This window comes from Staphylococcus sp. GDY8P47P, assembly GCF_016892225.1.
Classification (GTDB): domain Bacteria; phylum Bacillota; class Bacilli; order Staphylococcales; family Staphylococcaceae; genus Staphylococcus; species Staphylococcus borealis.
This window is the reverse complement of sequence record NZ_JAFENV010000014.1, coordinates 1-57,671: the sequence shown is the minus strand read 5'-3', so window position 1 is coordinate 57,671 and position 57,671 is coordinate 1. Positions and strand designations below refer to the sequence as shown.

The following is a 57,671-nucleotide window of genomic DNA, read 5'->3' as shown; positions in this document are numbered from 1 at the left end:
GTAGATGAACGATTATGGTTACTAAACCGTGCGGGTAAAATTCCCTTTGTCGTAAGTGGACAAGGACAGGAAGCCACTCAAATAGGAATGGCTTATGCTATGAAAGAAGGAGATATTTCATCTCCATATTATAGAGATTTAGCATTTGTAACTTATATGGGTATTTCTCCTTATGATACAATGCTAGCTTCATTCGGTAAAAAGGATGATATTAATTCTGGTGGCAAGCAGATGCCATCTCACTTCAGTCATCGTGAAAAAGGTATATTATCTCAAAGTTCTCCTGTTGCAACTCAAATACCGCATTCAGTAGGTGCTGCTTTAGCATTGAAAATGGATAAAAAACCTAATATCGCTACAGCCACAGTAGGTGAAGGAAGTTCAAATCAAGGAGATTTTCACGAAGGCTTAAACTTTGCAGGTGTACACAAACTACCATTTGTTTGCGTCATTATTAATAATAAATACGCGATATCAGTTCCAAATTCACTACAATATGCCGCCGAAAAACTTTCTGATAGAGCTTTAGGCTATGGTATCCACGGTGAAACTGTAGATGGTAACGATCCTATTGCTATGTATAAAGCGATGAAAGAAGCTAGAACGCGTGCATTAAATGGTGAAGGTGCTACCTTAATTGAGGCCGTTACAAATCGTATGACACCACATTCATCAGATGATGATGATACATATCGTACTAAAGAAGAACGAGAAGCTTTAAAAACGTATGATTGCAATCTTAAATTTAAAGATTATTTACTCGAACAAGGTATCATCGATCAAGCATGGTTAGATCAGTTAGAGCAAGCACATAAAGAAATTATTACCAAAGCCACAAAAGACGCAGAACAAGCGCCATATCCATCTGTAGATGAAACATATCAATTTGTGTATGATCCAGAAGGAGGTATTGGCAATGAGTAAAATGACGTATATTGAAGCGATACAACAAGCACAAGATTTAGCCATGGAACAAGATAACAATGTATTTATACTTGGTGAAGATGTTGGGAAAAAAGGTGGCGTATTTGGCGCTACACGTGGTTTACAAAAAAAATACGGTGTTGAAAGAGTAATTGATACCCCGTTAGCCGAATCTAATATCGTTGGTACTGCTATTGGCGCTGCAATGATTGGCAAACGACCAATTGCAGAAATTCAATTTGCAGATTTTATCTTACCAGCAGTTAATCAAATTATAAGTGAAGCAGCAAAAATGCGTTATCGTTCAAATAATGACTGGCAATGCCCGATTACAATAAGAGCACCTTTTGGTGGTGGTGTTCATGGTGGTTTATACCATTCTCAAAGTATCGAAAGTATTTTCGCTTCTACACCTGGACTTACAATCGTCATTCCATCATCACCTTATGATGCTAAAGGGTTATTATTATCTTCTATTGAATCTAATGATCCAGTATTATTTTTTGAACATAAAAAGGCCTATCGTTTCTTAAAAGAAGAAGTACCAGAGGAATATTATACTGTTCCTCTTGGAAAAGCTGATGTTAAACGAGAAGGCAACGATATTACAGTATTTACATATGGATTATGTGTAAATTATTGTATGCAAGCTGCTGATATTTTAGCCGCCGATGGTATCAGTGTAGAAATTGTCGATTTAAGAACAGTTTACCCTTTAGATAAAGAGACAATTATTGAACGCGCCAAAATCAATGGCAAGATTTTACTCGTAACTGAAGATAATCTTGAAGGTAGTATCATGTCAGAAGTTTCAGCAATTATTGCTGAAAACTGTTTATTTGAACTTGATGCACCGATTATGAGGTTAGCTGGACCAGATGTACCTTCAATGCCATTTTCTCCGAATTTAGAAAATGAAGTTATGATGAATCCTGATAAAATTTTAGAAAAAATGAGAGAGCTTGCACAATTTTAAGGAGGCAAAATTATGGATGTTAAAATGCCTAAACTAGGCGAAAGTGTTCATGAAGGTACAATCGAGCAATGGCTTATTTCTGTAGGAGACTATGTAGACGAATATGAACCCTTATGTGAAGTCGTTACTGATAAAGTAACCGCAGAGGTACCTTCAACGGTTTCAGGTACTATTACTGAAATCTTAGTTTCTGAAGGGGAAACAGTTCAAATAGATCATGTTATATGTAAAATTGAATCTTCTGAGTCAAATCAATCAACGAACACGCATAATCATAAACAAGGAACAGATGATAATAAGAATGAAACAACTGTAAATACAAATAATACGGATGCCTTAACTGATAAAACGTCAAAATCAGACTCAAGTGTTCCCACTGATCAGAATGTTCGTCAAAATGAACAATCAAGTACAGAATCAGCATCAACACCACTAAATAATGGTCGCTATTCTCCTGTCGTATTTAAAATTGCTTCTGAAAATAATGTTGATTTATCACGTGTACGTGGCACAGGTTTCGAAGGAAGAGTAACTAAAAAAGATATTGAATCTTATGTGGATTCTGAGAATCAAATTTCTAAACTTAATAACAAAACAGAGCCATCTTTTGAAAATCAAGTGGCCAGCACTGATTCAAATCATACGCAATCAGGTCAGTCTATTCCAGTAAAAGGCGTACGAAAAGCAATTGCCCAAAACATGGTAACAAGTGTTACTGAAATTCCACATGGATGGATGATGGTTGAAGTTGATGCAACTAACTTGGTTAAAACGAGAAACCTTCATAAAAACACATTCAAAGAGAATGAAGGATATAATTTAACCTTCTTTGCATTCTTTGTAAAAGCAGTTGCAGAAGCGCTCAAATCAAACCCACTCTTAAATAGTAGTTGGGACGGTGAGGAAATTATCCTTCATAAAGACATTAATATTTCGATTGCAGTTGCAGATGAAGATAAATTATATGTTCCAGTTATCAAACATGCTGATGAGAAATCTATTAAAGGCATTGCTAGAGAAATCAATGAATTAGCACGAAAAGCTAGAAATAAACAATTAACTCAAGAGGACATGTCAGGTGGAACGTTTACGGTTAATAATACTGGTACATTCGGTTCTGTTTCGTCAATGGGTATTATTAATCATCCACAAGCTGCAATATTACAAGTAGAATCAATTGTAAAAAAACCTGTCGTGATTGATGACATGATAGCAATTAGAAGCATGGTTAATTTATGTATTTCGATTGATCACCGTATATTAGATGGTGTCCAAACAGGTCGCTTCATGTCGCAAGTAAAACAACGAATTGAGCAATTTACAGTTGAAAATACAAGTATTTATTAGTATTTAATAAGATGGCATAGCCTTGGACAACCTATTTGAACTCTATCGTTTAAATTAGTAGAATAACATTGAATAAATAAAAGATTGAAAGGTGATTCAAAATGGATTTAAATTTTGATTTATATATGAATGGTGTGGTTGAACAAGCTCGTAACGAAATTGAAAGTGCAGGATACGAGCAATTAACATCAGCAGAAGACGTTGATAAAGTATTACAACAAAATGGTACATCATTAGTAATGGTTAATTCTGTATGTGGGTGTGCAGGTGGAATTGCGCGTCCAGCAGCATCACATGCATTACATTATGATAAGTTACCAGATCGATTAGTTACTGTATTTGCTGGTCAAGATAAAGAAGCTACGCAACAGGCTAGAGATTACTTTGAAGGATATGCACCTTCAAGCCCATCTTTTGCTCTAATTAAAGATGGTAAAATTACCGAAATGATCGAACGTCATCAAATAGAAGGCCATGATGTAATGGATGTTATTAATCAATTACAAAGCCTATTTGATAAGTATTGCGACGAGAGATAAGAGGATTTACCGATGCTAAAGTTAAATCCGTATAAGATTGGATTTAGAACACTTAAAACTGCGGTAGGTATAACGCTAGGTGTCATTTTAGCCAAATGGATAGGACTTGATAATTATGCATCAAGTGCTATCCTCATTGTATTGTGTATCAAACATACAAAAGTTCATTCAGTACAAGCTATCGTATCACGATTTGTATCTTGTATTTTAATTCTACTATTCGGTTCACTTGTATTTAGCCTATTAGGCCAGAGTGCACTTGTTCTAGGATTAATTGTTTTATTATTTATTCCTATAACTGTCATGCTCAAGGTTCAAGAGGGTGTTGTAACGAGTTGCGTTATATTATTACATGTTTTTAATGCAACAACGATTAATTTACATTTAATCATCAACGAACTACTCTTATTAACTATTGGGCTAGGAATTGCATTCATTATGAATTTAATTATGCCGAGTTTAGATAAAACACTCGTTTCTTTCAAGAAAGAAATTGAAAAAGGATTTAAAGACATATTTATGGCATACAGTGAAGCTTGCTCGGATTATAGTAATGATTTGTCATTATCTTTCGAGAAACTTCAATTGGATATTCGTAAAGCGAAATCTATTGCATTTAGAGATGTTAAAAATCATTTTATTCGAAATGAAAACTCTTATTATCACTACTTTGATATGAGACAAGAACAACTTGAATTACTTCGTAGAATTAAACCTTTATTAAATCAAGTTACTGTCGACGATCCTCTATTGGCAGATGTATCACATTTAATGACAGAAATTGGTAATAATGTAAATAGTAACGACTATACTGCACTCCGTATACATTCATTATATGAAATCCGTTTGTCATTAGATGAATTACCACTTCCTAAATCTCATCAATCTTTAAAATCACGTTCAAGTATGATGCAAATATTAAATGAGTTAGAAGAATATCTAAATATTAAATCTCAATTTGGTTCATTAAGACTGCATAATGAATTATAATAAGTTATTGAATAGAAAAGAGGGTAAGACGAGATGTTCGTCTTACCCTCTTTTCTTTAAAGATTAATGCATCAATGGCACTAAACTTGTGAGTAGTAATGCTGCTATAATAGCGACTAACATTACAATAATTATAATTCTTAGTACTTTATTATTCACTATTTGACGCTCCTTATTAAAGTACTTAATAACATGTACTTTACCAAATATATAAATTAACCATAAATGATTTTAATACAAATGGCAATCAATTTATTTTTGATATTGTAGAAAGTTAGTTAAAATAGAAATTAAATAAGAAAGGGGTTTTATCACAATGATAAACAGTCAACGATTACTTGAAACATTTCTAGAATTAGTGAAAATAAATTCTGAAACAGGTCATGAGGAAGTCATCCAACCCATTCTAAAAAAGAAATTTGAAGCATTAGGTTTACATGTTGCTGAAGACAGAGCTTCAGAAAAGTCATGGTTAGGTGCAAATAACCTTATTTGTACATTGCCCGCAACAAGTGATAACCAAGACGTAGCTAAAATTTATTTCACGAGCCATATGGATACCGTAGTGCCAGGTTTAAATATTCAACCTCAAATTAATGATGATGGCTATATATACTCAGATGGAACAACCATCTTAGGTGCGGATGACAAAGCAGGATTAGCAGCAATTATTGAGACAATACAGTATCTTAATGACAATAAAATACCACATGGTCAAATTCAATTCATAATTACTGTTGGTGAAGAGTCAGGTCTTAAAGGTGCAAAAGAATTAGATAAATCACTCATAGACGCTGAATTTGGTTATGCTGTCGATGCTAGTCAACCTGTTGGTACAACAGTCGTAGGTGCACCAACTCAAATGATCATCAATTCGACTATTTTAGGGAAAACTGCTCATGCTAGTACGCCTTCAGAAGGGATTAGTGCAATTAATATTGCCGCAAAAGCAATAAGTCGTATGAAATTAGGTCAAATTGATCAATATACAACTGCAAATATAGGTAAATTTCACGGTGGTTCTGCAACTAATATTGTTGCAGATGAAGTCGTGCTAGAAGCTGAAGCACGTTCTCATAATGATCAAAGTATTGAGCAACAAGTAGCACATATGAAAGAAATATTTGAGTCAACTGCACAAGAATTTGGTGGAGAAGCCAAAGTAATAATTGAGAAAAGCTATCCTGGCTTTAAATTAAATGATGAAGATAAAGTTACGCAATATGCTATAAATAGTGCGAAAAAATTAGGATTAACTGGTGATACTGTTATTGCTGGAGGTGGCTCTGATGGTAGTATTATTAATACATTTGAAATCCCTACAGTCATTTTAGGTGTTGGCTATGAACACATTCACACTACATCAGAACGCATTTCAATTAAGTCTCTCAACGACTTAGCAACACAAATTGTCAAAATTATTGAATTAGTAGCTAAATCGTAATTTAGTTTAGTGAAGTACATTCTAGTTTTATGATACAATACTATTGAAAAATTGAATGAGAGAGGTAAGTAATATGACTCAACAAATAGGTGTAGTAGGTTTAGCTGTAATGGGAAAAAACCTGGCTTGGAATATCGAATCACGTGGGTATAGCGTATCTGTATTCAACCGTTCAAGTGAAAAAACAGATGAGATGGTGAATGAATCTAAAGGTAAACAAATCCACCCAACATATTCTTTGGAAGAATTTGTGAATTCATTAGAAAAACCACGTAAAATTTTATTAATGGTCAAAGCTGGTCCTGCAACAGATGCAACAATTGACAGTTTACTGCCATTATTAGATGATGATGACATTTTAATTGATGGTGGTAACACTAATTATCAAGATACAATCCGTCGAAATAAAGCCTTAGCTGAAAGTGGTATTAACTTTATCGGTATGGGCGTATCTGGTGGTGAAGTAGGTGCCCTTACTGGTCCTTCATTAATGCCAGGCGGTCAAGAAGCAGCTTACAATAAAGTAAGTGATATATTAGATGCCATAGCTGCAAAAGCTAAAGATGGTGCATCATGTGTAGAATATATAGGACCAAATGGTGCAGGCCACTATGTTAAAATGGTTCATAATGGTATTGAATATGCAGATATGCAACTTATCGCAGAAAGTTATGCAATGATGAAAGATTTATTAGGCATGTCACATGAAGACATCTCTAAAACGTTTAAAGAATGGAATGCCGGTGAGTTAGAAAGTTATTTAATTGAAATCACAGGTGATATCTTTACTAAATTAGACGATGACAATGAAGCACTTGTTGAAAAAATCTTAGATACTGCAGGTCAAAAAGGTACAGGTAAATGGACTTCTATCAATGCTTTAGAATTAGGTATTCCTTTAACAATTATTACTGAATCTGTATTTGCGCGATTCATTTCATCAATTAAACAAGAACGTGTAAATGCTTCTAAAGAATTAAATGGCCCTAAAGCAGAATTTACTGGTGATAAAGAAGCATTCTTAGAAAAAATCCGCAAAGCTTTATACATGAGTAAAATTTGTTCATACGCACAAGGATTTGCGCAAATGCGTAAAGCTAGCGAAGAAAATGAATGGAATTTAAAACTGGGCGATTTAGCAATGATATGGCGTGAAGGTTGTATTATTCGTGCTCAATTCTTACAAAAAATTAAAGACGCTTATGATAATAACTCAGAATTACAAAACCTTTTATTAGATCCTTATTTCAAAGGTATTGTCACAGAATATCAAGATGCGTTGAGAGACGTAGTAGCAACAGGTGTGCGTAACGGTGTACCAACACCCGGATTCTCTGCCAGCGTAAACTACTATGATAGTTATCGTTCTGAAGATTTACCAGCAAACTTAATTCAAGCGCAACGTGATTACTTCGGGGCACATACGTATGAACGTAAAGATAAAGAAGGTATCTTCCATACACAATGGGTTGAGGAATAATCACTAATACTTTAGAGAAGCGCCTAAGACTTAAATAATATATTGATGCTATTTTGCAAAATCAAAGTAGCTGACTGTATTAAAAATGAACTTGTAACAAGCTTCTTTCAAACCAACTCGAGGCTCTTGAAAACAGCATTTCATCAAGAAATGCGACAAGCTAAGCAAGCTGGGAGTGAGACAGAAATATATTTTGAAACAATACTATTTCTGTTTCACTCCTCTTTTTTTGCATTTAGTGCAAACGATTGCACAAAATGATTGACTTACAATAATGAATTCTATACGATAAAAATATAGATGAATCTGAAAGCGTTTACTATGAAATCTTAGTGAGGTGATATACGACGGTTACAATTAAAGATGTTGCAAAAGAGGCTAATGTAGCTACATCTACAGTATCAAGAGTCATACAAAACAATCCGAAAATTAGTGATTCGACTACTATTAAAGTCAAAACAGCTATGGCCAAATTAGGTTACATTCCTAATCAAGCGGCGAGAACATTAATAACAAATAAAACATTGACTATTGGATTAATACAAAAAAGTTCTGCACTTGAAATACGTCAAAATCCCTTTAATAGCGATGTTCTCAACGGTATCAATCAGGCATGTAATCGAAGAGGCTATTCAACTAGAATGACTGTATCAGAGAAAAGCGCTGACCTATACGAAGAAGTAAAGACAATGATTCAATCTAAAAGTGTAGATGGCTTTATTCTTTTGTATTCTTTGCAAGATGATCCTGTAGAACGACTACTTCATGAGTTTAATGTGCCTTATCTTATCATTGGGAAATCTTTAAACTATGATCAAGTCATACACATCGATAATGATAATGTCGATGCAGCTTATCAATTAGCAAAGTATTTGTATCAATTAGGTCATCGGTCAATGTTATTTTTACAAGAATCCGGACATTATGCAGTTACAGAAGATCGTACAGAAGGATTTAAACAATACTGTAACGACGTTAACATTCCTATTAACTACGCCGTAATAGCGTCTATCAAAGATTTGCGTGATTGTATAAAACACTATTGTATTGATGTTCGTCATAAGCCTACAGTGATTATAACGTCTGATGCTATGTTAAATATGCAATTATTGAATGTGCTGTATGAATATCAAATCCGCATTCCAGATGATATACAAACTGCTACATTTAATACATCTTTTCTCACTGAAAACGCAACGCCATCACAAACAAGTGTAAATATTAACCCAGATATACTAGGCCTAACAGCAGGTAATACAATCATTGATGTATTAGGGAATAAAGCTATTTCTTTTACTGCAAAAATGATTTCAACTCAAATAGTAGAGAGGGTATCAACTACAAAACGATAAAGGAGCATACTTATGACAAAAAATTGGTGGAAAGAAGCAGTAGCGTATCAAGTTTATCCAAGAAGTTTTAATGATAGTAATAATGATGGTATTGGTGATTTACCAGGTGTAATCGAAAAATTAGACTATCTCAAAGACTTAGGTATAGATGTTATTTGGCTAAGTCCAATGTATAAATCGCCTAACGATGATAATGGTTATGACATCAGTGATTATCAAGATATTATGGATGAATTTGGTACAATGGAAGATTTTGACCGCTTATTAAAAGGGGTACATGATCGTGGTATGAAACTCATATTAGATTTAGTCGTTAACCATACATCTGATGAGCATCCATGGTTTATTGAATCTAAATCTAGTAAAGATAATCCAAAAAGAGACTGGTACATTTGGGCAGACCCTAAAGAGGATGGTTCTGAACCTAATAATTGGGAGAGTATCTTTAATGGGTCAACTTGGCAATTTGATGAGACAACGAACCAATATTACTTCCATTTATTTAGTAAAAAACAACCAGACTTAAATTGGGATAACCCAGATGTACGTGAGGCAGTATTTAACATGATGAACTGGTGGTTTGAAAAAGGTATTGACGGCTTCCGTGTCGATGCTATAACCCATATTAAGAAAACATTTGAAGCTGGCGACTTACCTGTACCAGAAGGAAAGACATATGCTCCAGCCTTTGATGTAGATATGAATCAACCAGGTATTCAGAATTGGTTACAAGAAATGAAAGATGCGTCACTTAGTAAATATGACATTATGACTGTTGGAGAAGCTAATGGTGTTAATCCAGATAATGCAGAAGACTGGGTAGGAGAAGATAAAGGGAAATTCAATATGATTTTCCAATTTGAACATTTAGGCTTGTGGAGTACTGGTGATTCTCAATTTGATGTTAAATCATATAAAACGGTTTTAAATCGTTGGCAAAAGAGACTAGAAGGAATTGGTTGGAATGCACTCTTCATAGAAAACCATGATCAACCTCGACGTGTGTCTACTTGGGGTAACGATAAAGATTACTGGTTTGAATCCGCTACAAGTCATGCAGTTGTCTATTTCTTACAACAAGGTACACCGTTTATCTATCAAGGACAAGAAATCGGTATGACAAATTATCCTTTCGAAAGTATTGAAACATTTAATGATGTTGCTGTTAGAAATGAATATCAAATTGTCAAAGCGCAAGGTGGAGATGTTGATCAATTACTAGATAAATATAGAATGGAAAATCGAGATAACTCACGTACACCTATGCAATGGGATGATAGTCCAAATGGTGGATTCACGGAAGGTGAACCTTGGTTCCCAGTTAACCCGAATTATAAAAAAATCAATGTTGCTCAGCAATTAGAAGATCCGGACTCTGTACTTAACTTCTACAAACAATTAATACAATTAAAAAAATCTCATGATATCTATACGTATGGCCAATTTGATTTGATTGATGCTGATAATGAAAATGTATTTGCATATACAAGACAATTAGATGGCAAAACTGTAGTAGTTGCAGGTAATTTAACTGATAAACAAAGTTCATTAACATTACCTTTTGCTATCGATGATGAAGCAATCAAACTACACAATTACACGAGTCAATTAGACGTAGCAGCACTCAAACCATTTGAAGCATTTGTAGCAGAAATTTAATTTAATAAAGACGAGGCTGTGACATAAATAATATCATAATGCTATTTAGCAAATTCGCAGTAGCTGACTGAACTGAGAAGGCGCTTAAATCAAGCTTTTCTCAGTTCTAGTCATCCTTGCGGGGGTGGGACGACGAATTCAAAAAGAATTCTGTCCCACTCCCGTCTTTTTAATTAGACTATATTTCTCATTATTTAAGAAATGTAAGTAGATAAAAAGTACTCATTAATACTTATCATCGCATGACTTACATGTCATAAGTTTCTTGTTCAATAGGCAACCATAATTGAATTTTAGTGAATGGGCCCTCAAATGAGATATCAAAAGGATAAATCTCTACATATAAGCTATCTCTTTCATATGGTAAAGTGAGTTGTAGACTGGATTCAATATAATACCAAGCTTCATTTACAGCATAATCGATTTCGCCTTGAAGATTAAATTTTGCATAATGTCTACCAGGCAACACTCTACTTTCTAAATGAGAAGGGTATCTATCACTTGGAACACCTATGAATAATTCTAAACCACGATCTAATGGGCAAGTAATTACAAATAACTCATATGGACTTATATTATTATACCTTTTCAAATCTTTAATTTTACCATCAAGAATTAAATCTTCTAAAAAATCGGGAACTTTATAAGGATTAGATAAATCGTTTGCTTCAATATAACGAACATAACCTACTAATGCTATATCTTCTGTAGTATCTAGTCTATATGGATAAGGCGCTCGTTCAGTCGTTGTTAACTTTATATATAAACGTTCTTGTAATTTTAATTCATCTTTTTTGGTAGATGCTTGAATTGGTGAAATGCCATGGAAATCACTAAAGTCATTCGCAAAATCATTAGAACTATTGTAGTTATACTTTTTTGCGACATCTACTAACCTTGAAGAACTTTGAACCATTTCTTTAGCAGCTGCAGTCATTTTTCTAGCATGCGCATAGTGTTCAGGTGATTGTCCAACAATCATTTTAAATGATTGATCAAGATGGTAAGGAGAAAGACCAACGTAATCACTCAAATCTTGCAAACTAAACGGCTCTAACAAACGATCTTCGATAAATACAATTGCCTGTTGTATCTGCTTGATAACGTCCAAAACTCTCACTCCAATAAATATACAATCATTAACTTTTATTTTACCTTATTTTTTGAAAATATACATCTTAACATGTGCTATATAAAAAATTTTTTGAGAAGAATAGAAAAGGGGAGTGGACAGAATTCTAGAAAAATTCATTCATCCACTCCCAACTTGCTTATTAAAGAAATGTCTTTATGCCGTAACTCTCGCGCGCACAGTTGCTGAGAACCAAGTAAAAGCCTAATTTAAGTACATTCTCAACTCTGTGTACTTGCTCAGAAATCTCAAAATATAATCTTTGCTCCAGACGCATAGTCATAGTTATAAATTGATGATTTATTGAATATCATCCCACCAGTGATTACCGTCTCTACTTAACAATAAATCACTTTCTAATGGGCCATTTGTACCAGACGCATAGTTAGGGAAATTAGGTTCATTCATTGTCCATTCATCTTGAATAACATCCACAAATTTCCAAGTTGATTTTAATTCTTCCCAATGTGTAAAGTTTGTTGCATCACCTTTTAAACAGTCAAAAAGTAAATTTTCATAGGCGTCTACTGTGTTCATTTTATCTTGAGCACTCATAGCATAAGATAATTGTACAGGTTCAGTATCAATACCTTGAATATTCTTTTTCGCGTTTAAATGTAAAGATATGCCTTCATTAGGTTGAATATTGATAACTAATAAGTTCGAGTCTAATAATTTATCAGTTTGATAATACAGGTTCATTGGCACTTCTTTAAATTCAACTACAACTTGAATCGATTTCGACTTCATTCGTTTTCCAGTTCTAATATAGAATGGTACGCCTGCCCAACGGAAATTATCAATAGTTAATCGGCCTGAAACAAATGTAGGTGTGTTTGAATCTTCAGCAACACGATCTTCATCTCGATAAGCGATGACTTTTTGACCATCAATAAATCCTTCATCGTATTGACCGCGTACGAAATTTTGTTTTACTTCTTGTGGGTCTAGTTGTCTAAGTGACTTCAATACTTTAACTTTTTCAGCACGAATATCTTCACTGTTCAAACTAATTGGCGCTTCCATCGCAAGAAGTGCAACCATTTGTAACATATGGTTTTGAACCATGTCCTTCAATGCACCACTAGATTCATAATAACCTCCACGATCCTCAACTCCGAGCACCTCTGAAGACGTTACTTGAATATTTGAAATATATTTGTTGTTCCATAACGGTTCAAACATCGCATTTGAAAAACGTAAAACTTCAATGTTTTGCACCATATCTTTACCTAAGTAATGGTCTATTCTATAAATTTCTTCTTCTTTAAATGATCGTCTTAATTGATTATTTAATTGCTCCGCTGATTTCAAATCACTGCCAAATGGTTTTTCTATGACTAATCGTTTAAATCCATTTGTATCAGTTAAACCTGATGATTTTAAGTAATCTGAAATAATACCGAAGAATTGAGGTGCCATTGCTAAGTAAAATAAGCGATTACCTTTTAATTGATATTTTGAATCTAATTCATTAGAGAAGTTCAATAATGAATTGTAGCTTTGTTCATCACTTACGTCATGTTTAAAATAGTATACGTGTTCCATAAACGCATCAATCTGTGATGTATCTTTAACATGCTTTTGAATAGAACTTTTAACTTGTTCACGAAATACTTCATTCGTGTAATCTCTACGTCCAATTCCTATGATAGCGATATGTTCGTCTAAATTATCTTGTTGAAATAAGTGAAATAATGATGGAAATAGCTTTCTATGACTTAAATCTCCGGTTGCACCGAAAATAGTAATTAAACAAGGAATATGTTTAGAATGTTTACTCAAGTTCAAAACCTCAATTCTTTTAATACTATGATTGTATTATTATAAAATATATTTGCACCGCTTCAAACTTATTTGCCTAATTTTATTGTTTCTACAAAGGCACTTGAATTATGGAATGATGCACAATTTAATATCATTATAACTCAAAATGAAACACATGCATTTATTTTATGACTTTTTATAGCAAAATAAATCACATATGATAAAATATAATGAAAGAAAAGGAGGCATATGCATGGAAGTTACATTCTTCGGAACAAGTGCGGGGTTACCTACTAAAGAGAGAAATACGCAAGCAATTGCTTTAAACCTTGAACCTTTTTCGAATAGTATATGGCTATTTGATGTCGGAGAGGGCACACAACATCAAATTTTACATCATTCAATTAAACTTGGAAAAGTTGACCACATTTTTATAACGCATATGCACGGAGATCACATTTTCGGATTACCTGGTTTATTAACGAGTCGTTCTTTTCAAGGTGGGGAAGATAAGCCATTAACAGTTATTGGCCCTAAAGGATTACAACAATATATTGAGACTTCTTTAAGACTATCCGAATCTCATCTAAATTATCCTATCACATATATTGAAATTGATAATCAGTTTACATATCATCATAAAGGCTTTACAGTTAGTGCCAAATTATTAAATCATGGTATTCCTTCTTATGGTTATCGCATTGAATCACCAACAACGCCAGGGACTATTGATGTCGAAGCACTCAAATCAATAGGTTTATATCCTGGGCCTAAGTACCAAGAAGTAAAGGCTTATGATAATTTTGAACATGAAGGCCAAATTTACAATTCTGAAGATTTCAAAGGACCAGCTAAACCTGGACCAATCATCTCTATCTTTGGAGATACGAAACCTTGTCAATCAGAGTTAAGCATTGCAAGAGATTCTGATGTAATGATTCATGAGGCTACTTATATTGAAGGCGAAAAAACATTGGCCAATAACTATCACCATAGTCATATTGAAGATGTATTTTGTTTGATAAAGCAAGCTAACGTTAAGAGAAGTTTAATTACGCATTTGAGTAATCGTTATAATTATGATGAGATAGATACTATTAGACATCAATTAAAAGCTAATGAAAATGTTCCTCACTTTGAATTTGTTAAGGATTTTGATACATTCAAAATTTAAAACAATATATTTTTAAAATACTAGGTGCAATTTTATTTCATATAAAAGACTGGGGCAATGTAACGCCTCAGTCTTTTATATATATATTAATTTAATTATCTTCATTTTTTGATAATTCAACACTACGTTGAACTGCTGCATTTAAACAATCTTTAAATATTGCCTCAATATCATGTTGTGATAGGGCATTTAAACCTGCTTGTGTCGTTCCACCTTTAGAGGTAATATTTTTACGCAATTGTTCCATACTTAAATCTGATCTTTCAATCATTTTACTTGTACCGATAATTAAATTTTTAATTGATTCTTCAACTTGATCCTTTCCAAGCCCTAAATCTGTTCCTGCTTTAACATACTGTTCAAAAACATGATATAAGAAAGCTGGACCGCTTCCTGTAATGGCTGTTACTTGGTGTAAATGGTCTTCGTTTACTTCAATTACCGAACCAAACGCGTTAACTAAATCAATAACTTCTTCCTTTGATTTTGGTCCGAAATTCCCAGAAAAACTAATACCTGTCACTGAATGGCCCACTTGGGCATTCGTATTAGGCATGATTCGAGCGATTGGATTTTCAACGTGTAATTGTTCTTGGATATAGTTAATAGGTAAACCAGCCATGATAGAAATAAAGCGATTGTTTTCATTAATAAACGGTTGAATACGTTGAGCTACTTTTTCGAAATCATAAGGTTTAGATCCTAAAAATACATAATCGGCATCTTGGAGTAACTTTTCATCATCATAACTATATTCAACACCTAATTCTTCAGCGAAATTTTTCAAAGCTTCTTCATTAGATTTATTCGTTAAGTAGATATCATGTGACTTCAATTTTTTAGAATTAATAATTCCTTTGAAAATTGCTTGTGCCATATTACCTGCACCATAAAAAACTAATTTCATTGACAACATCATCCTCACTCTTTAATTTATAAACCCATAGTAACATATAAGGGAGTGGGACAGAATTTTTTACAATTCGTCGTCCCACCCCCACAAGGATGACTAGGACTGAAAAAAGCTTGATTTAAGCGCCTTTTCAGTTCAGTCAGCTACTGCGAATTTCAAAATAGTATCATTGTATCATTTATATCTTCATTTTTTACGCATAAGCTTTAGCTTAGGTGATCCTTAGGGGGATTTTTAAAAAAAGTTAGTGTATGCAATTAGATTTAAACTCAATTACTAGAAGACTTTATACACTAAATAGTTTAAGGTAATATAAAATTATTCAAAGTTAGAGAGGAAATGTCTATGATAGGTAAACACTATGTGGTAACTGGTGGTACAAGTGGCTTAGGTCTCGAAATCACTAAACAACTTATTCAAAAGGGCGCGCATGTTACATTACTTGCTAGAAGCAAACAAAAATATAAACACATTGACTTCTCACCATATGAACATAATGTCCAAATGATTCTGTGTGATATGCAAGACAAACATGCAATTAGCCAATTACCTCAATATATCGATACGCAAATAGATGGCATTATTTATAGTTCTGGTTTAGGGTATTTTAAATCAATCAACCAACACACACCTGATGAAATGACTGAAACGTATGAAGTTAATATTATCGGGTTTAATTTATTATTACATGCTTTAATGAACCAATTGTCTCCACACGCGAGTATTGTTGGAATCTCTAGTCAAGCTGCCTTTGTCACACAAGCTAATGCCGCGCATTACGGTGCGTCTAAAGCGGCTTTGAATGCGGTATTAAATGCACTACGACTGGAACACCCATCTTTTCATGTAATGTCTGTGAATACCGGTCCGATTAGAACAGCATTTCATGAAAAGGCAGACCCAAGTCTCGCTTATGCACACAAGTATGACGCAATGATGTTAGATCCAACTTTATTAGCTAATGATGTTATTAAAGGGATCATTGAACGTAAATGTGAAATCAATCAACCTAAATGGATGCACACCACTTTAAAATTATATCAATTATTCCCTAGGTTGCTTGAATCACTTTTTCCATTTTTATTCAAAAACAAACAATAGATCGGAGTGATTGTATGTTATGTTGTGTAAACCATAACGTTAAACAATGTATTGAGAATATGAATGCATTACCACCACATTCCATTTTTACAATTGCAGATTTAATAGGGGAAAATAATTATGACTTACTAAATGCTGACGAACAATCATTCATAAGTTTCAAATTTCATGAATTAATTTTGAGAGATGAGATCATGAATGTGACGATCAAAGACGAAAATCACAATGGTCATTACACTTACTATAAGCAGTATTAGAGTTAGATTTGAGTTGTAATAAAAAGGCGGGAGTGGGTCAAAATTCTTTTATGAATTCTTAGTCCCATCCCGCACTGTGGTTTAGCAAAACAGTATTTTTACATCATTTATGTCTCAAACGCTTCTGTATTATAACTACATTATTTTAAATGCTGTGTGTATTCTAAGTTTTTCACTCTGTCACGAGCTGCTTTTACTTGATCAAGGCTTACATGTTTATTGTAATTATTAACATTTTCTTCTAATTGTTGTGGTGAGCTAGCGCCAACGATGATTGCACCAAGTGCATCGTGAGATTTTAAATATTCAAAAGATAAAGCACTAAGATTACTTTCTATTTCTTTAACTGAAGCAATCGTTTCGCCTAAATCATGATGTGTATAATCAAATATGCCCTCACTGAATTTATGATCTAGGGCATCAATACTATTAGAAGTTAACAGTCCTTTAAACACAGGGCCACGTGCTAATACTTTAACACCATTGGCATGTATGTCATTCAGTAATTGTTCTGGTCGATTATCAATTAAATTGAATTGAGACATAATTGTCTCGATTTCACTATGTTTTAAATAATAATCGATAACATTAGGACGGATTGAAGAAATACCATAGGCTTTAATAATACCTTCTTGTTTTAACTCATTAAATGCACTGATTGTTTCATCTAATGGATCATCTATCGTTCCACCATGTAATTGATATAAATCGATATGGTCCAATCCTAATCGTTGTAAAGAACCTTTAACACTTTCCTTAATATATTGTTTAGATGGATCCCATGTAGTCCCGCCATCTTCAGTAGGACGATTTCCTACCTTCGTTCCAATTATAATATCATCCCGATTTTGATATTTTTTTAAAGCTTTGCCTACAATTTCTTCATTAATGCCTCGGTCATAAATATCTGCAGTATCAAAATACGTAATACCACTTTCAATTGCTTTTTCAATGATAGGTTCAGCCTTGGCAAAATCTGTGCCTAGACTCATACATCCTAATCCTAATTCTGAAATTTCGATGCCACTCTTTAAAATATTCTTTTGCATGTCCAATCTCCTTTCGATACACTTTAAGTAACGCATTCATCTTACCAATTTATATACTGAATTAAAAGGGACGTGAATTTTTTGGAATTTAATGAGAAAACTTTCGATAGAACTGTTATTTACAATGGTAAAATTATTGATTTAGAAATACATGATGTAGAATTGCCTGATGGGAATACATCTAGAAGAGAATTAGTTTATCATAACGGTGCGGTAGCAGTTTGTGCAATAACGCCAAATGATGAGGTATTACTTGTTAAACAATTTCGTAAACCAGTTGAAAAAGCATTATTAGAAATTCCAGCTGGAAAATTAGAACAAGATGAAATACGTGAAGAAGCTGCTAAACGCGAATTAGAAGAAGAAACAGGTTATGTTGCAAATAACTTAGAATTTGTTACTGACATGTATGGTTGCCCTGGGTTCACCAATGAGAAACTTACGATTTATTTCAGCAGTAACCTAAGTGAAGGTCAACTCAATCTAGATGAAGATGAGTTTGTAGAATTGCATAAAGTGCCTATTTCAGAAATAAAAGCATTACTTGATAATCATGAAATCGAGGATGCTAAAACAATCATTGGGTTGCAGTATATATTATTAAATTATAATCATTCTAATTAAGTGCTGTAAATAGCTTGCATTTAATTGAAAATATTGGTAATTTAGTAATTGAAATATTTTCAATTTAAAATGATTATAATTATTAATAGAGGAGTGTCGCTCCCATGGAAGAACGATTAAATCGCGTAAAACAACAATTACAACAATCTTCATATAAATTAACACCACAAAGAGAAGCTACTGTCCGTGTTCTAATTGAAAATGAAAAAGACCATCTTAGTGCTGAAGATGTATATTTGAAAGTAAAAGACAAAGCACCTGAAATAGGTTTAGCTACTGTCTATAGAACTTTAGAACTTCTAGCCGAAATAAAAGTCGTCGATAAAATTAATTTTGGTGATGGTGTTGCTCGTTTCGATTTAAGAAAAGAGGGCGCTAAACATTTCCATCACCATTTAGTGTGCATGGAATGTGGTAAAGTAGATGAAATCCATGAAGATTTACTACCACAAGTTGAAGAAAGAGTCGAAACAGAATATAACTTCAAAATTTTAGATCACAGATTAACGTTTCACGGTGTTTGTGCTGAATGCCAAGCAAAAGGAAAATAAACAAATAATAGGCTAGGACAATTTCAAATGATTGTCTTAGTCTTTCTTAATATCACATCATAGTTTAATGTGAGTCTATTCAAATAGAGGTGTTGTAATGGAAACAATTATTGAAGAATATTTAAAATTTATACAAATCGAAAAAGGCTTAAGCGAGAATACGATAGGTGCCTATCGCCGAGACTTAAAAAAATATCAAATATATATGCAAGAAAACAAAATTGCGCATATTGATTTTATTGATAGACAAACGATTCAAGAATGTCTAGGTCATTTAATAGATCAGGGGGCTTCTGCTAAATCTATTGCGCGATTTATTTCAACGATTCGCAGTTTCCATCAATTTGCGCTACGTGAGAAATATGCAGCGAAAGATCCTACAGTTCTTATTGAAACGCCTAAGTACGAGAAGAAACTTCCAGATGTGTTAGATGTTGAAGAAGTGATTCAGTTACTTGAAACACCAGATTTAAATAAAAATAATGGATACCGCGACCGTACAATTCTCGAATTATTATATGCGACTGGAATGCGTGTGACTGAATTAATACAAATCGAGATAGACGATGTTAATTTAATTATGGGGTTTGTAAAAGTGTTTGGTAAAGGGAACAAAGAACGTATCATCCCATTAGGCGATACTGTAATCGAATATCTAGACACATATATCAATTCTGTTAGACCTCAATTACTTAAAAAAACAGTCACTAACGTGCTTTTTTTAAATATGCATGGACGACCATTGACACGTCAGGGTATTTGGAAACTAATTAAACAGTATGGTTTAAAGGCAAATATCAATAAAACATTGACACCTCATACGTTAAGACACTCATTTGCAACACACCTATTGGAGAATGGTGCAGATTTACGTGCAGTTCAAGAAATGTTAGGTCATTCTGATATTTCGACTACACAATTATATACACATGTTTCTAAAACTCAGATTAGACAGATGTATAATCAATTCCACCCAAGAGCATAAAAGAAGTAAGTATTTATAGTAATGATTAATTTTAGATAGAGGATTACTTAAAAGGAGATTGGTTTATATTAACGAATGAGGAGAGGGTCGTAGAGACTGACTATTTCTGTATCCCCAGCTTGCTTTGCTTGTAGAATTTCTTTTTGAAATTCTTTTTGCTGGGGCTCTACCTTAAATGACGACTAGAACTAAAAGCAACTTAACTTAAGTGTATTCATCAATCAGTCAACTATTGGGAAAATCCCAAATAGTCTTACTTTATTATTTTTGACTCAGACTTTAATAGAATACGCTTTATTTCTACAGTAAAGCGAGTTATTTAGTGGCAGTTTGAATTTTAACTAATCATCCATCCAACTCCTCATTCTCTTTTTATACATCAATGCTTGTTGTCTGGCATTGATCACATCGCTTCTATCTCTAAGTTTGTGATAATTAACAATATAATTATCTTCAGTAGAAAGAAATGTAAATGAATAATCTGGATACCTATCTATTATTTGTTTTTCAAAGGTTGAATTGATAGGCAAATATGCCGGTTTGAATGGTTTCAAGTCATCTATAGCTTTAATCTCATTCACAATTAATGTTTGAAATGCGTGTTCACTAAGATTTAGCACTGTTTTATCATATGCGTCATTAAAAGTATTTAATGACTTCTCAAAAGTTATCCGCGCACCTTTGATATTTCCTCTTCTATAATGATACATGGCAGTAGAAAATAAAATTAGGCTTACAATGCCATCCTTTTTAGAAAACTGACTATTTGCTTTCCATGCATCCTCTAAAATATCATGACATAAGAAATAATGTTGCTGTTTATGAAAATAATAATAAAAATCGATTAAGGCTTTTTCCAATCCGACTCATCCTTAATTTAATGTTTGTAATATTCATGCTATAATACTTTAGTAAATTATGCACGATTTAGATTCAGTATAAGGACGATTAACATGTATGAAGTAAAATTAGATGCCTTCAATGGCCCCTTAGATTTATTACTACACCTAATTCAAAAATATGAAATTGATATTTATGATATACCTATGAAATCATTAACAGAACAATATATGCAATATGTTCACGCTATGAAACAATTAGAAATCAATATAGCGAGTGAATATTTAGTTATGGCATCTGAGTTATTAATGATAAAAAGCAAATTATTGCTACCGCAACATGATGTTGATGAACATTTAGAGGAAGATCCACGAGAAGATTTAGTAGGTCGACTTATTGAATATCAAAATTATAAAGAATATACAGAATTATTAGCCGAAAAGAAAGAAGAACGCGAGCACTATTTCACTAAGCACCCAACTGATTTATCCCATCTTGAAAAAGACGTCACATGGGATCAAAGTCAAACATTAGATTTAACTGATTTAATTGTTGCTTATCAACGTGTAAAAAATAGACTAGCACTTAATACACCTAAGACTGTTGACATCGTTAAAGAAAGCTTTACGATTCAACAAGCAACTGAAAAAGTAACGACACAATTAAAACATCATACATCGTTTAACTTCTTTAGTTTGTTTACTTTTAGTGAACCATTAGAACAAGTGGTTACTCACTTCTTAGCAATATTAGAAATGTCTAAATCTGGACAAATCAATATTGAACAAGTTAAAAATTTTGATGATATACGTATCGTTAGAGGAGTGAATTTTAATCTTGGATAAACATGGAATCATAGAGGCATTGCTATATACAGCGGGAGATGAAGGGCTTGAAGAAAAGCAAATTTTAGAGATTCTAGATATTAATCAAGCAAAATTAGCTGAATTAGTGTCATCGTATACTTCAAGTGGTTTAATGATTCAAAAATTTGGTTCAACTTATATCTTAACTTCAAAGAAAGAAGCATCACCTTATATTGAACAACTCATTGAACAAAAATCAAATATGAAGTTATCACAGGCAGCAATGGAAACATTATCGATTATTGCATATAATCAACCATTAACGCGGAGTGATATCGAATTAATTAGAGGCATTAATTCCGATGGTGCAGTTAGAACTTTAATTGCACGTGGTTTAATTGAAGCAAAAGATGTTGAAAATTCTCGTAGTCATGCTTTACAAACAACAGATTTATTTTTAAATGTATTCGGAATAGAAAAAATTGAAGATTTACCAACGACTGAAGAAGATGAAGAAGAGATGGAAGATTTCTTTAGTAATTTAGTAAATCAAAAAGGAGATACGAAATGAGCAAAGAATTAGAAAGGCTTCAAAAACGCATTGCTAATAGTGGGTATACATCACGCAGAAAAGCTGAAACTTTAATTTCAGAAGGAAAAGTAAAAGTCAACGGTGAAACTGTGACTGAATTAGGTACTAAAGTTAAAAGTTCTGATACTGTTGAAGTAGAAGGCATTAAAGTAGAACAAGAAGACAAAATGTATATATTATTCTACAAACCAACGCAAGTGATCACAAGTGTGTCTGATGATAGAGGACGTACAGTAGTCACAGACTATTTTAAAGATTTAGAGACTAGAATTTATCCAGTTGGCAGATTGGATTATGATACTTCAGGTCTATTACTACTAACAAATGATGGTGAATTTACGAATTTAATGACACACCCTAGATACCACATTCAGAAAAAGTATGTTGCTAAATTAAAAGGATATCTCATGCGAGAGGAAGTCAAAGCTTTAGAAAAAGGAATCGAACTGGAAGATGGGTTTACGCAACCAGCACAAGTGAAAGTAAAAAAACAAGATAAAGATAAAAACACTACACTTGTAGAAATTACTATAAGTGAAGGTAGAAATCGTCAAGTTCGTCGTATGTTTGAACACTTTGGTCACCAAGTTGATAAATTAACAAGAATTGAGTTCGGTAACTTAAATCTTAAAGGTTTAAATGCAGGTGAAGGTAGAGTCCTAACACCACATGAAGTTAAAGTATTAAGACACATGGCAGAAAATGGAAAATAAATAAATAATATTTTACAATAGTAAGAGAATTTAATTTAACTTAATTTCTCTTGCTATTTTTTTCACAAAGTTAACTTTAAAGTAAAGCTTTCAATCATGCTATATGCTATAATATTGAGTGTATTCAGCATGTGTAGGAGGTATAAACAAAATGACAAACGAAATTTTAATTGTAGACGATGAGGATAGAATTAGAAGATTACTTAAACTCTACCTAGAGAGAGAATCGTTTACGATTCATGAAGCAAGTGATGGTAAAGAAGCCTATGATCTTGCAATGGAGAATGACTATGCGTGCATACTTTTAGACTTGATGCTACCAGAGATGGATGGAATTGAAGTGGCATCTAAATTACGTGAACATAAAGACACACCTATTATTATGCTTACTGCTAAAGGTGAAGAAACAAATAGGGTTGAGGGGTTTGAATCAGGCGCTGATGACTATATCGTTAAACCATTCTCTCCAAGAGAAGTTGTATTAAGAGTTAAAGCATTATTGCGTAGAACGCAATCTTCTAAACCTGAACAAAGTGAACCTCACGCAAGAGATGTTATAGAATTTAATCATTTAATCATTGATAATGATGCGCATCGCGTTTTAGCTGATAATCAACAAGTGAATTTAACGCCTAAAGAATATGAGTTACTTATTTATTTAGCTAAGACACCTAATAAAGTTTTTGATCGTGAACAACTATTAAAAGAAGTATGGCATTATGAGTTTTACGGAGACTTAAGAACGGTAGACACTCATGTAAAACGCCTTCGTGAGAAACTTAATCGTGTATCTGAAGATGCTGCACATATGATTCAAACTGTATGGGGTGTTGGTTACAAATTCGAGGTAAAGTCTAATGACGAGCCGACTAAATAGTGTGGTAATAAAACTGTGGTTAACTATACTTTTCATAGTAACGACAGTTTTAATTTTATTAAGTGCAGCTTTAATTACATTTATACAGTATTATTACACTCAACAAACTGAAAATGCTATAAGGGAAGACGCGTCTAGAATTAGTCACTTAGTTGAACAAGCTGATAATAAGACGTTAGCCATTCAACATAGCCAACAATTAATTGATGGCTCAGGTGGCGTGATTATTATGGCAAATAAACCTTCAAGTCTTAATCATTCTAATAGTGAAACTAAAAATAAAATGCTTGAAGCAATACACAATAATGCCAAATTCCAACAAGTCTTTTCAAAGGGTAAATCTACTACCCAAAATATAACCATTAGTAATAATGGTAACTCGCACTCTTATATTCTATTGGGCTATCCAATGAAAGCACAAGACAATGCAAACTCAAAGTATAGTGCTGTATTTATATATCAAGATTTAAAATCTATTGAAGATACGAATAATGCAATTACAATTATCATACTAATTACTGCGATTATCTTTATTGCTATTTCAACTGTATTTGCTTTCTTTTTATCAAATAGAATTACGAAACCTTTGAGACAACTTAGAACGCAAGCATTAAATATATCTAAGGGGGACTATTCTAAACAGACAAGCGTCTCAACTAAAGATGAAATAGGTGAATTATCACATACTTTCAATCATATGAGTTCTGAAATACAAGAGAATATTGAAGCACTTTCAACTCAAAAAAATATTAGAGATAGTCTAATCAATTCTATGATAGAAGGTGTACTAGGCCTAAATGACAAAAGAGAAGTTATCCTTTCAAATAAAATGGCTGATGATATTACTAAATCACTTAGTGCACCTGTATATAAAGATATTGAAAAGCAAATCGAAAAAACATTTGTTTCAAAGAATACAGAATTCCAAGAATACGAAATTAATAACAAATATTATGTCATTATCATGAGTTATATCGAGCGAATCCAACAAGATGGCCGTAGTGGTCTAGTAGTCATTATTAGAGATATGACCAACGAACATAATCTTGATCAAATGAAAAAAGACTTCATTGCTAACGTTTCACATGAATTAAGAACTCCTATTTCTTTACTACAAGGGTATACAGAGTCCATTGTAGATGGCATTGTAACAGAGCCCGATGAAATTCGAGACTCTTTATCTATCGTGCTTGATGAAACAAAACGTTTAAATCGTCTAGTAAATGAATTATTGAATGTAGCGCGTATGGATGCAGAAGGTTTAACTGTTAATAAAGAGAAACAACCCATTAAACCTTTATTAACTAAAATGCAAATGAAGTATAAACAACAGGCACAAGATTTAGAGTTAGACATGTCACTCGCGCCAGAAATGACTGATGAATTGTGGGATTATGATGCCGATCGTATTGATCAAGTACTTACAAATCTGATTGATAATGCCACACGTTATACTCAACCAGGTGATTCAATTACAATCACTTCATCATCTGATGACACATATCAGACATTGTACATTAGCGATACCGGAAGTGGTATATCTCCGGAACATCTTGAACTTGTTTTTGATAGATTTTATAAAGTCGAAGCATCAAGAACGAGAGGGAAACAAGGTACTGGTTTAGGATTATTTATTTGCAAGATGATTATCGAAGAACATGGTGGTTCTATTCAAGTAGAAAGCGAAGTAAACAAAGGTACAACATTTATCATTAAATTACCTAAACCTAAGTGCTAATATGATTACAATCTTACGCACTTATCTATCAAGCGCTTTAATTTAAGTTACATTAGAAACTCGTACATCACGAGGTTTTACTTAACGTACTAGCTTTTATTCTAAAAATGAAATTGCTAGACCAAGAGTGGGTCAGAATTCATGTTGAATCTGATTTCACTCTTTTTTTCTAATCAGTTTAAGCACCATTATTGCGCAATGTGCTTACTTAATGTAATATAAAAATTAAATTAATATATAGTTATAATTCATCTTCGGGGTAGGGTGTAAGTCCCAACCGGCAGTAATTCAAGCCTGCGACCCGCTTCTTATGAAGTGGCTGATTCAGTGAAAGTCTGAAGCCGACAGTATAGTCTGGATGGGAGAAGATGGAGATTTTTTGTTGTGCAAAATTATCTCCTATTCTAAGTAAGATGAATGGAAGGAGATAATTCAATATGCAACAAAACAAACGTCTTATCACGATAAGTATGTTAAGTGCGATAGCGTTCATTTTAACATTTATCAAATTTCCGCTACCATTTTTACCGCCATACTTAACATTAGACTTTAGTGATGTGCCAACATTATTAGCAACATTCCTTTTGGGTCCAGTTGCTGGTATTATCGTAGCACTCATAAAAAATATACTTAACTTTTTATTTAACATGGGCGATCCAGTGGGCCCAGTTGCTAACTTTTTAGCAGGTGTAAGTTTCTTATTATCCGCTTACTATGTTACAAAACGTCAAAGACAACATGCACATACGCCACGTTCTTTAGTTATAGGACTCGCAATCGGTACTATAGTTATGACGATTGTGTTAAGTGTATTAAACTACTTTGTGTTGCTTCCATTATATGGGATGATTTTTAATTTAGGAGATGTATTTAATAATTTAAAAATTGTCATTTTATCTGGTGTTATACCTTTTAATATTATTAAAGGTGTTGTGATTTCAATTATATTTGTACTATTATACAATCGATTAAAACGCGTTTTATCATAAAAAATCTCCTATTGTTGAATTAAGTACTCAGCAATAGGAGATTTAAAATTTATTTGATTGTGCCATAAACTATTCAAATTTAAGGGCATCACCATCAAATGGTTCTTCTTCAATTTTAATTGAATCAGTTGGACAACCTTCAAGCGCATCTTCCATATCTTCATATAATTCTTCTGGTACTTCTGCAGTACCTTGATTATCATCAAGGATTACGAAAGCAATACCTTCGTCGTCATAATCGTAAATGTCTGGCGCCGCAGCACCACATGCGCCACAAGCAATACATGTATCCATATCAACGATTGTATACTTTGCCAAATTCTTCGCCTCCTTTGATAAAAATGCTACACTAGTATAACAAATGTTAACTAACACTTCGATTAATTTATTTACTATTTTATTAGTTACATAAAGTGAGGAATCATTAATGCATTCAATTATTACCTATGCATCAAATCATTCATTCGAATATAAAACCAATAAAAGTATCTATAATATTTTAATTGGGAAAAAATCACATCAAACTTTTTTTGATGCATGTTCCCAACAACTTTTATCATTATATCACAGTTTACCTAAATTAAAATATCCGTCTTTTGAGCGATTTTTGAATAGTAATGATGACCAAGATATCACCATTACTATTCATCCAAGGTTTACATACGATAGTATCATTCAAACATTTAGTTGTATTCAATTACTTATACAAACGATGACGCATTTCAAAAATAATCATTTAGACTTTATACCCATTACGCAACAAGTCATAGTTCAAAATAAAGTAAAGCAATTATATTCAACTATCATCGAGAGTGACTTAATTGATGATTTAGAAAATGAAATTGAGCAACTTTTTCATATCATTAATGAAACGTGCAATGGCAACTGTTTGATTCATTATTATCTACAAGGATATGAAGAACCAATGTATACGCGTCAACAAGTTTCTCTCATTGAAGACATACCAGTAACCGAGTTATTTGTCCATGAATTGAATAATTTAGTTCAAATGATGTTTGCATTAGAACATAAAGAACAATTTCCAATATTATCTCAAACCATTATTTTACCTACATTACTAAATAAAACTACAATTACATATCATCAATTACTCAAAGGACTTTCAATGAATGAAGCAGCAGTGACTCAAAATGTTAAAATCAATACGATTGAAGACCATGTACTTGAATTATTTATTAAAGGTTATTTTACAGCGTATCAACAATATGTAAGTACGACAGATTATAATTCGTTCATAGAATTTTATCACCAGAATAGAGGACATCGATTAAAAATATATAAAGAGCAATTCAATCAATTGTCTTATTTTCAAATCAAATTATTAATTATTGGAATTGAAAGAGGTGAGTTAAGTGCTTGAAGATAAATTAAAAGAATGGTTCGGTTTCTCCTCATTTAATCCGGGTCAGAAAGAAATTATTGAAAGCGTATTGAGCGATAAAGATACGTTAGGAATTCTTCCAACAGGTAGTGGCAAAAGTTTATGTTATCAAATGCCAACTTATATAAAAGAAAAGCCAACTCTCATCATTTCACCTTTAATCTCTCTTATGGATGACCAAGTCATGCAAATGAAATCTCAAGGAGAGAAATTAGTTGCTTCTATTCACTCTGGTATGGATCAAAATGAAAAAAGGCAAAATATAAATTTACTACAAAAAAGTCGATTTGTGTTTTTAAGTCCAGAATTTATGTTACAATCTCAAAATTTCGAATTAATTAAGAACATAGATTTCGGTTTAATAGTACTCGATGAGGCACATTGTCTATCAGAATGGGGATATGATTTTCGACCACACTATGCAATTATTGGAGAAATTACATCTTATTACAAGAATGCAACCATATTAGCCCTAACGGCGACAGCACCACCTCATCTCGAAAAAGATTTAAACCTTATTTTATCTAAGGAATTAACTGTTATAAAGACTTCTATGAATCGGCAAAATATTGCTTTTTCACATCTCAATTTTGATAATGATGATAGTAAAATCCAGTGGTTATTAAACTTTTTAGAACAATCAGGACCTACAATCATTTATGTTTCATCCAAAAAAGTATGCTTAGAATTAGCGACCATGATCTATCACCATGGCTATTTAACTGGTATTTACCACGGTGATCTATCCTATCAAGAACGCCATACCGTTCAAAATCAATTTATGGAAAACTTTATACCCGTTATTGTGGCCACAAGCGCTTTCGGTATGGGGGTCAATAAAAAAGATATTAGAACAGTGATTCACTTTCATTTATCGACAAGTCCATCAAACTATTTACAAGAAATAGGTAGAGCAGGTAGAGATAATTTACCAAGCCAAGCGATAAGCCTATATCAACCTGATGATAGCTTCATTTTGGAAACATTACTTTTTAGTGATGCGATTACAACAGAAGATATTGACGCTTATGATATTGGCGCATTTCTACCACCACAAAAGGAAGAAATTCTATCCATTTTAAGCCAAAGATATTCATCCAAAGTGCTTAAATCAATTTTCAACAACGCTTTAATACGTAAAAAATTAGGTTATCAAAGGATGATTGGATATACATCTTTAGATCAATGTAGACGCCGCTATTTATTAGAATTTTTTGGCGATACACCACTTCAACCTAAACAATGCTGTGATATTGATTCGGATTTAGAATCCATTCACGTTACAAACCGAAAAAAAGTTAAAAGAAAATTAAATTATAGTGAAAAGTTAAAATATTTATTTAAAGTATAGTTGCTTTTCTTTACTAAAATTATTTTAAGAGGATATAATTAAAATACTTAAAGTTTTTTCAAGAAATATCGTGATACTATACATATTTCACACTTTGTGGGGTATATGGTATGTGATATTAAAATATTTAATTAAGAGAGGATGATGACCGTGTCTAAAAATAATTTTAGAGATGATTTCGAAAAAAATCGTCAGTCTATCAATTCTGATGACCAATTCGAAGAAAACACAAATGAGTTTGATGATAACTCAAATCATTCAGATGAATTTGAGAATCAATCAGATCAACAATTCCCACCTAGAAATGCACAAAGACGTCAAAGAAGACGTAATCAAGCTACAAATAAAAACAGAAAATTCGATAATCAAACTTCTGATTCAAATGCTACTGGTTCACTTGATGATCGACACGATGAAGACTCTTTAAATGAGTTACAACACAACCAAAAAGAGAATCAATTAGATAAAGCATCAATACATAAAGATGGGGAACACTCACCCGATAGAGACTTTAATAATCAATCGTCTCGAGAAAATCATCGTCATGAAGCATCAAGTAGAAAGCATGATAAAGACTATAATAATGAAAGTTTAAATGATGATGATCGTCACCGTCGTGATCACCAAGAGCATATCGATGCAAACAAACATGATAAGTCAAAACATGGTAAAGATGCTGCACTTGCTGGTGGTGCTGGTGTCGCTGGTGCTGCTGGTGCCAAAGCTGCTAAGGATAAACGAAATAAAGACACAAATCATCGTTCAAATCATAATGAACATAAAGATGACGATCATTTAAATCATGATCATAAGCGTGATCGCAATAAAAAACATAACAATGAAAAGCAACTAGATGACAATCAAGAACATCTTTCTAAAGATGAATCAAAAAAAGGTAATAAAGGGAAAAAAGCTGCAGTCGGTGCTGGTGCTGCAGGTGCCGCTGGTGCTGCTGGTGTAGCAGCCGCAAAACATAAAAAAGATAATAAAGACCATCACAATCATAAAGATAATCAAACGAATGAAGAACACAATGATAAAAAACATCAAGAGGATAATGATGGATTCCAAGCTCACAATGGTAAAAAGAAACGTGGTTTAGCAGGTCTTTTACTTCCATTAATTGCGTTATTACTAATTCTAGCAGCACTTGCTATCTTTATTGGTATGTATTTAAACAATGATAAAAAAGATAGCGACCAAGCTGATAATAGCAAAACTGAACAAACTGCAAACAAAGATAATGACAAAGATAGCAAAGACAAAGCTAGCGACGACAGTGACAAGAATAAAGATAATGCCACTAAAGATGATGACTCAAGTGACAAAGCTACAACTGATAATGAATCATCAAGTAATTCAAGCGATGATAATAGTAGTACTTCTGACAACAATGATTCATCAAACGCATCTGACAACAGTTCATCATCAGATAGCGATGCTTATAATTCAAATAGCAACAGTGATAATGCTAATTCACAAGCCACTCAGAACAGTGGTAACCAAAATAATAGTAATAACAATCAATCAAATAATACTAATTCAGGACAACAAACGCATGTCGTATCAGGTAACGAGAACCTATATCGTATCGCGATTCAATACTACGGAGAAGGTACTGTTGAAAATGTTAACAAACTGAAACAAGCGAACGGCTTATCTAGTAATAACATTTCAAATGGCCAAAGATTAGTAATTCCACAATAATTACATTAAAAAAGGCCATAGGATAAAAATTAAAAAATAATGCTACGTTGTTCATTCATCGTAGCTGACTAAAATTGAAAGGGTGCTTATATCAAGCATATCTCTCATTTTAGCTAACCTTGTAGGGGTAGGACAATGGATTCAAATAGAATTCAGTCCTATCCCTGTTTTCTTTATAAAATTTATAATCTCATTAAATTGTAAATAATATAGGTGCGATTCTATTTAGAAATCATGTTACAACTGCTATAATTAATGGGTGATTAAAGGAGGCCAATGACATGCAAAGCATAGAAAGTATTATAATCGGCGGAGGCCCATGCGGTTTAAGTGCTGCTATCGAACAAAAAAGAAAGGGTATTGAAACATTAGTCATCGAAAAAGGGAATGTTGTAGATGCTATATATAAATATCCAACACACCAAACATTCTTCTCATCTAGTGATAAATTGAGTATTGGCGATATACCATTTATCGTTGAAGAAAGTAAACCTCGACGTAATCAAGCGTTAGTTTATTATAGAGAAGTTGTTAAACATCACCAATTAAATGTTCATGCATTTGAAGAAGTGTTAACTGTTAAAAAGATTGATAATAAATTCACTATAACAACTACCAAAGATGTATATGAATGTAAATTCTTAACTGTTGCAACTGGATATTATGGTCAACATAATACATTAGAGGTTAAAGGTGCAGAACTTCCGAAAGTACAACATTACTTCAAAGAAGCACATCCTTATTTCAATTTAAATGTAACTGTAATTGGTGGTAAAAACTCTGCAGTCGACGCAGCATTAGAATTAGAAAAAGCTGGCGCAAATGTAACTGTATTATATAGAGGCGATCGTTATTCATCTGCTATTAAACCATGGATTTTACCTAACTTTGAATCATTAGTTAATCATGAAAAAATCACAATGGAATTTAATGCTAATGTAACTGAAATCACTGAAAATAGTGTGGTTTATAAAAAAGAAGGTAAATTGATTGAAATACCTAATGATCATGTATTCGCGATGATAGGATACCATCCTGATTATGACTTTTTAGAATCAATTGGAATAGAAATCAATACAAATGAATTCGGTACTGCACCCGTTCATAATAAAGAAACGTTTGAGACAAATGTAGAGAATTGTTATATTGCTGGCGTCATTGCTGCTGGTAATGATAATAATGCAATCTTCATTGAAAACGGTAAATATCATGGAGGCATTATTACCCAAAGCATTTTAAGTAAAAAGCAAACACCTCTCGAAAGTTAAGGTGTAATCATAAAATGCTAAACGCAACGAGATAAATATTTCAAAGCTACAATGTACTTTCATAGTAGCTAAATAGAAGAGTCTGGAACAAAAATAATCTAATGAAGCTATTTTGCAAATTCGCAGTAGCTGACTGAACTGAGAAGGCGCTTTAATCAAGCTTTTCTCAGTTTTAGTCATCCTTGCGGGGGTGGGACGACGAATTTAAAAAGAATTCTGTCCCACTCCCTTGTCATCTTATTTTATACTCATCAGATACAATTCAATACGCCTTTTTTCGGCCCTTGCTAATTTTGCTTTTCAAAATAATGCTTCAATTCTGACGTATTAAGATGATTACTTAAACCAATTAATAATTTTAGTCTCGCTTTCGGACCATTTAATCCATTCGAAAATATTAAACCTTTATTTGATAATTGGAATCCACCGCCATCATAGGCATATACAGGGCTTACAATACCGTTAAAGGATCTTGAAACTAACACAATTGGTATATTATTGTCCAAGCATGATTGAACGCCATTTAAGCAACTTGGTGGCAAGTTACCTTGACCCAAAGCTTCAATGACAATACCATCTACATGCTGTTGTGAATAGAAGTTAAATATGTCACTGTCCATCCCCATATACGCTTTAATCAATGGCACGCTTAACTCATGATTGACTGTATCAAAAGACTGTTGTTGATAGGGCTGATTATAAAATTGAACATTATCTTTGGTTAAAATACCTAATGGACCTTGATTAGGACTTTGGAAGGTATTAATGTTAGACGTATGCGTCTTAGTGACATTTCTGGCAGTATGTATTTCATCATTGAATACGACCATTACACCTTTGTCTTGCGCATCACTGGATGAAGCTACACGAATGGCCGAAATAAAATTATATAAACCATCAGAACCAATTTCATTTGAAGATCTCATCGCTCCAGTAATCACAACTGGATATCGAATATCTATTAATAAATCAAGAAGATATGCAGTTTCTTCAAGCGTGTCTGTTCCGTGTGTAATCACATAACCATCGTATTGATTTGTCTTATTTGCATCAATAATGATATTTCTCAATTGTTCAACGTTTTGAATTGTTATGTGTGGAGACGGAATGTTAAATGGATGTATTTCATCTACGTCAGCGTATTGACCAATAATGTCTGTATGTAAAGATATTGGATTTACATCATTTGTTACAACTTGATTGGATTGATTTTGAGACATGCTAATCGTACCACCAGTATGTATAACTAATAATCGCTTCATTGCGTTCCTCCTATTTTTAATTTACATATTTATGATAAAATAATACAAACAAAACAACAAGGAAGGATAAAATAATATGGACTTAATAAATATTGCCTTGGATGGTCCTGCAGCAGCAGGTAAAAGTACAATTGCTCGACAAGTTGCTAGTAAATTATCAATGATATACGTTGATACTGGTGCAATGTATCGCGCAATAACTTATAAATATCTTCAAAATAATAAACCTGAAGATTTTAAAGCACTCGTTGATCAAACTACTTTAGAATTAACTTATGATAAAAGTAAAGGACAACGTATCTTACTAGATGATCAAGACGTTACCGATTTTTTAAGAGAAAATGATGTGACTCAAAATGTATCCTATGTCGCTTCTAAAGCGCCTGTTAGAACATTTGCAGTTCAGAAACAAAAAGACTTAGCAGCCAAAAAAGGGATCGTCATGGATGGACGCGATATTGGCACAGTAGTGCTACCAAATGCAGAATTAAAGGTGTACATGATTGCTTCAGTTGAGGAGAGAGCTGAAAGACGACAAAAAGAAAATGAACAACGTGGTATTCCTTCAACATTATCGCAACTAAAAAAAGAAATCGAAGAAAGAGACCACTATGATATGAATCGTGACATTTCACCTTTAAAAAAAGCAGACGATGCGATTACAGTGGATACAACTGGCAAAACGATTGAAGAAGTAACTGAAGACATAATGACCTTAGTTAACAATTTATAAATGAGCAATAATAGCTATATAGAATAATTTGTACTTAATTTAGAATAAAGTGCGAATTATTTTAAATAGCTATTTTTATTCTATATAATTAAAAGTGGTAATAATTAATCACTGTTTAAATCGTATAACATTTATTAAGGTTCATTAAAATTATAAATCTTTAAAAGTTACAAATCAGTTAAATTTCTATTTAATAATTTTGATAATTGATAATTTTTTTAAGAACTTATGAAACTAAAGGGGAATTTCTTGACAATTCTACTGGTTTATAAGATGTTATATGTATGTAGTGTATAAGGAGGCAAATAAGATGACTGAAGAATTCAATGAATCAATGATTAATGATATTAAAGAAGGTGACAAAGTCACTGGTGAGGTTCAACAAGTTGAAGACAAACAAGTCGTAGTTCATATTAATGGTGGCAAATTCAATGGAATTATTCCAATTAGCCAACTTTCAACGCATCATATTGAAAACCCTAGTGAGGTTGTTAAACAAGGTGATGAAATAGAAGCATATGTTACTAAAATAGAAGTTGATGAAGAAAATGACTCAGGTGCGTATATTCTTTCTAAACGTCAACTTGAAACTGAAAAATCATATGAATATTTACAAGAAAAATTAGATAATGATGAAATAATTGAAGCAAAAGTTACAGAAGTAGTTAAAGGTGGCCTAGTTGTAGATGTAGGTCAACGTGGTTTCGTACCTGCTTCACTCATTTCAACTGATTTCATTGAAGATTTCTCTGTATTTGAAGGACAAACTATTCGTATCAAAGTAGAAGAATTAGATCCTGAAAATAATAGAGTCATTTTAAGCCGTAAAGCAGTAGAGCAAGCTGAAAATGATGTTAAAAAAGCTTCTTTACTAGAATCATTAAATGCAGGCGATGTTATTAAAGGTAAAGTAGCTCGTCTAACTAACTTTGGTGCTTTCGTTGATATCGGTGGCGTAGATGGCTTAGTCCACGTTTCAGAACTTTCACACGAACATGTTGATTCTCCAGAAGATGTTGTTTCTGTAGGACAAGAAGTAGATGTGAAAGTTAAATCTGTAGAGAAAGATGCAGAACGTATCTCACTTTCTATTAAAGACACTTTACCAACACCATTTGAAAGTATTAAAGGACAATTCCACGAAGATGATGTTGTCGAAGGTAAAGTTGTACGTTTAGCTAACTTTGGTGCTTTCGTTGAAATCGCACCAGGTGTACAAGGCTTAGTTCATATTTCAGAAATTGCACATGAACATATCGGTACACCAGGTGAAAAGCTTGAGCCAGGTCAACAAGTTAATGTTAAAATTTTAGGTATTGATGAAGAAAATGAACGTATTTCACTTTCAATCAAAGCTACTTTACCTAAAGAAGATGTCGTTGAAAGCGATGATGCTACAACTCAATCTTATTTAAGTAATGATTCAAACGAAGATAATCCAACACTTGGCGATGTCTTTGGTGATAAATTCAAAAACTTAAAATTCTAATCTAAAGTTAGGATAGTAATACATGAGGCTGGGACAAAATAAAATGTCTCAGTCTATTTTATTGTTCTGGCAGTAACTGACAGATGTGAATCAATTTGATTTAAGCGTGCTATCAACGTGATAGGTTGTATGGATTTTGATGATTAACCTTAACAAAATAGTGATGCCAACCTGATTACCAATCTTAGTATTATCTTTTAAGCAAAACATTTAATGAATCGTTCACTATTTAATTAAGGTGTTATCATTCAAATTTAAATTATCAATTCATTATAATGTAACTTAACTTATATACTTTGTTTGAAATAAATAGGTCATATGATAAAATTATAGAGATTTTAGAAAGAGAGGAAGTTAGCTTATGACGAAACCTATTGTAGCGATTGTAGGAAGACCAAATGTAGGGAAATCTACAATCTTTAATAGAGTAGTAGGTGAACGTGTTTCAATAGTCGAAGACACACCTGGTGTTACTCGTGATAGAATTTATTCATCAGGCGAATGGTTAACACATGAATTTAACATTATTGATACTGGTGGAATTGAAATCGGTGACGCGCCATTCCAAACACAAATTAGAGCACAAGCTGAAATTGCAATAGATGAAGCAGATGTTATTATTTTTATGGTAAATGTGCGTGAAGGTTTAACTCAAAGTGATGAAATGGTTGCACAGATGTTATATAAATCTAAAAAACCCGTTGTGTTAGCCGTTAATAAAGTGGATAATCCTGAAATGCGAAACGACATTTTTGATTTTTACGCATTAGGTTTTGGAGATCCATATCCTATCTCAGGCTCACATGGCTTAGGATTAGGTGATTTGTTAGATGAAGTGGTTAAACATTTTCCAGAGGATTATGAAGACCCTTACGACGAAGACACAATACGATTATCAATCATCGGACGTCCTAATGTTGGAAAATCTAGTTTAGTAAATGCCATTCTTGGCGAGGACCGTGTTATTGTATCGAATGTTGCTGGAACGACTAGGGATGCCATTGATACTGAATATAGTTATGATGGTCAAGATTATGTTTTAATCGACACTGCCGGAATGCGTAAAAAGGGTAAAGTGTATGAGTCTACTGAGAAATATTCCGTATTACGTGCGCTTAAAGCCATCGAACGTTCTAATGTAGTACTAATCGTTATAGATGCAGAGGAAGGTATAATAGAACAAGATAAACGTGTAGCAGGTTATGCTCATGAAGAAGGTAAAGCCGTAGTAATTGTAGTGAATAAGTGGGACACAGTCGATAAAGATAGTAACACAATGAAGAAATTTGCAGATGATGTTAGAAACCAATTTCAATTTTTAGATTATGCTCAAATCGCTTTCGTTTCTGCCAAAGAAGGTACACGCCTACGCACGCTATTCCCTTATATTAATGAAGCAAGCGAAAATCATAAGAAACGTGTTCAAAGTTCTACATTAAATGAAGTAGTGACAGACGCTATATCTATGAATCCTACGCCAACAGATAAGGGTCGTCGTTTAAATGTATTTTATACTACACAAGTAGCTATCGAACCTCCTACGTTTGTTGTATTCGTAAATGATGTCGAATTAATGCACTTTTCTTATAAACGTTACCTTGAGAATCAAATTCGTCATGCATTTGGTTTTGAAGGAACACCCATTCACATCATTCCGAGAAGAAGAAACTAAAAAGGAGATAATACTATGACTAAAATTACTGTTTTTGGTATGGGAAGTTTTGGTACTGCATTAGCCAATGTGTTAGCAGAAAATGGACATACTGTTCTAATGTGGGGTAAAAACGAAGATAGTGTCAAAGAATTAAATGATCACCATCAAAATAACCGTTATTTAAAAGATGTCGTACTCAATAGTAGTATTAAAGCCACTAGCGATATCAATGAGGCTGTGAATTTTACCGATATTTATTTAATGGCTTTACCTACTAAAGCTATGCGTGAAGTAACTAGTCAAATTGATGGTTTGATCAACACAAAGAAAACCTTCATCCATGTAGCTAAAGGTATTGAAAATGATACATTCAAACGTGTTTCAGAAATGATTGAAGATTCTATATCTGAAGAACATAATGGTGGCATAGGTGTATTATCAGGTCCTAGCCATGCTGAGGAAGTAGTAATTAAACAACCAACAACTGTGGCTGCATCATCAAAAGATGAAAAAGTTAGTGAACTCATTCAAGATTTATTTATGAATGATTATTTACGTGTCTATACTAATAACGATTTAGTTGGTGTTGAATTAGGTGGCGCGTTAAAAAATATAATAGCAGTCGCAAGTGGTATTGTTGCAGGTATGGGCTATGGAGATAACGCTAAAGCTGCTTTAATGACACGTGGTTTAGCTGAAATAAGCAGATTAGGTGAAAAATTAGGGGCTGATCCTATGACGTTTTTAGGACTTGGCGGAATTGGTGACTTAATTGTTACGTGTACATCTACACATTCCCGTAACTATACATTGGGATATAAGTTAGGACAGGGCCAAACTATGGATGAAGCATTAAATGAGATGAATATGGTTGTAGAAGGTATTTACACTACTAATTCTGTATATCATTTAGCCAAACAACAAAATGTGGATATGCCTATAACAAATGCACTTTACAAGGTTTTATTCGAAGATAAACCAGTTAAAGATAGTGTTAAAGACTTGATGGGAAGAGATAAAAAATCCGAATAGAGTGTAATATTACTCTATTTCAGAAAATTTTCGCAGATTTGCACTTAAAATACTGATATTTCAGTGTTTTAAGTGCATAAATTATTGCGGTAACATTAATTGTTGTGTTAAAGTCATAGCATAATGATATAAAGATATCATTATCATTCATCTGGAGGTGAACTCGTAATGAATAAAACTGACTTAATTAATGCAGTTGCAGAACAAGCTGATTTAACTAAAAAAGAAGCTGGTTCAGCTGTAGATGCTGTTTTCGAATCAATCCAAAAATCACTTTCTAAAGGTGAAAAAGTACAATTAATTGGTTTCGGAAACTTCGAGGTACGTGAACGTGCTGCACGTAAAGGACGTAACCCTCAAACAGGTAAAGAAATCGAAATTCCTGCAAGTAAAGTTCCAGCATTTAAAGCTGGTAAAGCATTAAAAGATGCTGTTAAATAATTTACTTAAAAGCCCTATAAAGGGCTTTTTTTTATTCATATATCATTTTAATAGACTTAATTTGTCCTATGTAATTTAACTTGACTATTACAAATGTCTCATTAGTGCATATATTCAAATAAGTAAAGTAACATCCACTTAAGTCACTGTATTTTATTTTTATTCATATAATGTTAAGATGTATAGTGATAATAACGTGAGGTGTGAACATGGAAACAACAATAAGCAAATTAAATAGACAAATTAATCAAAAGCTTACAGGAATTCATGATTATGAAACGATTCATATAAATGCTAATTTGAGTACATTACTCGATACTTATGACATTCCTGAAAATGCTAAACTTGCTTGCCTCACTATCGATACTTCAATGAAACATCTTGATGAGATAACACAAAACCAAAAGTCAAAAAAATCTATTTTAATTGGTGATTTACTAAGCGCTCATTTTTATACGCTTTTAGCTGAAATAAATGATCCAACGTTTCAATTAGCAATGAGCAAAGCGATAGTCAAATCGAATGAATTAAAATCATCATTACATCATCAAGTATTAGAGTCTGAAGCTATCTATGATGCAATTATTGAAATTGAAACAATCTTCCCATATATAACTTTGTCTCATTTCAGTAAAGAACAAGTAACGCCTTTAGATTTATATCAACAATTAATCTCCGAGGGTGATGACTATTATCCATCTTACCTTAAGATGTACCAACCATCTGATGTACGTCAGTTTTTACAAAATATCAATCAAAGTTATATAGAGAAAAGTAGAGGTAATATTAATGACTGAAAATAATGCAAAAAAAGAACAAGTTCATACAGTCTTCCAAAATATTTCAAGTAAGTATGATCGCTTAAACAACATTATTAGTTTTGAGCAACACAAAGTGTGGCGAAAACATGTAATGAAAGATATGCACGTTAAAGTTGGTAGTAAAGCACTTGACGTTTGTTGCGGTACTGCTGACTGGACTATTGCACTTAGTAAAGCAGTAGGTGCGCATGGTGAAGTAACTGGTTTAGACTTCAGTGAAAACATGCTAGAAGTGGGTAAAGAGAAAACAAAACATATGGATAATATTCATTTAGTTCATGGAGATGCAATGAATTTACCGTTCGAAGATAATTCATTTGATTATGTCACAATTGGCTTCGGTCTCCGTAATGTACCTGATTATTTAGTTGCATTAAAAGAAATGAATAGAGTCTTAAAACCAGGTGGAATGGTCGTTTGTCTTGAAACAAGTCAACCAACAATGCCGGTATTTAAACAAATTTATAAGTTATACTTTAAATTCATAATGCCAATTTTCGGTAAATTATTCGCTAAATCTAAGGAAGAATATGAGTGGTTACAACAATCTACGTTCGATTTTCCAGATAAAGACAAATTAAAACAATTATTTGAACAAGCTGGCTTCACTAAAATTAAAATCCGTAGCTTTACAGGTGGCGTTGCTGCAATGCATCTAGGCTATAAACAAAAAAGTTAGACAAAATAAAAGGTGATTAACGTGGCAAAGTTAAACATGAATAGCGAAATTAAGAACGTAGAAAAACGCCTTCAAAAAGCTATCGAAAGCAATGATCCAATTTTACATGAAGCATCATCTCATTTGCTTTCTTCAGGAGGCAAAAGAGTTAGACCTGCATTCGTTATCTTGAGTAGTCAGTTCGGACCACAAAAGCAAACTGAAGATACGTATCGTGTTGCAGTTGCCCTTGAATTAATTCATATGGCAACACTAGTACATGATGATGTTATCGATAAAAGCGACAAACGACGTGGACGTTTAACCATAGTTAAAAAGTGGGACGTTACTACCGCAATATTAACTGGAAACTTCTTACTTGCATTGGGTCTTGAACATTTATCTGAAATTCGTGATAACCGAATTCATCATATTATTTCAAATTCGATTGTAAACGTAGGACTTGGTGAATTATTCCAGTTTCAAGATCAATTCAATAGTGAGCAAAGTATTACCAATTATTTGAGACGTATCAATAGAAAGACCGCTTTGTTAATTCAATTAGCAACTGAAGTCGGTGCGATTACTTCTGAGGCTGATGATGAAACTATTCGAAAGCTTAAAATGATAGGCCACTATATTGGCATGAGTTTCCAAATTGTTGATGATATTTTAGACTTCACTAGCACTGAAAAGAAATTGGGCAAACCTGTGGGTAGTGACTTAATGAATGGACATATTACATTACCAGTGCTACTTGAAATGAAAAAAGATATATCATTCAAGCGTCAAATTGCTTCACTCAACCATCAATCTAAATCTCAGGACTTTGAACCTTTGATTGAGCAGATTAGAAACTCTAATAGCATTAAAGAATCTAAAGCAATTAGTGATAAATATTTAGCTAAAGCACTTAAGTTAATTAATGAACTTGATGAACCCAATGCTCAAAGTCTTTTTATTAAATTAATAAAGAAAATGGGATCACGTAACGTTTAAAATGAAAAAATATTGAAAGCGCTTTAACAACCTGTTACTATTGAATAGTAGCAGGTCTTTTGTTACGCCAAAGTACGATACATATTTAAATATTCATCATTTAAGTCTTATGTTTATATCATTGAGACTTCACACACAGGGGGATAATTTACGATGGAAAGAACATTTTTAATGATTAAACCAGATGCAGTTCAACGTAATTTAGTGGGAGAAATTATTTCACGCATTGAGAGAAAAGGTTTAAAACTAGTAGGTGGTAAATTGATGACTGTTCCTCAATCATTAGCTGAAGAACATTATTCTGAACACACAGATAAACCATTCTACGGCAAATTAATTTCATTTATTACTTCTGCACCTGTTTTTGCAATGGTTGTTGAAGGCGAAGATGCCGTTGATGTATCAAGACACATTATAGGTAAAACAAACCCATCTGAAGCAACACCAGGTTCTATTAGAGGCGATCTCGGCTTAACTGTAGGACGAAATGTAATTCATGGTTCAGATTCAGTTGAATCAGCACAACGTGAAATTGCACTATGGTTTAATGAAGACGAATTAAGTAGCTATGCGTCACCTAGAGATGCTTGGTTATACGAATAGAAATTTAATACACATATTGAACTGATAAGGGTAGTCTAGACAATTAGGTTGAGGCTTACCTTTTAGATAAATCACAAAGACTGACAAAATAGTGAAGCCGTTAATAATACGTTGCCCATCACTTGTCATCCTTTAGAGGGCGAACTAGAATGCATTATGAATACTAGTTCGCTCTCTTTCTATTTTTTTAAGATGAAATATCATCATTTCGTTTTTCACTCTTTAATTATTGAAATATTCTAATAAATTCAAATTTACTATTGCACACTAGTTATGTTATACGGTTGAATGTGATATGATAACACATATCACAATTTAACGTAGTAAAGGGAAAGGAGCGTATTCACATGAGATATTTAACGTCAGGAGAATCACATGGTCCTCAATTAACAGTAATTATTGAAGGTGTACCTGCGAATTTAGAAATTAAAGCAGAAGATATTAATACGGAAATGTTTAAGCGTCAAGGTGGCTACGGTAGAGGACGACGTATGCAAATTGAGAAAGATGCTGTAGAAATTGTATCAGGTGTCAGAAATGGCTATACACTTGGCAGTCCAATCACACTTGTTGTCACAAACGATGATTTCACACATTGGAGAAACATTATGGGTGTTGCGCCTATTACAGATGAAGAAAGAGAGAATATGAAACGTACTATTACAAAACCACGTCCGGGACATGCGGATTTAATTGGTGGTATGAAGTACAATCATAGAGATTTAAGAAACGTTTTAGAACGTTCTTCTGCTCGCGAAACAGCAGCGCGTGTTGCAGTTGGGGCAGTATCTAAAATACTGTTAGAACAATTAGATATTCATATGTATAGTCGTGTAGTTGAAATTGGCGGTATTAAAGACGAGGGGTTATATGATACTGAAACTTTCAAACAAAATATAGATAAGAATGATGTACGTGTTATCGATGAATCTATCGCACAGAAAATGAGAGATAAGATAGATGCCGCTAAAAAAGAAGGCGATTCAATTGGTGGCGTTGTTCAGGTAATGGTCGAGAATATGCCTGTGGCTGTTGGTAGTTACGTACAATATGATCGTAAATTAGATGGTCGTATTGCTCAAGGTGTTGTTAGTATTAATGCATTTAAAGGAGTAAGCTTCGGTGAAGGTTTTAAAGCTGCAGAAAAACCAGGAAGCGAAATACAAGATGAAATCTTATATAATAGCGAATCAGGCTTCTACCGTGGTTCTAATCATCTAGGTGGCTTTGAAGGTGGTATGACAAATGGTATGCCAATTATCGTAAATGGCGTTATGAAACCAATCCCAACTTTATACAAACCGCTTAATTCTGTTGATATCAACACTAAAGAGGACTTCAAAGCTACGATTGAACGATCTGATAGTTGTGCTGTACCTGCAGCAAGTGTAGTTTGTGAACATGTTGTTGCTTTTGAAGTAGCCAAAGCGATTACAGAAGAGTTTCAATCCAACCATATTGATCAATTAAAAGCCCAAATTGAGGAACGAAGACGTCTGAACATTGAATTTTAAATCAATGTACGTATAGAAACGAGGTATTTTGAATGCAATTACAAACAACGTATCCAAATAATAATTATCCAATTATCGTCGAACATAATGCCTTTGAAACATTATCTGACTATATACAAGACTATGATAAAGTCTTTCTCATCGTTGATGAATTTGTTGATTTTAATTTTAAACATAAGTTCACTTCACTACTTAACGCATCAAACACTTATAAGATCGTTGTACCTGCCGGTGAGAAAATGAAAACATTTGAGCACTATCAACAAACATTAGAACAATTACTTGAATATAACTTAACGCGCAACACGTGTTTAGTTGCGATTGGTGGCGGTACTACAGGTGATTTTACTGGATTTCTAGCTTCATCTTTATTAAGAGGTGTTGATTTCATACAAGTACCTACGACGATACTTGCGCATGATTCTAGTGTTGGAGGCAAAGTAGGTATTAATTCTATTCATGGAAAGAATTTAATCGGTGCATTTTATCGACCAAAAGCTGTCATATATGATTTGAACTTTTTAAATACTTTACCTTATGAAGAAATTTTAAGTGGCTATGCTGAAGTTTATAAACATGCTTTATTAACAGGACAAGTCGCTACAGATGATATTGAGAAGCACTTTTCTACTAGAGAAAAACTGAATTCTCTAAAAGATATGGATCAGTTTATCTTCAAAGGCATTAAGACGAAATTGAACGTCATCGTTAAAGATGAAAAAGAGCATAATATGCGAAAATATTTGAATTTAGGGCATACGTTCGGCCATGCTGTTGAATATAAGACTAAAATACCACATGGTCACGCCATAATGATTGGTATTATCTATCAATTTATTATCGCCAACAGACTGTTTGAATCACAATTTGATGTTTCACATTATGCTAATTATTTAAAAACATTATGTTATCCAGTTGAATTGGTTCAACAATTAAACTTTAATGATATGTATCAATATATGTTAACGGATAAAAAGAATAATGGTGAAGGTATTCAAATGGTCTTACTAGAAGAGCTTGGTAAACCACGTGTCTGCCACGTTGAAAAAGACATATTAATTCAAGCATTTGAGGATTTACAATTCGTATTGAAGTAGGTGGATGATAGCATGTCAAATGAACAAATGATCGATATTAAGGGACCATTAGTTGGTGAAATTGAAGTGCCTGGAGATAAATCCATGACGCACAGAGCCATCATGTTGGCTTCTTTAGCAACTGGCCAATCAACGATATTTAAACCGTTATTAGGCGAAGATTGTTTACGTACAATCGAAATATTTAAATTATTGGGTGTTGATATACAAATTGCGGATGACAAAATCGTTGTTAATTCACCAGGCTATAATAAATTTAAAACACCACATCAAACTTTATACACAGGTAATTCGGGAACTACGACACGCTTATTAGCAGGTTTGCTAAGTGGTCTCAACCTTAATTGTGTGTTATCTGGTGATGCGTCAATAGGTAAGCGGCCCATGGATAGAGTGATGAAACCACTCAGATTGATGGGTGCTAATATTTCAGGAATAGATGATAACTATACGCCTTTAATTATTGAACCCGCTTCACTAAAAGGTATTACCTATGAAATGGAAGTAGCGAGTGCACAAGTTAAAAGTGCGTTATTGTTTGCTAGTCTATTTTCAAATGAAGTTTCTGAAATTACTGAGTTAGATATAAGTCGAAATCATACTGAAACAATGTTTGAACATTATGGCATTCCAATTAGCATTTCTGGTAAAGTGATTACTACGCAGGCAAACGCTATCCAACATATCAAAGCTACAGACTTTAGTGTTCCGGGAGATATTTCTTCAGCAGCATTCTTTATTGTAGCAGCACTTATTACGCCTGGAAGCGATATAATAATTCATAATGTTGGCATCAATCCAACTCGTTCAGGTATTATAGATATCGTTGAACAAATGGGAGGCCGTATTGAGTGCTTTAATGTCACGCAAACGTCAGAACCAACTGCATCGATTCGTGTAAAATATACACCAAACTTAAAACCAGTCCATATTGAAGGCGATTTAGTACCGAAAGCGATTGACGAATTACCTATCATTGCACTATTGTGTACACAAGCAGCTGGTACAAGTATCATTAAAGATGCAGAAGAATTAAAAGTGAAAGAAACAAATCGAATTGATACAACTGCAGACATGCTTGGGTTATTAGGCTTCGAATTACAACCAACTGAAGATGGGTTAATTATTCATCCTTCAGAATTCAAAAAATCAGCAACCGTAGATAGTTTAACTGACCATAGAATTGGGATGATGTTAGCTATAGCTTCATTATTAAGTGATGAACCGCTTAATATCCGACAATTTGATGCTGTTAATGTATCATTCCCTGGTTTCCTTCCTAAATTAAAGCTTTTAGAAAATGAGGGATAAAATAAAATGGAAGATATCTATAAATTAATAGACGATATCAATCTTCAAAAATTAGATCATTTAGATACACGCGTAAATGATGCATTGAGCTCTAATAATGATGATGCATTATTTATTCTTGGTGAAACCTTATATAATTTTGGATTAACACCTCAAGGACTAGAGGTGTTTAGAACTTTATATCATAAGTATCCAGATGAGAGTGAATTACTAATATACTTTATTGAAGGCTTAATGTCAGAGAACCAAACTGATGAAGCGTTAGAATATTTAAGTCAAGTTGCAATATCAACCGAAAAACTGATGCTAGAAGCTGATTTATATCAACAAATTAATATGACTGAAGTTGCTATTGATAAATTAATAGAAGCAAGAGAATTAGAACCTAACGACCCAATCATCCATTTTGCATTAGCTGAATTGTTGTATTTTGATGGTCAATACTTACGTGCGACTCGTGAATATGAAGTCGTATTAGATACAGGTGAGTACGAAGTAAATGGCATCAATTTGTTTGCTCGAATGGCAGATTGCGCATTACAAAGTGGTAACTATAGTGATGCGATTAATTTATATGATGAAATTAATGAAGATGAAATGACTTCTGAAGATTTCTTCAAAAAAGCCATCGCATATGAAAAAAATGATATCACTCAAGAAGCCATTAAAATCACGAAAAATCTTCTATCTAAAGATCCTGACTTTATACAAGGATACTTCTATTTACAATCACTTTATGAAAATGAAAAAAATTATCCTGATGCAATTGAAACTGGTAAAGAAGGCTTACGCTTAAATCAATTTTATAAAGAATTGATGGTTTCAACAGGAAGTTTAGAAATTGAGCATGGCGATGCTAATGAAGGTGTTGAATTACTCAAACAAGCGCTTGAAGTGGACAACGCTTATCATGAGCCATTATTAATTTTGAGTGATTTATTCCGAAACGAAGAAGACTATGAAGCAATTATTGCATTGTTATCATATGTTGATGAAGATGATTTAGATCCTGTTTTCATGTGGCATTTAGCGCATGCATTTGGTCAAGAAGAACGTGATAAGGAAGCACAACATTTCTTTGAACTTGCTTATCCTACAATGAAAACGCAAAGCGCATTCTTAAGTGACTATTACTATTATTTAATTGAAATCGGTAATAAAGAAAAGGCAATGACACTCTTACAACAATTACTAGAAATGGATCCTAGTAATGAGACTTGGCAAGAAGAAGCCAATCGTCTTGATTATTAATGAAGGTGATTTACTTGAATCAAACCCTTAATCAGATGAAACAAAGTTATATTGAATATGCTTTGTTTCATTATCATTTTAAATCGCGTATTAGTGTATGGATTTTAAACTATATTAAATCTCATTACGATCTACTTGAACACGTTCATTTTGTTAATCAAAAAATATCCAATCATAAAACGCTAGAAATGAGTTTAAGTAATGCAGATGCTCCAGCAATTAAGTTGGTTAATAATCATCACATACTCATAAACACAAATGAGATTTTCAATTATATTATATCTCATCATTGTGAATTTGATATTCTGATTCATTTTTCAGACGAACACGCTACCGATTTTAAATTAAATGACTTGATGATTCATCAATTAATGTATTCAACTCAATATATGGCTTATCTAAATACGATTTACAATTTATCTCTTGATTCGACAAGTGTCTACTCACTCATTGAGCACTTGCGCCATAATATTGATTTAAGCCTTCAATTTAATGATCGAGAACAATTCTATCAATTAACTCAAATTTTAGATGTGCTTGAAAATCGATAAAAGTCATTAAAGGAAATAAAACGTATGCTAACATTTAAACAAATGTGGGAGTTAACATTATATCGTCAATCCTGCTTAATCTTTTTACTTGTTTGTAACTTACTTGGCACATTGTATGGGTTCATTTGGTATGGTGATCAATTAGTTCAAACACCTTGGTATTTCTTACCTTTTATACCTGATAGTCCAATTGCTTCGCTTTTTTTATGTATTGTTATTTTTTGTTTAATTATCAATAAACACATCCCGTTTATTGAAGCCCTTGCTTTCGTTACTTTATTAAAATATGGGCTATGGGCTGTAATAATGAATCTTCTAATGATTCATTTAAATCATAATATAACAATCATGAATATATTTTTAATTTTGAGTCATGGTATTATGGCGATACAAGCAATTTACTTTTATCCTCGCTTAAAGATTAGAATAAGTGGTTTGCTAATTGCGATGGTGTGGGTGTTTCATAATGATTTCATTGATTATGTTTTAAATAAGTATCCGTACTATGACTTTATTGAGCAACATAAAGTTATGGTTGGCTATATCGCGTTTTGGTTAAGTTCATTGGCATTATGCTTATATTATTATTTACAAAAGATAATACCAATTAAATTATTTGATTAAATCAAGGATTCTCAGTAGAATATGGATAAAGGAGAGTGGAATTATTGTCTATAATGTCTTATATAATATATATCGTCATTATTATGCTCATTCCAATGTGGGCACAACACAAAGTAAAATCGAATTATGAAAAATATGCACAAGTGAGATCAACAAGTGGTAAAACTGGCCGTGAGGTAGCTGAAGAAATCCTTCATGCGAATGGCATCTATGATGTTGACGTTGTTAAAGGTGAAGGTTTCCTAACTGACCATTATGATCCTAAAAAGAAAGTTGTTTGTTTATCTCCTGCAAACTTCGATAGACCTTCAGTAGCTGGTACAGCTATTGCTGCACACGAAGTTGGACACGCGATTCAACATCAACAAGGTTATGTATTTTTAAGATTCAGAAGTGCGTTAGTACCATTTGCCAATTTAGGTAGTTCTTTAAGTTACATGATTATCATGTTAGGAATTATCCTTACAGCTATGGGAAGTGCATTTGGATCAACAGCATTATGGATTGGCGCTGGATTAATGTCACTCGCTGTCCTGTTCTCGATTGTAACGTTACCTGTTGAGTTCGACGCAAGTTCAAGAGCAATGAAACAAATAACTGCTTTGAATATTGTCAATGAAAAAGAATATAAACATGCTAAAAAAGTTCTTTCAGCAGCTGCAATGACGTATGTTGCCGCAACTGCAACAGCTGTAGCAGAATTAGTAAGAATTATTCTTATCGCTAAAGCGAGTGATAATTAATTTAGCTTATAAATATTTAGCATTAAACAACATCATTTTTATGCTACTAGCATTAATCGCTCACTAAAGTTGAGTAAGTAATTATAATATGCTTTTCAATCTTAGATAGCGACGTGGGAGTAGGACATTGAATTCGTATAGAATTCTGTTCTACTCCCAATTTTTTATTTTATATTTCTTGAAAATTTAATTAAAATATAATCCGTTCTTTTCATATTCATAAAATGCATGATTGTTTAATATGATATATACTTATTAAGTATCAATAATAAAGGAGAAAGTGAACACAATGAAATCTATGAAAGAGATGCAAAATGAAGTGGATGCATACATTGGACAATTCAAAGCTGGGTATTTTTCTCCACTTGCAAATTTAGCACGTTTGACAGAAGAAGTCGGAGAACTTGCTAGAGAAATCAACCATTATCACGGTGAAAAGAAAAAGAAAGAAACTGAAGATGAAAATACAATTAAAGCCGAATTAGGAGACAATTTATTTGTTTTACTTTGCTTAGCAAACTCACTCGATATCGACATGACTGAAAGCTTTAATGAAGCAATGGAAAAATTCAACACTAGAGATAAAAATCGTTTTGAACGAAAATAATCATTTTTAAAAAGGAGGATAGTGTAACATGAAAATAGGTATTACATGTTATCCATCAATGGGCGGTTCTGGTATCATCGCTACTGAGTTAGGCATTAAAATGGCTGAGAGAGGTCATGAAGTACATTTTATAACGTCGAATATTCCTTTTAGAATCCGCAAACCTTTACCTAATATTACGTTTCATCAAGTTGAAGTAAATCAGTATGCCGTCTTTCAATATCCTCCATATGATATCACTTTGAGTACTAAAATTTCTGAAGTGATAAAAGAATATGATTTAGATGTATTGCACATGCACTATGCCGTGCCTCATGCTGTTTGTGGCATTTTAGCACGTCAAATGTCTGGTAAAGATATTAAAATAATGACGACGTTACACGGCACTGATATTACCGTATTAGGTTACGATCACTCACTTAAAGGTGCTATCAAATTCGGAATTGAGCAAAGTGATATTGTTACAAGCGTGAGTCATTCATTAGCACGTCAAACAAAGTCCATCATTGAAACTGAGAAAGAAATTATCCCTATTTATAATTTTGTTCGTGAAAATGAATTTCCAACACGTCATGATGAAAAACTTAAAGAAGTCTATGGCATCAAACCAAATGAAAAGGTACTGATTCACGTATCTAATTTCAGAAAAGTAAAACGTATTGATACTATTTTAGAAACGTTTGCGAAAGTTCATCATCATATACCAAGTAAACTCATTTTATTAGGTGACGGTCCAGAATTATTAGATATGCGAAAGTTAGCACGTCAGTTAGATATCGAAAATGATGTGTTATTTTTAGGCAAACAAGATCAAGTAAGTGAATTCTATCAAATGTCTGATTTAGTGCTTCTATTAAGTGAAAAAGAGAGCTTTGGATTGACATTACTAGAAGCAATGAAAACAGGTGTTGTGCCTATCGGTTCTAATGCAGGTGGTATAAAAGAGGTTATCAAGCATAATGAGACAGGTTATATCGTAGATATTGGTGATAGTACTAGCGCAAGTGATTATGCCATACAACTTCTTACTAACCCTGATTTATACCAACACATGCAAATTGCTATGTTAAATGACATAGAAAAACGATTTGGTTCAGAATTAATTACAGATCAATACGAACACTACTATAGAAAAATGTTAAATCAAAAAGAGGATTAGTATGGGAACAAAACTATTTACTCAAGCAAAACCTATTTTAGAAAAAATAGAACACCATGGCTTTGAAGCATACTTCGTCGGAGGGTCTGTGCGTGATTATTTAATGGATAGACCCATCCATGATATCGATATTACAACCAGCGCAACACCAGATGAAATAGAATCGATATTTGATAAAACAATCCCAATTGGAAAAGAGCACGGAACGATTAATGTCGTGTACGAAGGAACGAATTACGAAGTGACAACTTTCAGAGCTGAATCAGATTATGTTGATCATCGCAGACCTAATGAAGTGTATTTTGTACGTGATTTAAAAGAAGATTTACAACGTCGTGACTTTACAATTAATGCTATTGCTATGGATAAAGATTTTAAAATTTATGACTATTTTGATGGTCAAACGGCATTACAGCAACAGATTATAACTACTGTTGGTATACCACACGAGCGTTTCGATGAAGATGCTTTACGCATTTTGAGAGGCGTACGCTTTCAATCGCAATTAAATTTCACGATCTCACATCATACGTTTGAGGCAATGCAACATCATATTGCAGATATCGAATTTTTATCTATAGAACGTATCGTTGTAGAACTTAAAAAATTAATACAAGGTCAAAATGTTAGTGAAAGCTACACAACTTTATTGACATTGAACTTCTTTAATTATGTTCCATTTTTTAAAGATCTGGATATGAAAGCAACAAGGATTAATGCACCGATAAGCTTTGAATTATGGCTAGCAATCTTAAAGACCATTGAGCAATCAGACACGCCGCTTTCAAGCTTGAAAATAAGCAATAAAGAGAAAGCTAAAATAAATCAATATCATAAACTATTATTAGAGATGCCAAAAATCTCAACTAAAAATCAATTACAGTTATTTGTTTATGATTATGGCGCAAGTAATATTTTGGACATCATTGACATCATTCCTTTACTTAAAGAAAATAATATTAAAGTAGCGTCACCTCTAATCTTTAATTATCAATCGATTAAAGAAATTAATCATCAATTACCAATTGAAAGTCGTAAAGCGCTTAATATCAATGGTGGCGATATACTCAAAGTTGTGCCTAAAAAAAGTGGTCCTTGGTTAAAAGAGGTGTTACGACAAATCGAAAGTGAAGTTGTTACACATAAAGTTTCAAATTCTAAAGATGAATTATTGAAGTGGGTGAAAGAGAATGTCAAAATATAGTCAAGACGTTATTCGTATACTATATAAGCATCAATCTGAATATATTTCAGGACAATATATTGCTGATCAATTAAATATTTCAAGAGCAGCTGTAAAAAAAGTCATCGATCAACTAAAAAAAGATGGGTGTAAAATAGACTCCATCAATCATAAAGGCCATCAATTAAATGAACTACCAGAATGTTGGTATCAAGGTATCGTAACTTATATTTTAAAAGATTCGCAATTAGCCTCAGAAATAAAGGTATTCGAGAGTGTTGCGTCAACTCAAACGATTGCTAAGCAAGAATTAGTTGGCAATAGTGCATCAATGATTATTTTAAGTGATGAACAAACACAAGGACGTGGACGATTTAATCGTAATTGGGCATCTTCAAAAGGTAAAGGTTTATGGATGTCATTAGTATTACGTCCTAATGTACCTTTTTCAATGATTCCAAAATTTAATTTATTTGTTGCTTTAGGAATTAGAGACGCTATACAGTCATTTTCAAATGACAAAGTAGAAATTAAATGGCCGAATGATATTTATATCGCTGACAAAAAAGTATGCGGTTTTTTGACTGAAATGATTGCAAATTATGATTCAATTGACGCCATCATTTGTGGTATTGGCATCAATTTAAACCATGAAGATAGTGATTTCTCAGATGAGATTAAACATAGCGCGACAAGTGTCGGTTTACATAGTGATACTAAAATCAATCGATATACATTTTTAGAAGCGCTCATTTCATCAATTGAAAAACGTTATACTCAATTTTTAACTCAGCCATTTGCAGAAATTAGAAATGAGTATATTCAAGCTTCTAATATTTGGCAACGCCAATTACGTTTTACTGAGAATAATACACAATTTATTGGTGAAGCGATTGATATTGACCGTGATGGTTTCTTAATTGTAAAAGATGAGGATAATGAAGTTAGACGCCTTATTAGTGCGGATATAGATATATAAAGCGTATGACAAGAAGATAAGGAGAGTTAGTTATGGGACACACAAGTTATGCAGTTGTCGACTTAGAAACAACTGGCAATCAACTTGATTATGATGAAATTATACAAATTGGTATAACCTTTGTAAGTAATAATAAAATATCTGGGACTTATCATTCTATGATTCGTACTGATTTGGAAATTCCACCATTCATTCAAGCATTGACCTCAATTGAAGATACAATGTTAGAACAAGCCCCTTATTTTCATGAAATCGCAAAAGATATTTATCAACAACTAAAAGATTGTGTATTTGTGGCGCATAACGTAGATTTTGACTTGAATTTTATTAAGAAGGCTTTTAAAAACTGTAATATACATTTCGAACCTAAAAAAGTCATCGATACATTAGAGTTATTTAAAATTGCTTATCCAACAGATAAAAGTTATCAACTTAGTGAATTAGCGGAGTCTCATGATATCCCTTTAGATAATGCACATAGAGCTGATGAGGATGCTACAACAACTGCATTATTAATGATTAAAGCCTTTCAAAAATTTGAACAACTTCCAATAGATACGTTAAAACAACTCTATTATTTAAGTAAAAATTTAAAATACGATTTATATAATATCTTGTTTGAAATGGTTCGTCAGCATCCATCATTACCTTTAGATAATACGCTTGGACAATTTGAACAAATTATTTATAAAAAACAAGTGGATCTAAAAGCACCTAAAACTCAATTTAATGGATCACTTAAAGATCTGTATCGTGATGCAGTTAAAGCTCTCAATCTTACATATCGTCCTCAACAATTATATTTATCTGAAATTATATTAGAACAATTGATGCACAACGATAAAGCAATGATAGAAGCACCTTTAGGTAGTGGGAAGTCATTAGCATATCTATTAGCAGCGCTAATGTATAATATTGAAACAGGACGTCATGTCATGATTTCAACAAATACTAAATTATTGCAGAATCAGCTTTTATTAAAAGACATACCTAGTTTAAATCAAGCGCTAAACTTTAAAATTAATGCAACACTTATTAAAAGTAAAACAGAATATATTTCACTTGGTCTAATTAGTCAAATATTAAAAGATGAAACTACTAACTATGAAGTTAATATTTTAAAAATGCAATTATTGACATGGATTATCGAAACTGAAACAGGGGATATTCAAGATTTAAATCTAAAAGGTGGTCAAAAAATGTATTTTGACCAAAAAGTTGAAACCTATGTGCCCGTTAGACATGATATTCATTATTACAATTACATCAAACGAAATGCACAACACATCCAAATCGGTATCACTAATCATGCGCATCTTATACATTCAGATCAAGAGAACTCAATATACCAACTGTTCGATGATTGTATCATTGATGAGGCCCATCGTTTGCCTGATTATGCATTAAATCAAGTTACAAATGAACTTGATTACTCAGATTTAAAATATCAACTTGGCTTAATAGGGAAGAATGAAAATGAAAAATTGTTGAAAGCAATCGATCATCTTGAACAACAACGTATATTAGAACGTTTAGATATTGCACCAATTGATGTATTTGGACTGAAGATGAACATCTCAGAAATACATGATTTAAATGAGCGTTTATTCAATCATATATTTGAAATTATTCAAAATTCGGACGTTCACGATGATGACATTCATCGACACCATTATGTATTTGAATTTGATTCAACACAGATACTTAAAGATTTACATTTAATTGTTGATAAAATAAATAAAACATTAGAAATATTTAATGGCATGACGCATAAAACGATTAAGACTTTACGTAAACAATTGCTATATATTAACGATACTTATCGAAACATAGAACAAAGCCTTAAAGATCATCATACAGCTTATTTATCTATTAGAAATTTGACTCAGAAATCAACAATTAAATTAATTGTTAAAGATTACGCTGTCCGAGATATACTTACAACACGCGTCTTAGATAAATTTAACTCTTTAACCTTTATTTCAGGGACGTTAACTTTTAATCATAAGTTCGATGCCTTCAAAAATTGGTTCAAAGAGGATGTGCAATTTAACACTTATCAAGTTCCTTCGACATTATCAAATCGTATGAATACAAATGTGTATATTCCTAGCGATGTAAGTGCTTATAACTTCAAAAATATCGATGATTATGTAGCATCTATTGTCGAATATATACAGGAATATGTCACAATCACGCAGTCGAAATGTTTAGTATTATTTACAAGTTATCGCATGATGCATATGGTTCAAGAGTTATTAAATGAACTACCAGCATTTGAGGACTATGTTGTGCTCACACAACAGCAAAATCAAAATTATAAAATCGTTCAACAATTTAATAGTTTCGATAAAACGATATTGCTTGGTACGTCTACCTTTTTTGAAGGCTTTGATTATCAATCAAATGGAATTAAATGTGTCATGATTGCCAAACTACCATTTATGAATAAATATAATACAAAACATTGGCTCATGGATTCAGAGTTTGAGTCTACCTTTAAAGACTATGTATTACCTGATGCAGTTACACGTTTTAGACAGGGACTCGGTCGATTAATTCGAAATGAGGATGATCAAGGACTTATTGTTTCATTTGATGACCGTTTAATTAGCAGTAACTATAAGAACTTTTTTGCTCAAACGCTAGAAAATTATAAACAGAAAAAAGGGGATATCAAACAGTTTGGTAAACTCATTAAAAAAATCCAGCAAAATATTGATAAGAAACAATAATTTATACGATTCAACGATGAAACAACATCGTCACATGCTAGAACTTCACAATTTATTTTGTTAAAATAAATAAGTATTGACTATATAGAATGACAATTAGGAGATTGGTTATGAAAACAACGATTAAACAAGCTAAACAACACCTTAACCAAGAAGTGACTATTGGTGCTTGGTTAACGAATAAACGTTCAAGTGGCAAGATTGCCTTTTTACAATTACGTGATGGTAGTGGCTTTATGCAAGGCGTGGTAGTTAAATCAGAAGTGGATGAAGAAACTTTCCAACTTGCAAAAGAAATCACACAAGAATCATCACTTTATGTGACTGGAGTTATTACTGAAGATAACCGCTCAGATTTAGGATATGAAATGCAAGTGAAATCAATCGAAGTTATACACGAAGCACATGATTATCCAATTACACCTAAAAATCACGGTACTGAATTTTTAATGGATCACCGTCATTTATGGTTACGTTCTAAAAAACAACATGCTGTTATGAAAATTAGAAATGAAATTATTAGAGCAACATATGAATTCTTCAATGAGAATGGATTTACTAAGATTGATCCACCAATTTTAACTGCAAGTGCGCCAGAGGGAACAAGTGAACTATTCCATACGAAATACTTTGATGAAGATGCTTTCCTCTCTCAAAGTGGCCAATTATATATGGAAGCAGCTGCAATGGCTCATGGTCGCGTATTCTCATTTGGTCCAACTTTTAGAGCAGAGAAATCTAAAACAAGACGCCATTTAATTGAATTTTGGATGATTGAACCAGAAATGGCATTTACTAATCATGCTGAAAGTTTAGAAGTACAAGAACAATACGTTACACATGTCGTTCAATCTGTACTTAAAAATTGTCAATTAGACCTTAAAGCATTGGATAGAGATACAAGTAAACTTGAAAAAGTATCAACACCTTTCCCAAGAATTTCATATGATGACGCAATTAAATTCTTAAAAGAAGAAGGTTTCGATGATATTGAGTGGGGCGAAGATTTTGGTGCACCACATGAAACTGCAATTGCAAATCATTATGATTTACCTGTATTTATTACAAATTATCCAACTAAAATTAAGCCATTCTATATGCAACCAAATCCAGATAATGAAGACACTGTACTCTGTGCTGATTTAATTGCACCAGAGGGTTATGGTGAAATCATCGGCGGTTCTGAACGTATTAATGACTTAGAATTATTAGAACAACGTATTGATGAACATCAATTGGACACAGAAAGTTACAATTATTATTTAGATTTACGTCGTTATGGTAGTGTGCCACATAGTGGATTTGGATTGGGCTTAGAAAGAACAGTTGCTTGGATTTCAGGTGTAGAACACGTAAGAGAAACTGCACCATTCCCACGATTATTAAATCGTTTATATCCATAGGTTTTATGATTACTTTTCATACACAGTTATTTACTCGAGCCTGGGACATAATAATATGATGGTGCTATTTTGCAAATTCGCAGTAGCTGACTGAACTGAAAATGCGCTTAAATCAAGCTTTTTTCAGTTCTAGTCATCCTTGCGGGGGTGGGACGACGAATTCAAAAGAATTCAGTCCCGGGCCCTCCTCAGCCCCAGCTGGCTTTGTTTGTAGATTTTCATATTGAAACTCTCTTTGATGGGGCCCCGCGCGCAAACATATTCGTCATTCATCT

Annotated in this window: 55 protein-coding genes and 1 riboswitch (1 of these 56 running past the window's edge); of the genes, 47 read left to right on the top strand and 8 right to left on the bottom strand. The window is 33.0% G+C overall.

Annotation, left to right across the window (positions count from 1 at the left end; translation table 11 throughout):
• The 5 genes from JVV30_RS05115 to JVV30_RS05095 all read left to right on the top strand — a co-directional run.
• Positions 1-924: the 3' portion of a thiamine pyrophosphate-dependent dehydrogenase E1 component subunit alpha gene (locus JVV30_RS05115; RefSeq protein ID WP_070854983.1), read on the top strand. It extends 78 nt beyond the left edge of the window; only the last 924 of its 1,002 coding nucleotides appear in the window; its start codon lies off the left edge, out of view; it ends in the stop codon at positions 922-924.
• On the top strand, positions 917-1,900 hold the full coding sequence (locus JVV30_RS05110; protein WP_070854984.1) for an alpha-ketoacid dehydrogenase subunit beta: 984 nt from the start codon (positions 917-919) through the stop codon (positions 1,898-1,900). Before JVV30_RS05115 ends, JVV30_RS05110 begins: the two co-directional genes overlap by 8 nt.
• 12 nt (positions 1,901-1,912) lie before the next feature.
• Positions 1,913-3,247 carry a dihydrolipoamide acetyltransferase family protein gene (locus tag JVV30_RS05105; RefSeq protein ID WP_070854985.1) on the top strand — a complete coding sequence of 445 codons (1,335 nt, stop codon included), beginning with the start codon at positions 1,913-1,915 and terminating at the stop codon, positions 3,245-3,247.
• A 101-nt stretch (positions 3,248-3,348) separates the two neighbouring features.
• A complete protein-coding gene (gene brxB, locus JVV30_RS05100) occupies positions 3,349-3,786 on the top strand; it encodes a bacilliredoxin BrxB (RefSeq protein WP_070854986.1) in 438 nt (145 codons plus the stop codon).
• Positions 3,787-3,798: 12 nt separating this feature from the next.
• The gene (locus JVV30_RS05095) at positions 3,799-4,776 is read left to right on the top strand and encodes an aromatic acid exporter family protein (RefSeq protein ID WP_204193605.1); all 978 of its coding nucleotides are present in this window, start codon (positions 3,799-3,801) and stop codon (positions 4,774-4,776) included.
• 63 nt (positions 4,777-4,839) lie between these two features.
• On the opposite strand, the gene prli42 is transcribed toward JVV30_RS05095, so the two are convergent.
• On the bottom strand, positions 4,840-4,935 hold the full coding sequence (gene prli42 / locus JVV30_RS05090; RefSeq protein WP_154392014.1) for a stressosome-associated protein Prli42: 96 nt from the start codon (positions 4,933-4,935) through the stop codon (positions 4,840-4,842).
• A gap of 157 nt (positions 4,936-5,092) precedes the next feature.
• Between prli42 and JVV30_RS05085 the strand changes: the two genes are divergently transcribed.
• The 4 genes from JVV30_RS05085 (at position 5,093) to JVV30_RS05070 (ending at position 10,711) form a co-directional block, all read left to right on the top strand.
• A complete protein-coding gene (locus tag JVV30_RS05085) occupies positions 5,093-6,220 on the top strand; it encodes a M20/M25/M40 family metallo-hydrolase (protein WP_070854987.1) in 1,128 nt (375 codons plus the stop codon).
• Positions 6,221-6,293: 73 nt separating this feature from the next.
• Complete coding sequence (gndA, locus tag JVV30_RS05080) at positions 6,294-7,700, top strand: NADP-dependent phosphogluconate dehydrogenase (protein ID WP_070854988.1); 1,407 nt, start codon at positions 6,294-6,296, stop codon at positions 7,698-7,700.
• 356 nt (positions 7,701-8,056) lie between these two features.
• The gene (locus JVV30_RS05075) at positions 8,057-9,052 is read left to right on the top strand and encodes a substrate-binding domain-containing protein (protein WP_204193663.1); all 996 of its coding nucleotides are present in this window, start codon (positions 8,057-8,059) and stop codon (positions 9,050-9,052) included.
• A gap of 12 nt (positions 9,053-9,064) precedes the next feature.
• Positions 9,065-10,711: a glycoside hydrolase family 13 protein gene (locus tag JVV30_RS05070; protein ID WP_070854990.1), complete on the top strand. Its 1,647-nt coding sequence runs from the start codon at positions 9,065-9,067 to the stop codon at positions 10,709-10,711.
• A 247-nt stretch (positions 10,712-10,958) separates the two neighbouring features.
• Here the strand turns inward: JVV30_RS05070 and JVV30_RS05065 are convergent, their stop codons facing one another.
• Positions 10,959-11,822: an AraC family transcriptional regulator gene (locus JVV30_RS05065; RefSeq protein ID WP_070854991.1), complete on the bottom strand. Its 864-nt coding sequence runs from the start codon at positions 11,820-11,822 to the stop codon at positions 10,959-10,961.
• Between the two features lie 321 nt (positions 11,823-12,143).
• Positions 12,144-13,628: a glucose-6-phosphate dehydrogenase gene (zwf, locus tag JVV30_RS05060; RefSeq protein ID WP_053029463.1), complete on the bottom strand. Its 1,485-nt coding sequence runs from the start codon at positions 13,626-13,628 to the stop codon at positions 12,144-12,146.
• Between the two features lie 235 nt (positions 13,629-13,863).
• Between zwf and rnz the strand changes: the two genes are divergently transcribed.
• A complete protein-coding gene (rnz, locus tag JVV30_RS05055; RefSeq protein WP_053029462.1) occupies positions 13,864-14,784 on the top strand; it encodes a ribonuclease Z in 921 nt (306 codons plus the stop codon).
• Positions 14,785-14,875: 91 nt separating this feature from the next.
• On the opposite strand, the gene proC is transcribed toward rnz, so the two are convergent.
• Positions 14,876-15,691, bottom strand: a complete 816-nt coding sequence (gene proC, locus JVV30_RS05050) for a pyrroline-5-carboxylate reductase (protein WP_070854993.1) — start codon at positions 15,689-15,691, stop codon at positions 14,876-14,878.
• A 351-nt stretch (positions 15,692-16,042) separates the two neighbouring features.
• On the opposite strand from proC, the gene JVV30_RS05045 reads away from it, so the two are divergent.
• Positions 16,043-16,798 (top strand): SDR family NAD(P)-dependent oxidoreductase, encoded by a 756-nt coding sequence (locus tag JVV30_RS05045; protein ID WP_070854994.1) that lies wholly within the window; start codon positions 16,043-16,045, stop codon positions 16,796-16,798.
• A 14-nt stretch (positions 16,799-16,812) separates the two neighbouring features.
• A complete protein-coding gene (locus tag JVV30_RS05040; protein ID WP_204193604.1) occupies positions 16,813-17,055 on the top strand; it encodes a hypothetical protein in 243 nt (80 codons plus the stop codon).
• A 140-nt stretch (positions 17,056-17,195) separates the two neighbouring features.
• Here JVV30_RS05040 and JVV30_RS05035 read toward each other — a convergent pair whose 3' ends face one another.
• On the bottom strand, positions 17,196-18,104 hold the full coding sequence (locus JVV30_RS05035; protein ID WP_053029459.1) for an aldo/keto reductase: 909 nt from the start codon (positions 18,102-18,104) through the stop codon (positions 17,196-17,198).
• Between the two features lie 81 nt (positions 18,105-18,185).
• Here JVV30_RS05035 and JVV30_RS05030 point away from each other — a divergent pair, with 81 nt between their 5' ends.
• The 3 genes from JVV30_RS05030 (at position 18,186) to xerD (ending at position 20,264) form a co-directional block, all read left to right on the top strand.
• Complete coding sequence (locus JVV30_RS05030; protein ID WP_070854996.1) at positions 18,186-18,728, top strand: NUDIX hydrolase; 543 nt, start codon at positions 18,186-18,188, stop codon at positions 18,726-18,728.
• A gap of 104 nt (positions 18,729-18,832) precedes the next feature.
• The gene (gene fur, locus JVV30_RS05025; protein ID WP_011275714.1) at positions 18,833-19,279 is read left to right on the top strand and encodes a ferric iron uptake transcriptional regulator; all 447 of its coding nucleotides are present in this window, start codon (positions 18,833-18,835) and stop codon (positions 19,277-19,279) included.
• 97 nt (positions 19,280-19,376) lie between these two features.
• Positions 19,377-20,264 carry a site-specific tyrosine recombinase XerD gene (gene xerD, locus JVV30_RS05020; protein ID WP_070854997.1) on the top strand — a complete coding sequence of 296 codons (888 nt, stop codon included), beginning with the start codon at positions 19,377-19,379 and terminating at the stop codon, positions 20,262-20,264.
• Between the two features lie 341 nt (positions 20,265-20,605).
• Here xerD and JVV30_RS05015 read toward each other — a convergent pair whose 3' ends face one another.
• A complete protein-coding gene (locus JVV30_RS05015; protein WP_070854899.1) occupies positions 20,606-21,124 on the bottom strand; it encodes a DUF309 domain-containing protein in 519 nt (172 codons plus the stop codon).
• Between the two features lie 93 nt (positions 21,125-21,217).
• Here JVV30_RS05015 and JVV30_RS05010 point away from each other — a divergent pair, with 93 nt between their 5' ends.
• From JVV30_RS05010 to JVV30_RS04985, 6 genes are all read left to right on the top strand, one after another.
• Positions 21,218-21,949 (top strand): segregation and condensation protein A, encoded by a 732-nt coding sequence (locus JVV30_RS05010; protein WP_070854898.1) that lies wholly within the window; start codon positions 21,218-21,220, stop codon positions 21,947-21,949.
• Positions 21,942-22,481: an SMC-Scp complex subunit ScpB gene (scpB, locus tag JVV30_RS05005; protein WP_053029453.1), complete on the top strand. Its 540-nt coding sequence runs from the start codon at positions 21,942-21,944 to the stop codon at positions 22,479-22,481. Before JVV30_RS05010 ends, scpB begins: the two co-directional genes overlap by 8 nt.
• A complete protein-coding gene (locus JVV30_RS05000; RefSeq protein ID WP_204193603.1) occupies positions 22,478-23,215 on the top strand; it encodes a pseudouridine synthase in 738 nt (245 codons plus the stop codon). The genes scpB and JVV30_RS05000 overlap by 4 nt, the downstream gene beginning before the upstream one ends.
• 151 nt (positions 23,216-23,366) lie before the next feature.
• Positions 23,367-24,092 carry a response regulator gene (locus JVV30_RS04995; protein WP_053029451.1) on the top strand — a complete coding sequence of 242 codons (726 nt, stop codon included), beginning with the start codon at positions 23,367-23,369 and terminating at the stop codon, positions 24,090-24,092.
• Entirely contained in the window at positions 24,073-25,830 is a 1,758-nt protein-coding gene (locus tag JVV30_RS04990; protein WP_070854896.1) for an ATP-binding protein, read from the top strand. Before JVV30_RS04995 ends, JVV30_RS04990 begins: the two co-directional genes overlap by 20 nt.
• Before the next feature lie 246 nt (positions 25,831-26,076).
• A riboswitch (FMN riboswitch) is annotated at positions 26,077-26,204 on the top strand.
• A gap of 63 nt (positions 26,205-26,267) precedes the next feature.
• The gene (locus JVV30_RS04985; RefSeq protein WP_070854895.1) at positions 26,268-26,819 is read left to right on the top strand and encodes an ECF transporter S component; all 552 of its coding nucleotides are present in this window, start codon (positions 26,268-26,270) and stop codon (positions 26,817-26,819) included.
• Positions 26,820-26,888: 69 nt separating this feature from the next.
• Here the strand turns inward: JVV30_RS04985 and JVV30_RS04980 are convergent, their stop codons facing one another.
• Positions 26,889-27,137 (bottom strand): ferredoxin, encoded by a 249-nt coding sequence (locus JVV30_RS04980; RefSeq protein WP_002449743.1) that lies wholly within the window; start codon positions 27,135-27,137, stop codon positions 26,889-26,891.
• A gap of 109 nt (positions 27,138-27,246) precedes the next feature.
• Between JVV30_RS04980 and JVV30_RS04975 the strand changes: the two genes are divergently transcribed.
• The 4 genes from JVV30_RS04975 (at position 27,247) to ypdA (ending at position 32,547) form a co-directional block, all read left to right on the top strand.
• Complete coding sequence (locus JVV30_RS04975; protein ID WP_070854894.1) at positions 27,247-28,200, top strand: YpbB family protein; 954 nt, start codon at positions 27,247-27,249, stop codon at positions 28,198-28,200.
• Positions 28,193-29,572, top strand: a complete 1,380-nt coding sequence (locus tag JVV30_RS04970; RefSeq protein ID WP_204193602.1) for a RecQ family ATP-dependent DNA helicase — start codon at positions 28,193-28,195, stop codon at positions 29,570-29,572. Before JVV30_RS04975 ends, JVV30_RS04970 begins: the two co-directional genes overlap by 8 nt.
• 144 nt (positions 29,573-29,716) lie before the next feature.
• Entirely contained in the window at positions 29,717-31,279 is a 1,563-nt protein-coding gene (gene ebpS / locus JVV30_RS04965; protein ID WP_239469322.1) for an elastin-binding protein EbpS, read from the top strand.
• Between the two features lie 281 nt (positions 31,280-31,560).
• Positions 31,561-32,547, top strand: a complete 987-nt coding sequence (gene ypdA, locus JVV30_RS04960; RefSeq protein ID WP_070854892.1) for a bacillithiol disulfide reductase YpdA — start codon at positions 31,561-31,563, stop codon at positions 32,545-32,547.
• A 287-nt stretch (positions 32,548-32,834) separates the two neighbouring features.
• Here ypdA and JVV30_RS04955 read toward each other — a convergent pair whose 3' ends face one another.
• Positions 32,835-33,809, bottom strand: a complete 975-nt coding sequence (locus tag JVV30_RS04955; RefSeq protein ID WP_070854891.1) for an asparaginase — start codon at positions 33,807-33,809, stop codon at positions 32,835-32,837.
• A gap of 76 nt (positions 33,810-33,885) precedes the next feature.
• On the opposite strand from JVV30_RS04955, the gene cmk reads away from it, so the two are divergent.
• The 22 genes from cmk to asnS all read left to right on the top strand — a co-directional run bounded on the left by cmk (position 33,886) and on the right by asnS (position 57,396).
• Positions 33,886-34,542, top strand: a complete 657-nt coding sequence (gene cmk, locus JVV30_RS04950; protein ID WP_070854890.1) for a (d)CMP kinase — start codon at positions 33,886-33,888, stop codon at positions 34,540-34,542.
• Between the two features lie 310 nt (positions 34,543-34,852).
• Positions 34,853-36,031, top strand: a complete 1,179-nt coding sequence (gene rpsA, locus JVV30_RS04945; RefSeq protein ID WP_053029443.1) for a 30S ribosomal protein S1 — start codon at positions 34,853-34,855, stop codon at positions 36,029-36,031.
• 361 nt (positions 36,032-36,392) lie between these two features.
• On the top strand, positions 36,393-37,703 hold the full coding sequence (gene der / locus JVV30_RS04940) for a ribosome biogenesis GTPase Der (RefSeq protein ID WP_070854888.1): 1,311 nt from the start codon (positions 36,393-36,395) through the stop codon (positions 37,701-37,703).
• Between the two features lie 15 nt (positions 37,704-37,718).
• The gene (locus JVV30_RS04935) at positions 37,719-38,717 is read left to right on the top strand and encodes an NAD(P)H-dependent glycerol-3-phosphate dehydrogenase (protein ID WP_053029441.1); all 999 of its coding nucleotides are present in this window, start codon (positions 37,719-37,721) and stop codon (positions 38,715-38,717) included.
• A gap of 168 nt (positions 38,718-38,885) precedes the next feature.
• Positions 38,886-39,158: an HU family DNA-binding protein gene (locus tag JVV30_RS04930; RefSeq protein WP_070854887.1), complete on the top strand. Its 273-nt coding sequence runs from the start codon at positions 38,886-38,888 to the stop codon at positions 39,156-39,158.
• 209 nt (positions 39,159-39,367) lie between these two features.
• Positions 39,368-39,955 carry a heptaprenyl pyrophosphate synthase subunit A gene (locus tag JVV30_RS04925; RefSeq protein ID WP_070854886.1) on the top strand — a complete coding sequence of 196 codons (588 nt, stop codon included), beginning with the start codon at positions 39,368-39,370 and terminating at the stop codon, positions 39,953-39,955.
• Positions 39,948-40,658: a demethylmenaquinone methyltransferase gene (locus JVV30_RS04920; RefSeq protein ID WP_070854885.1), complete on the top strand. Its 711-nt coding sequence runs from the start codon at positions 39,948-39,950 to the stop codon at positions 40,656-40,658. Before JVV30_RS04925 ends, JVV30_RS04920 begins: the two co-directional genes overlap by 8 nt.
• A 21-nt stretch (positions 40,659-40,679) precedes the next feature.
• Positions 40,680-41,636, top strand: a complete 957-nt coding sequence (locus tag JVV30_RS04915) for a polyprenyl synthetase family protein (RefSeq protein WP_070854884.1) — start codon at positions 40,680-40,682, stop codon at positions 41,634-41,636.
• A gap of 153 nt (positions 41,637-41,789) precedes the next feature.
• Positions 41,790-42,239: a nucleoside-diphosphate kinase gene (ndk, locus tag JVV30_RS04910; protein ID WP_053029437.1), complete on the top strand. Its 450-nt coding sequence runs from the start codon at positions 41,790-41,792 to the stop codon at positions 42,237-42,239.
• A 347-nt stretch (positions 42,240-42,586) separates the two neighbouring features.
• The gene (gene aroC, locus JVV30_RS04905) at positions 42,587-43,753 is read left to right on the top strand and encodes a chorismate synthase (RefSeq protein WP_070854883.1); all 1,167 of its coding nucleotides are present in this window, start codon (positions 42,587-42,589) and stop codon (positions 43,751-43,753) included.
• A 32-nt stretch (positions 43,754-43,785) separates the two neighbouring features.
• Positions 43,786-44,850, top strand: a complete 1,065-nt coding sequence (aroB, locus tag JVV30_RS04900; protein ID WP_204193598.1) for a 3-dehydroquinate synthase — start codon at positions 43,786-43,788, stop codon at positions 44,848-44,850.
• 12 nt (positions 44,851-44,862) lie between these two features.
• The gene (gene aroA, locus JVV30_RS04895) at positions 44,863-46,161 is read left to right on the top strand and encodes a 3-phosphoshikimate 1-carboxyvinyltransferase (protein WP_070854882.1); all 1,299 of its coding nucleotides are present in this window, start codon (positions 44,863-44,865) and stop codon (positions 46,159-46,161) included.
• A gap of 6 nt (positions 46,162-46,167) precedes the next feature.
• Positions 46,168-47,412, top strand: a complete 1,245-nt coding sequence (locus JVV30_RS04890; protein WP_204193596.1) for a tetratricopeptide repeat protein — start codon at positions 46,168-46,170, stop codon at positions 47,410-47,412.
• Positions 47,413-47,447: 35 nt separating this feature from the next.
• Entirely contained in the window at positions 47,448-47,963 is a 516-nt protein-coding gene (locus JVV30_RS04885; protein ID WP_239469317.1) for a YpiB family protein, read from the top strand.
• A 24-nt stretch (positions 47,964-47,987) separates the two neighbouring features.
• Positions 47,988-48,587, top strand: a complete 600-nt coding sequence (locus JVV30_RS04880) for a DUF1405 domain-containing protein (RefSeq protein ID WP_070854879.1) — start codon at positions 47,988-47,990, stop codon at positions 48,585-48,587.
• A 44-nt stretch (positions 48,588-48,631) separates the two neighbouring features.
• Entirely contained in the window at positions 48,632-49,330 is a 699-nt protein-coding gene (locus tag JVV30_RS04875; RefSeq protein ID WP_053029430.1) for a zinc metallopeptidase, read from the top strand.
• A gap of 289 nt (positions 49,331-49,619) precedes the next feature.
• Positions 49,620-49,937, top strand: coding sequence for a nucleotide pyrophosphohydrolase (locus tag JVV30_RS04870; protein WP_204193592.1), 318 nt, complete (start codon positions 49,620-49,622; stop codon positions 49,935-49,937).
• Positions 49,938-49,965: 28 nt separating this feature from the next.
• A complete protein-coding gene (gene bshA / locus JVV30_RS04865; RefSeq protein ID WP_070854878.1) occupies positions 49,966-51,096 on the top strand; it encodes an N-acetyl-alpha-D-glucosaminyl L-malate synthase BshA in 1,131 nt (376 codons plus the stop codon).
• A 1-nt stretch (position 51,097) separates the two neighbouring features.
• Complete coding sequence (locus tag JVV30_RS04860; protein ID WP_070854877.1) at positions 51,098-52,300, top strand: CCA tRNA nucleotidyltransferase; 1,203 nt, start codon at positions 51,098-51,100, stop codon at positions 52,298-52,300.
• Complete coding sequence (locus JVV30_RS04855; RefSeq protein WP_070854876.1) at positions 52,287-53,258, top strand: biotin--[acetyl-CoA-carboxylase] ligase; 972 nt, start codon at positions 52,287-52,289, stop codon at positions 53,256-53,258. Before JVV30_RS04860 ends, JVV30_RS04855 begins: the two co-directional genes overlap by 14 nt.
• 32 nt (positions 53,259-53,290) lie before the next feature.
• Positions 53,291-55,993 carry a helicase C-terminal domain-containing protein gene (locus JVV30_RS04850; protein WP_204193590.1) on the top strand — a complete coding sequence of 901 codons (2,703 nt, stop codon included), beginning with the start codon at positions 53,291-53,293 and terminating at the stop codon, positions 55,991-55,993.
• Positions 55,994-56,103: 110 nt separating this feature from the next.
• Entirely contained in the window at positions 56,104-57,396 is a 1,293-nt protein-coding gene (gene asnS, locus JVV30_RS04845; RefSeq protein ID WP_204193588.1) for an asparagine--tRNA ligase, read from the top strand.
• Positions 57,397-57,671: the final 275 nt, after the last annotated feature.

Excerpts from the sequence above, each read along its gene's own strand:
- JVV30_RS05070 (WP_070854990.1), top strand. The coding sequence starts at position 9,065 with ATGACAAAAAATTGGTGGAAAGAAGCAGTAGCGTATCAAGTTTATCCA.
- JVV30_RS04885 (WP_239469317.1), top strand. The coding sequence starts at position 47,448 with ATGAAACAAAGTTATATTGAATATGCTTTGTTTCATTATCATTTTAAA.
- aroC (WP_070854883.1), top strand. The coding sequence starts at position 42,587 with ATGAGATATTTAACGTCAGGAGAATCACATGGTCCTCAATTAACAGTA.
- asnS (WP_204193588.1), top strand. The coding sequence starts at position 56,104 with ATGAAAACAACGATTAAACAAGCTAAACAACACCTTAACCAAGAAGTG.
- JVV30_RS05010 (WP_070854898.1), top strand. The coding sequence starts at position 21,218 with ATGTATGAAGTAAAATTAGATGCCTTCAATGGCCCCTTAGATTTATTA.
- JVV30_RS04935 (WP_053029441.1), top strand. The coding sequence starts at position 37,719 with ATGACTAAAATTACTGTTTTTGGTATGGGAAGTTTTGGTACTGCATTA.
- JVV30_RS04870 (WP_204193592.1), top strand. The coding sequence starts at position 49,620 with ATGAAATCTATGAAAGAGATGCAAAATGAAGTGGATGCATACATTGGA.
- JVV30_RS05045 (WP_070854994.1), top strand. The coding sequence starts at position 16,043 with ATGATAGGTAAACACTATGTGGTAACTGGTGGTACAAGTGGCTTAGGT.
- JVV30_RS05110 (WP_070854984.1), top strand. The coding sequence starts at position 917 with ATGAGTAAAATGACGTATATTGAAGCGATACAACAAGCACAAGATTTA.
- JVV30_RS04855 (WP_070854876.1), top strand. The coding sequence starts at position 52,287 with ATGTCAAAATATAGTCAAGACGTTATTCGTATACTATATAAGCATCAA.
- JVV30_RS04925 (WP_070854886.1), top strand. The coding sequence starts at position 39,368 with ATGGAAACAACAATAAGCAAATTAAATAGACAAATTAATCAAAAGCTT.
- rnz (WP_053029462.1), top strand. The coding sequence starts at position 13,864 with ATGGAAGTTACATTCTTCGGAACAAGTGCGGGGTTACCTACTAAAGAG.
- cmk (WP_070854890.1), top strand. The coding sequence starts at position 33,886 with ATGGACTTAATAAATATTGCCTTGGATGGTCCTGCAGCAGCAGGTAAA.
- JVV30_RS05095 (WP_204193605.1), top strand. The coding sequence starts at position 3,799 with ATGCTAAAGTTAAATCCGTATAAGATTGGATTTAGAACACTTAAAACT.
- ypdA (WP_070854892.1), top strand. The coding sequence starts at position 31,561 with ATGCAAAGCATAGAAAGTATTATAATCGGCGGAGGCCCATGCGGTTTA.
- aroB (WP_204193598.1), top strand. The coding sequence starts at position 43,786 with ATGCAATTACAAACAACGTATCCAAATAATAATTATCCAATTATCGTC.
- aroA (WP_070854882.1), top strand. The coding sequence starts at position 44,863 with ATGTCAAATGAACAAATGATCGATATTAAGGGACCATTAGTTGGTGAA.
- JVV30_RS04995 (WP_053029451.1), top strand. The coding sequence starts at position 23,367 with ATGACAAACGAAATTTTAATTGTAGACGATGAGGATAGAATTAGAAGA.
- JVV30_RS05000 (WP_204193603.1), top strand. The coding sequence starts at position 22,478 with ATGAGCAAAGAATTAGAAAGGCTTCAAAAACGCATTGCTAATAGTGGG.
- JVV30_RS04975 (WP_070854894.1), top strand. The coding sequence starts at position 27,247 with ATGCATTCAATTATTACCTATGCATCAAATCATTCATTCGAATATAAA.
- xerD (WP_070854997.1), top strand. The coding sequence starts at position 19,377 with ATGGAAACAATTATTGAAGAATATTTAAAATTTATACAAATCGAAAAA.
- JVV30_RS05105 (WP_070854985.1), top strand. The coding sequence starts at position 1,913 with ATGGATGTTAAAATGCCTAAACTAGGCGAAAGTGTTCATGAAGGTACA.
- ndk (WP_053029437.1), top strand. The coding sequence starts at position 41,790 with ATGGAAAGAACATTTTTAATGATTAAACCAGATGCAGTTCAACGTAAT.
- rpsA (WP_053029443.1), top strand. The coding sequence starts at position 34,853 with ATGACTGAAGAATTCAATGAATCAATGATTAATGATATTAAAGAAGGT.
- fur (WP_011275714.1), top strand. The coding sequence starts at position 18,833 with ATGGAAGAACGATTAAATCGCGTAAAACAACAATTACAACAATCTTCA.
- JVV30_RS05085 (WP_070854987.1), top strand. The coding sequence starts at position 5,093 with ATGATAAACAGTCAACGATTACTTGAAACATTTCTAGAATTAGTGAAA.
- JVV30_RS04860 (WP_070854877.1), top strand. The coding sequence starts at position 51,098 with ATGGGAACAAAACTATTTACTCAAGCAAAACCTATTTTAGAAAAAATA.
- JVV30_RS04955 (WP_070854891.1), bottom strand. The coding sequence starts at position 33,809 with ATGAAGCGATTATTAGTTATACATACTGGTGGTACGATTAGCATGTCT.
- JVV30_RS04985 (WP_070854895.1), top strand. The coding sequence starts at position 26,268 with ATGCAACAAAACAAACGTCTTATCACGATAAGTATGTTAAGTGCGATA.
- JVV30_RS04850 (WP_204193590.1), top strand. The coding sequence starts at position 53,291 with ATGGGACACACAAGTTATGCAGTTGTCGACTTAGAAACAACTGGCAAT.
- gndA (WP_070854988.1), top strand. The coding sequence starts at position 6,294 with ATGACTCAACAAATAGGTGTAGTAGGTTTAGCTGTAATGGGAAAAAAC.
- JVV30_RS05040 (WP_204193604.1), top strand. The coding sequence starts at position 16,813 with ATGTTATGTTGTGTAAACCATAACGTTAAACAATGTATTGAGAATATG.
- JVV30_RS05035 (WP_053029459.1), bottom strand. The coding sequence starts at position 18,104 with ATGCAAAAGAATATTTTAAAGAGTGGCATCGAAATTTCAGAATTAGGA.
- JVV30_RS04890 (WP_204193596.1), top strand. The coding sequence starts at position 46,168 with ATGGAAGATATCTATAAATTAATAGACGATATCAATCTTCAAAAATTA.
- JVV30_RS04930 (WP_070854887.1), top strand. The coding sequence starts at position 38,886 with ATGAATAAAACTGACTTAATTAATGCAGTTGCAGAACAAGCTGATTTA.
- proC (WP_070854993.1), bottom strand. The coding sequence starts at position 15,691 with ATGAAATTAGTTTTTTATGGTGCAGGTAATATGGCACAAGCAATTTTC.
- JVV30_RS04880 (WP_070854879.1), top strand. The coding sequence starts at position 47,988 with ATGCTAACATTTAAACAAATGTGGGAGTTAACATTATATCGTCAATCC.
- JVV30_RS04920 (WP_070854885.1), top strand. The coding sequence starts at position 39,948 with ATGACTGAAAATAATGCAAAAAAAGAACAAGTTCATACAGTCTTCCAA.
- ebpS (WP_239469322.1), top strand. The coding sequence starts at position 29,717 with ATGACCGTGTCTAAAAATAATTTTAGAGATGATTTCGAAAAAAATCGT.
- der (WP_070854888.1), top strand. The coding sequence starts at position 36,393 with ATGACGAAACCTATTGTAGCGATTGTAGGAAGACCAAATGTAGGGAAA.
- bshA (WP_070854878.1), top strand. The coding sequence starts at position 49,966 with ATGAAAATAGGTATTACATGTTATCCATCAATGGGCGGTTCTGGTATC.
- JVV30_RS04990 (WP_070854896.1), top strand. The coding sequence starts at position 24,073 with ATGACGAGCCGACTAAATAGTGTGGTAATAAAACTGTGGTTAACTATA.
- brxB (WP_070854986.1), top strand. The coding sequence starts at position 3,349 with ATGGATTTAAATTTTGATTTATATATGAATGGTGTGGTTGAACAAGCT.